Raw genomic sequence first — 40740 nt, forward strand, 5'->3', positions numbered from 1 at the left:
CTGAACGCCTTCTCGATCACCTTCGGCGACCGGTTCCCGGCCGCCGAAACCTACTAACCAAAGACGCCGGAAACACCGTTAGCGAGACAGTCCCCACCCGGACCAAGCCGCCGCGCTTAATGAAAGACGGAGGCTAGTGGCTGTGCCAGCGAGCGAGCCTGATCGGCGAGCGAGTATCGATATTCGCCATGTGCTGCTAAGCGGGGGAGAGGAGTGGTCCGAGCGAAGTCGGCGCCAACTCCGTCGATACAAGCGAGCCCGGCGGACACGTGCAGCAGCGGTCGTCACCCCAAGCTCTCCCCGAGAAGCTTGAGTGACTCTCCCTGTTTACATAAGTAGTTGATCGTCATATGGTGACGGCATGACATCGCGCATGCGCGAGCCGAGTTACTTCATCCTGGCGTCGTTGCAGGACGAACCGTTGCACGGCTACGCGATCATCACGCAGGCTGCCGACCTGTCCCAGGGACGGGTCCGCCTCGCCACCGGAACGCTCTACGCGGCGTTGGACCGTCTTGCCGGGGAAGGAATGATCGAGTCTGTCCGGGAGGAGATCGTCAACGGCCGGGCCCGGCGGTATTACGCTCTCACCCCGGCCGGCGACGCCGCCCTGCGGGCCGAGGCCGAGGCGCTCACCCAGGCGGCGCGGGTCGTGACCGACCGGGCCGTGCGCCGTGCCGCTCCGAGGCCCGCGGTGGGCCTGGCATGACCGAACTGGAGCAAGCGTACGGACGGCTGCTACGTCTCTACCCGGCCGAGTATCGACGCGCGCGTGGGGCCGAGATGCTGGAAGTTCTCTTGTCGTCCGCTGAGCCAGGCCAACGCCGGCCGCCGTGGCGGGAGCGGTGGGCGCTGGCCGTCGGCGCACTTCGGGTCCGGGCCGGCGCGGCCGCCCGCCGGACGACGTGGCAGTCCTGGCGGGCCGCCCTGCGAAACGCCACGGTAGTCCTGCTGCTGTGCGCTCTACCGCGCGCGGTGGAGGGCCAGTTCAACGTCGATAGTCACCTGCTCAGCGGCGCGTTGATCGCGCTCATGGCAGCCGCCATCATCCTGATTTTGCGCGACCGGTTCCTCCTCGCCACGACAACGGTGGTTGCCGCGTTGGTTCTCGACCTCGTCCCTAACCGGCCCTTCGAGACGATGTTCCACGCACCGTCACTGTTGACAGCCCTCGTGCTTCTGGTTCCGCTGATCGGCCGGGGGCCGGTCGTGGCGCCACGGTCACTACAGCCGTTGCTTGCCCTGATGCTGATCCCGACGATCAGCCTGGTCTTCTTCAATTCGTGGTTCACGTCGTCTCTGGCGTACGCGATTGCCTCGATCGTCGTCACGGCTCTTGTGCCGTTGATCGCGATGATGTGGTCGATTGTGGATGAGCGCCTCACCCTCGCCTACGGGCTGATCCAGTTGGGTCCTATTGTTCTCGAGCTGCTGCATTGGCGGCGCAGCGTCGACATGTGGTCCTCCATGGCGCCAGCCATGACGATCTTTACCTTGGCGGCGGTCGTCGCGGTACCCGGCCTCTGCTTGGGGCTGAGCGCCCAGTTGGCGCGGCGACGCGCCCGGATCTGACCGCTCGACGCCCGGCGACGGCAGTTCCGACGGGGGGCTGCCGTCGTCCGGGTGGAACGCGTCAGCGTGTCCTCAATCGGCGAGATTCAAAGGGAAGACCACGTCCTCAATGGGCGAGATTCAAAGGGAAGACCACGTCCTCAATGGGCGAGATTCAAAGGGAAGACCACGCGGAACCGTTCGAAGACGACCTCGCTGTCTTCGCTCCATGCCGTGCCGCGCGCCTCGCAACCGCGTTGCCAGAACTTGCGGTGTTCGGTCAGCCAGCTGGCCCGGCTGCGGTCGTCCTCGCCCTCGTCGTAGGCGAACTGTTCGTCAACGCTGTGGAAAGCCCCGATCCGCAATTCAACGGTACGCAAAATGATCCGCGGAATGCCGGCGCTGTCGCAGACGATCCAGTGCGAGCCGATCCGCGGCAGCGGCTCACCGTCCTCGACGTATGCGGAGAAGAGCGACGAGGTTGCCCGTTTCGTGCCCTGCACGACCAGGCGAAGGAGCTCGTCGGCGAGTTCCGCTGAGTCACCGAACCGTTCGACGGCGTAGTCCGGGCATGCCCGCGCTTCGTTCGGCCGGGCGGCCGCGTATTCCGCCCAGAACGACGCGGCGGCCGAGGCGTCGACGGCAGCCGGTGCGGTTCGGGGCTCGGTCATGAAGGCATCGTGTCAGTCGTGAAGCGTCCCCGCGAACACAATGCGGTTTCCGCCGGGGTCGGTCACCATGAGGATGCGCGAAGAGGCCGGCGCCGCTGCGAACGGAGAACGGAATTGAGTCCCGATGAGAACACCTACGTACGGGATCAGAATGCTCGGGTCGACCCTATGTTCACCCTTGGGACGATCACCGTCGCGGGCCTGCGGGACATCCTTGCCGACCTTCCCGACGATGCCGTCGTAGTCGTCGCGAGGGACGGGGCGGGTGACGACGACTGTTCACCACTGGCCGATGTGGAGGAGGGCTGGTACTTCCCGGCTGCCGGCGAGTCCGCCCCGCTCGGTCGTGACGTCGACGGCAACGTCCACGAGCCCGGCCCCCGCGACCTGTACGCCGTGCTGCTCCGCCCCCTGCGCTGACCGCTGGCTAACGTTCAGCTTGATCGGCTGTAGAGCTCTTCCAGCCGTAGTCCGGTTCCGGCACCAAGCAGGTTGCGGCCTCCCAGGCCACTCCGGCAGTGACCAAGGTCTGCCTGTCCACCGGCGGGGGGACGTCTATGTCCTCGGGGATGGAGGCGAAGTCGACCCATTGCACGTCGGCATCGTCGATCAGGATGTTGCCCGCGCCCACGTCGCCGTGGTTGACGCCGCCAAGGAGCGAGCCGACCGCCGGATGACCAATCGTAGTCCGCCTCGGCGAGCCAGGAAAACCTCGTTGCGGGCTCCTCCGGTCAGGCGCTCCACCACCTCGATGCCAGACCAGGCAGCGACAGACTCCCATCCCGACGCCACAACCCGATCATGTCACCGCGGCCGCTCGATGGAGTCCGTGCCCGCGCCGGCGAGCAGCGCGGGATAGTCCGGCAACGCGATGCTTTCGGTCCGTTCCCTGGCGACCCGCAGCGTCATGTCCATCGCCCACTTCTGGTTGAGCAGCGCATTACGTGCCCATGCCGTCCAGTTCCGGCGCGGAGCATGGAACTTTCCAGCGCCGTTCCCGCCCTTCTGGCACCGGCGGGCAAGGCCACCCAACAAGGCCTCGTACCGTGGATAAGCGACCGTATGATCGCCCCCGGCGACAGCGAGCTCACCGGCGAGCACATACGCGCCGAGCACCGCGGTTCCCGTGCCCATGCCTCCGAGCGTGGCGCCGGCAGCGGCGTCTCCCAGCAGCGTGACTCTTCCCCGGGACCAGGTCGTCGCATCGACCCGGCAGATCGCGTCGAAGTACAGATCGGTCGCGTCGGGCAGCGCCGCCAGCAGTCGCGGCACCTCCCAGCGGAGCCCGGCGAAGCGCTCGCGAAGGATCGTCCGCTGCTGGTCGAGATCGTGCCGGTCGTAATCCAGCGGCGGCGAGGCGAACATGACGAAGGCGAGCGCCCGGTGCGGGTCGCGGTGGTTGCCGCCGAGGCTCGCCATCAGGCCGGGCGCGTTGTGCAGCAACGTGTTCCGTCCGAGATCGAAGTCGCCGGGCACGCTCCAGGTGGCGAGGTAGTAGCCGAGGTGGCGCACGAAATCGGCCTCCGGCCCGAAGGTCAGCCGCCGGATCTGCGAGTGCACCCCGTCCGCCCCCACGACGAGATCGAATGTACGGGTGGCGCCGCTGGCGAAGGTGGCCCTGACGCCCTCGGCGGTGTTCTCGAGCGCGGTCACGCTGTCACCGAAGACGTACTCGGCGCGCTCGCGGCTGTGCTCGTACAGAAGTAGGGAGAGCTCGCCGCGCAAGACCTCGAGATCGCCGCCGGCGAAGTCGGGCGGCAACTCCATCAGCCGTCGGCCGTGCGCGTCGACGAAGCGCATCGCGGTTCCGCCGGTTTGCAAGGCTCGCAGGTCGTCCAGCAGCCCCATTCGCTCCAGCACCGTCAGGTGGCTTTCGCCGCGGAAGTCCACCGCGTTGCCTCCGTCGCGCAGGCTCGGCGCGATTTCGACCACGGTGGGCCGAAATCCATACCTGCCGAGCCAGTAGGCCAGCGTGGGACCCGCCACGCTCGCACCCGAAACGAGCACCGTCGTGTTCCGCATGTGCCTTCCTCCAAACTGTGTCTGCCGGACGCAATTAATATTTGTGTACGGTAGAAGCAGTTCTGGCCAAGCGCAACCCCCGGAGTACGCGATGTCGATGGAGCTGCTCTGGGGCGGCCGCTCACAGCCCAGCCGCGGACCCAGGCCGACCCTGGACCTGACCGGCCTCGCCGACGCGGGCATCGCCATCGCGGATGCCGAGGGCCTGGCGGCGGTCTCGATGCAGCGGGTGGCCGCCGCGCTCGGGGTCACCAAGATGGCGCTCTACCGCTACGTCCCCGGCAAGGCCGAACTCCTCGCCCTGATGCTGGAACGCGCGATCGGCGCACCGCCCGAGCCGGACCCGGGCGACTGGCGCGCCGGCCTGACCCAGTGGGCGCGGGCGCTGCTGGAGGCCTACCTGCGCCACCCCTGGGTGCTCGAGGTCACGGTCGGCCCGCGTCCGCTCGGCCCCGCGGAACTGACCTGGATGGAGACCGGCCTGCGCCTGCTCGAGGGCACCGGCCTTCGCGGCGCCGAACGATTCGACACCCTCGCCACGCTCGCCGCCCAGGCGCGCTCGGCCGCCGACCAACTGCGCGGCGGCGCGGACCCCGAGGGCCAGCTCGCCACCGTCATCGCCACCGTGGTGCGCGACCACGCGGAGCGGTTCCCGGCCGTGGTCGCGGCCGTCACCGAATCCGCCGACGACGATCGCGAGCAGGCGTTCGACTTCGGCCTGGAGCGCATCCTCGACGGTCTCCAGGCCCTGATGCACCGTCGGGACGCGTCAGCGCATCCCGGCTGCGAGCAGCCGGGATGCGCACACTACTGACGAGTCGGGTCAGGTGAGGATGCCTCCGAGGCTTGCCCACGGCGTCCAGATGTTGCTGCCCGCAGCCGCCTGCCGGCGCGTCCAGAGCGCATTGTCCGTGCCCCGGACGAAGACCTGCAGCCGGCCGTTGCTGTTGCGCGCACCGGCCACCTCATTGGTCAGTCCACCGCCGAGGCTGGTCCAGACGCCCCAGATGCCACCGCCGGTCTGGCGGCGGTACCACAGGGCGTTGTCGGTGCCGCGGACGAAGACCTGCAGCCGGCCGCTGGTGTTACGCAGGACCGTGGGGTTGCTGCTGAGGCCGCCGCCAAGGCTGGTCCAGGCGGTCCAGGTGCCGCTGCCCGCGAAGGCCTGCCGGCGGGTCCAGAGCGCGTTGTCGGTGCCGCGGACGAAGACCTGCATGCGGCTGGAAGCGTCGGGGGAGACCGCCGCGTCACTGGTGAGGACGCCGCTGAGGCTGGTCCAGGGGGTCCAGGCCCCGCTGCCGGCGAAGACCTGCCGGCGGGTCCACAGGCCGTTGTCGGTGCCGCGGACGAAGACCTGCAGCCGGCCGAGGACGTCCATCGCGGCGCTCGTCTCACCGTTGAGCACGCCGCTGAGGCTGCTCCAGGCGGTGAAGGTCGCGCTGCCGGCCGTCTGCTGGCGGCGCATCCACAGGGCCTGGTCGGTTCCCTCGACGAAGACCACCAGCCGGCCGAGAGCGTCACGGATCACGGTCGGGTCGCTGGTGAGCACGCCGCTCAGGCTGGTCCAGGGCGTGTACGAGGCGCTGCCGGCCACCACCTGACGCCGGTACCACAGGGCGTTGTCGGTGCCACGGGCGAAGACCTGGACCCGGCCGTTGGCGTTGACGGCGGACCGCGGCGCCCCGGCGAGGCCGCCGCTAAGACTGGTCCAGCCGGTCCAGGTGGCGCTGCCCGCGCTCGTCTGACGTTGTCGCCATAGGCCGTTGTCGGTGCCTCGGACGAAGGCTTCCAGACGGCCGTTGCTGTTGCGTGCCACCGAGATCGCCGCTGCGCCGGTGGGCGCCAGCATGGCCTGGGCGGTGGCGCCGGCTTCCGCCCGAGGTGCCGGTGCGGCGTTGGCCGGAGCGATGAACAGGGGAGAGCCGATTACCGCTGCGGCTGCCGCGACGAGGACTCTGCGGCACAGCGACGTGCGTGCTGTGGTCATGACGTTTCTCCTTGCAAATAGCGATGCCAGACACGGTCCGACCACCGGCGCGGCGGTAGTGCGCGCGAAAATTCCCGGCGGTCCGATGTGGGACGCTCGGGGCCGGTGAGTCGGCGCGGCGAGCGTCTGGAAGAGCGTCCGTCGCGGTGAGTTCACTCCACGTGCGGCGGGCTACCACGGAGCGTAGGCCGGTTGCCCGCGACGGTTTGCCGAATGCGAACCTCGCCGGTGCTAATCGGCCTTTCGTATGAGGTGCGTTGACCATTACGGCAGGTGCGGCGTGCCGTTCGGCCGGGGGTCAGGAAAGCTCGAGGTAGCGGGTCGTACCCCCGGCGCGGGCCTGGAGCACCTCGAACATCAGGGGCCACAACGCCGGCGCCAGCAGCGCCCGCGCCCGCTCCGCGTCGACGAACGCGTGGGCGGCGAGCTCGCCCGGGCTCAGCACGATCGCGTCCCGCTGCGACGCCGCCAGCGTGCCACCGTCGAAGACGAAGAAGAGCTTCCCCGGCGTCCACGCCACCACGAGCAGCGCGCCGATCGGCGGGTCCAGCCCCAGCTCCTCGCGTACCTCTCGAACGCAGGCCTGCCGGGGGGTCTCGCCGGCGTCGACCGCGCCACCCGGCAGATTCCAGAATTCTTTGTACGTCGGGTCCACCAGCAGGATCCGGCCGTCGTCATCGACGAAGACCGCGCCGGAGGAAACGCGCGGACGTTCGGGTGTGGGCTCAGGCACGGTCCAATTCCCGGGCCGGGGTCAGACCGGCGAACGAGCGGCTCACGGCCACCAGCCACTCGAGCTCGTGCCCGTGGGGAGCGGGCCCGTGACTACCGGCCGGGGCCGTCGCGGGATGGCCCTCGCGCCGTCTGCGCAACGCGTCCAGGATCGCCTCGGCCTCCTCTTGCGCGGACGACGGTTCGCCGGTGCGATACGGCCGCAACGCCAGCTGCCCGTCCCAGATCTCGACCATACGCCGGTAGAGCCGATAGTCGACGCCGCCCAGGGTGGACTCGCCGTCGGCCGGCGAGTGCAGGGCGATCTCCGGAAACGCCCGGTGCAGCGCCGACCACAGCGGTTCGAGCGCCCGGTAGGCGGCGAGCTGATCGATTCCCGTACGCGGTCCCCAGCTCGGCATGGTCAACCCGGTGAAAAAGACGATCTGGCCGGCGGTGGCGAACGGCATCGCGATGTCGACCAACGGATCGACGCGAATGTCGACGGCGAGCAGCAGGAGAAAGCCGCCGCGGCAGGCGCAATAGCCAAAACTCAGCACGGCACCGAGCGCCGTGATCCGCAGCCCGCGGTGCAGCCAGGGCAACTGCCGGGTCAAGGCCGCGAAACGCCAGGCACGGTACGCGATCGCGACGAGCGCCACGCTCAGCGCGCTCAGAAAGATCGTCAGGTACGCCAGCATCGCCGTCGCGCCCGCATGGGTCTTCCAGAAGTGAATGGTGTATCTCTCATGGATGGGCGCCACGAGAATGAGCGCTGACATCGCCGCGACGACAGTGAGCCCGAGCACCAGATAGACACGGGCGCGCCGCCGGGCCCGCTGTGCGGGATACCGCCAGTAGCCGAGCATCTGCAGAACCAGCATGCTGAAGAGCACCATGCTCGAATGAATGAACAACTTCGTCAGATTGGGTACGCCCACAGCGGAGTCGATCGGCTGGTAGACGAATCCGACCGTCAGGGTGAACGCCAACGCGGAGAATCCGAACGCCGCCGTGATCGTGCGCAACCCCGGATTTCTCCAGTCCTGCCGCAGGTGATTCATCTTGTAGGCGAAGGCGATCCAGCCGGCCAGTGCGCCGATCCCATAGAGCAGGTCATGCATCGGTGCCGTGTCCTCGTCTCTGCGGCGGCAGGAGCGCCTGCGCCAATCGGTCGGTGAGCCCGGTGCCATCCGGCTCAGTCGTCCCGCCCCGGGACTCGGCCGGGGCCCGGCTGGCCCGACTCAGCAACAGCGAAGCCATGACCTCCGCCTCCTGCTCCTGGTCATCGGAGTAGTGGCCGCGTTGCAGCAGGTCGCGGACCAGGGCGGGATCCAGGTCGGGAAAGAGCCGGCGCGTGTCGAAGGGCCGCGTACCGTCCAGAATGGAATGACCGCAGATCAGATGAGCCAGCTCATGCGCGATGATGTGCTCCTGATGCCGGGAATTCGTCCCGGCCTCGTAAGCGATCACGTCGGCGTCGGGCAACGACAGCCAGACCCCGCACGGTTGCGCGTCCTGAGCCGGCATCGCCATCAGATAGATCGGCCGGTTGCGCCGCTGTCCCAGATGCTCACAGAGCGCCGCCATACTCGGTGCGGCGGGAAGCGCGAGCGCGATCAGCCGGCGTCGACACCGTCGCCGGAGCGCCCTGAACTCCCAGAAGGCCTTCAGGCGCCAAGGCGGGAGGACCATCCGACCGAGCCTCATCCCCAGGGTCTCGCGCGCTGTCGAGTGTGCGGGTTTTCAGGGGTGTAGCCGTTTGGGGATGTAGCCGGCTCCCACGGGGGAAGGAGTCGGCTACATCGATACGGAACTATACGACGTGTGCGCCGCGAAGGCCAGCACCGGAGGTGCCGAATGCGCGCCCAGCATTAGGCGTTGCGCGCTTGGTCGGAAGATGCGCTTTCGATATTGGGTGCCGCGGGTCCGGTGCCGGGGGTAGTGCATGCTCGATATTGGGCACTGCGCTGCGTGTTCGGCGTTGGGGTGGTGCGCGCCCGGCATGCGCGCTGGGCGCCGCCGTTGGGCGTTCCACGGCCGCTGCCGGCTCGGCGCCTGGCGTGGGTAGTGCGCCTTCGCCGTCGGCGTTGCCGGTCGCCGGTCGCCGGTCGCCGTCGCCTGCTGCCTGTCGGCCGTCGCCCGTTGTCCGTTGCCTGCTGCCGGTCGCCCGCCCGTCGCCCCCCCGTTGCCCGTTGCGCGGGCCGGCTCGGGCGTTCTGCGGCTGGCCTCGGGTGTTGCGCGGCTGGATTCGGGCGTTGCGCGGTCGGCGGTGGGCGATAGGCGATGTGCGGCCGGTGTTGGGTGGTGTCCGGCCGGCATCGGGCACCCCCGTGCTGCCGATGCCGACCGGCTCCCGTCCATCTCAGTTGACGGACAGCCTCCACGATAGTCAGCGACTGATGCCTGTCAATGTGATGGTACGGTGACCAGCATGGCACCCGTCCACAACAGCGAACGCGGGCGACAGCCGTGACCGGGCCAGGGGACGGATCGCTGGCGCGGCGCATCGACCACCTTTTCAAGGCGGTGCAGCCGAAAGGACGCGAGTACAGCTACGAGGAGGTCGCCCGAGGCTGCGAGGCACTCACCGTCGGCACGTTCTCCAAGACGTACGTCTGGCAGCTGAGAACCGGCCAGCGCGACAACCCCACCAAGCGCCACCTCGAAGCCCTGGCCGCGTTCTTCGGCGTGCCGGTGTCGTACTTCTTCGACGACCAGGTCGTCGACGACGTCAACTCGCAGCTGGCCCTCGCCGCCGCCCTGCGAGACGCTGACGTCCGCGACATCGCATTGCGAGCGCTCTACATGGACGATGCGACACGTCGTTCGCTGGCCCGGATCGTCAACGAGATCAGCACGATGCAACGCGGGACCAAGAGCGCCGAGAGTTGATCCCATGCCCGTCACTTTTGAAATCGAAAGTTCACGATGGATCTGTGTCGCGCCCCTTTAATCGTTCTTGAAAGGCTCGGCATACTGAAAATGCGCCGTCACCAAACCCTTCCAAAGGGGTGATCTCCGACGTCCACGGCGAACTCCTCGAACAAAGCCTCTCCGGCGCCGTATCGGTGACGCCTCCGCCGGCGGGGGCGGGGGGGGCGAAACGGAACGCGATCGTCGCGAGGCCTGTCGCGGCGATCCGCGGGACGGGCGGTCCGGCGGCCCCGGCGTGGGCGGGCGGCCGGACCGCGGCCGGCTGGGCTTTGGTCGGGCGTCGATGGCCGGATTTGGTCGGGTGGCTGGGCTTCGAGCGGTGGCTGGGCTCGAGCGGGTCGCCAGGCATTGGCAGGGTGGCTGAGCTTGGTTGGCCGGATTTCGGTCAGGAGGCTGATCGTGAGCGAACGGTTCGCTTGATGGAGCGGTGGGATCGGGTGAGCCGAGCGGGGATGGGCAACGGTTGATCCTTGGGCGGAGCGGCAAGTCCGCCGTCCTCGGTCTTCCGGCAATGACCCCGGGTCGGGATGCGGAGCGGCACATCCGCATTCCGGCCCGGTTATCCGTGCCCGGCCGCGTTCCGCCCGTTGCCTGATGCGTGCGGCGGCGCCGCTCCTGCGTGCCGGGCCGCTTCACGGCCATTGTCTGTCGCGTGCCGCGCCCGCCCTGCGTGCGCGGCCGCTTTACGCCCGTTGTCTGTCGCGTGCCGCGCCCGCCCTGCGTGCCCGTGTTCTGCGGTGGCGTGGGTTCGTGGGCGGTCGGCGTGCCGGTGGCCGGCAGCGGGCGTCCGGGGACGTCGCTGCCGGCCACTGTGCGCCGACCAGGGCCGGATTACCAGAGGATTCCGGGCTGGGGGATTTCGGCGCCGACAGCGAAGAAGTTGTGCCACTTCCAACCCGTACCCCAGAAGGTGTTTCCGGTTGAACGCGCCACGTAGACGTCGGCGGCGGGGCCGCGGGTGAAGGTGGCGATGTCGACCCGGCCGTCGCCGGTGAAGTCGCCTGTGCCGGGGATCTCCGCGCCGACGGCGAAGTAGTTGTGCCACTTCCATCCGGTGCCGAGGAAGGAGGATCCGTTGGACGTGGCGACGTAGACGTCGGCTGCCGCGCCGCGGGTGAACGTCACGATGTCGTCGCGGCCGTCATTGTTGAAGTCTCCGACCGACGGGAGTTCGGTGCCGACGGCGAAGTAGTTGTGCCACTTCCATCCGGTGCCGAGGAAGGAAGATCCATTGGAGAGGGCGACGTAGACGTCGGCTGCGGCGCCGCGGGTGAAGGTGGCGATGTCGTCTTTTCCGTCGCCGTTGAAGTCGCCGACTGCCGGAATCTCACTGCCCACCGCGAAGAAGTTGTGCCACTTCCATCCGGTGCCGATGAAGGAGGACCCGTTGGAGAGGGCGACGTAGACGTCGGCTGCGGCGCCGCGGGTGAAGGTGGCGATGTCGTCTTTTCCGTCGCCGTTGAAGTCGCCGACCGCGGGTGTCTCGGTGCCGACGGCGAAGAAGTTGTGCCATTTGACGCCGGTGCCGACGAAGGAAGATCCGTTGGACAGGGCGACGTAGACGTCGGCGGCGGCACCCTTGGTGAACGTGGCGATGTCGTCCTTTCCGTCACCGTTGAAGTCGCCCACCAGCGGTGTCTCCGTGCCGACAGCGAAGTAGTCGTGCCACTTCCATCCGGTGCCGAGGAAGGAAGATCCGTTCGACAACGCGACGTAGACGTCGGCGGCCGCGCCGCGGGTGAAGGTGACGATGTCGTCCTTTCCGTCACCGTTGAAGTCGCCGGCGACACCGCTGAACCCGCCTCCGGCGGGCGGTGCCGCGAGGGCGGAGGTGGCGGGTACCTGAACGATCAGAGTGACGGCGGCGATCGCCGGAAGGATCGCAAGACGCGTAGCCGAAAACATGGTTCTCCCCGTTCTGCCGAGCTGTGGTCTGAGGATTGAGGCTGACGACGTGCGCGCGGTTGTCGAGGAAGAAACTATCGCTGACCTGGGCCAATAGGGTGTTTCAGTCTGGTAGCTGTCTAGACCCCATCAAAGCCGCATCCCACACGAACCAGGCGTACGCTGGTTCGCCGTCGCGAAGCAGGTGAACCTCCCGGCGCCCCGGGCCGTGTGAGGACCACGGCGACCGAAATCGGCACGCAGGCATAAAGATCGATCGATATGCTGTGGTGTTGCGGCGACGGGGAGGACGGAATGCCGGACGGTATTCACCTAGACACCGAGCAGGTGGGCGAGTTCGCCCGAGGAATGCGCACGGAAGCGGACAAGGGCTTCGCCTCCGCCGCCGAAAGAGGCGCCGACCTCCACCGCCACGGCGTGATCTTCGGCGCCGAGCTACCCGGCGAAACGATCCTCGACGCCAAGCGGCGATATGCCCGAGCCCTGGAGAACACCGAGGCGAACCTGCGCGCCTACCACCAGATGGCGATCATCTTCGCCGACGTGGCGGACCGCATCGCCCGCGACTTCGCCAACGTGGACATGTCGTCGGCCGCCACCCAACGCCAGATCGACGCCCTCCTCAGCGGGGCGATCGCGCAGGCGAGCAAGGTCCAGAAAGGAGGGCACGGGTGATGGCGGGAGCGAACTGGGAGGCCTACAACCTGCCATCGATCTGGACGATGCTCCAGAAGGAGAACGCGTGCCGAGGCGCCGACCGCGTCCTGTCCTGGGACGGGCTGGCCCACGACGTCCGCACCCAACACCGCCGCCTGGAAGAAGCAACGCAAGCCCTGGCAGCGGTCTGGCCGCCGGAGAAGAACGCCTCCGCCAGGATCTTCCTGAAGTACATGGGCCAACTCGCGACCTCGATGCAGGAAACCCTCAGACGTGCGGAGGACACCCGCGCCGGTCTCAACGGCATCCTGGAAGCGTTGTCCGAGGCCCAAGCGGCGGTTCGCCCCTGGGTCGAAGTACGTCAGATCGCCAGCGACGACTTCATCCCGAGGTGGGCCGACCACGCCGAGGATGATTACGACGAGAAGGCCCGCCAGGCGATGCGCAACGCCGAGGCGGCGATCGCCGACCACAGCACGCAGATACGATCCCCTGCGCTCTTCGATCCGAGCCGGATGGTCGGTGACAAGCATGAAGATCTTGCTGTCGGCGGCGGGGCAACGCGCGGAACGAGCGCGGGCTCGTCGGTTGCGAGCTCAGGCACAGTCGATCTCGGCGGCTTCGGGGCCACGCCCGTGCCTGTGCAGGTTCCGCACAATCCGCCGCCGATACCGGGTGCGAACACGGGTTCCGGAGTGGACGGATCAGGCCCAGGAACATCTGTGTCGCAGACAGCAGGGCCGGCCCTCGCGGGTGTTCTGCCCGTGGCGCCGGCACCGGTCGTTACCCCTGGTGTCGGTGTGTCGCCGCCTCCAACGGCCGGAGTCGGCGCCGTGATCGGGGGGACCGGTCTGTTCGGCCTGGCGCCCGCAGTCGGCACGGGTGGCGGAACGATCCCGGTCGGCGGCCCGCTTACTCCGATCGTCGGCCGAGGCGCCTCGGGAGGCCGTCAAGCAGTATCCGTGCCAAGCGCGCTGCCCTCCGGCACGGTCATCGGGGCCAACAGCGCGGGAGCCAGGACCGGTCAAGCTGGGCGGAGCTCCGCCTCCGGTAGAAGCCATGTCGCTCAGACGATGCCTGCCAATCGTCATCGCAGGGACGAGAATGACAACGTCTCGATCGAAGGCAAGGCAGCACAGGTATGGGACGTGCTCCACGGCGTAGAGCCCGTCATCGAACCGGATGTCCGTCCGGTTCGTCACGACCCGGGTCCCGGCGTGATCGGGTTGGATCGATGAGGCTTCCGGCCCGTGTGGGGCATGTCGTCGCTGTCGTCGCGTCGCTGTCATTGGTGGGATGGACGGCCGCTCCAGCCGCTGCGGATTCTGTCCGGGAGCGGCAATGGCACCTGTCTGCGCTGAAGATCAGTGAGGCTCACCAGGCGACGCGGGGCGCGGGAATCACGGTTGCCCTGATCGACAGCGGGGTGGATACCCAGCATCGGGATCTGACTGGCGCGATATTGCCGGGCAAAGACTTCGAGAGCTCCGATGGAGACGGACGTGAGGATCTTATCGGCCATGGAACGAACCTGGCCGGGATCATTGCCGGTAGGGGGCACGGGGAGGGCAGCGGGGTCCTCGGCGTCGCGCCGGCAGCGAAGATCATTCCGATTCGCGTGGCATTCGATTCCTTCGTGAGCGGCACGCAAGTGGTCGACGCCATCGAATTCGCCGCTGACCACGGCGCTCAAGTGATCAACATGTCTTTCAGCAAGAGTGACGATCCGGTGATCCGGGAAGCGATCCGCGCGGCGCAGGCCAAGGACATCGTCGTCATCGCCGGTGCCGGAAACCGTGATGACGGTGGTGACCACTATCCCGGTAGATACCCGGAGGTGTTGAGTGTCGGCGCGGTTGATCGCTCGGGAAAGATCGGCGACTTCTCGGTCACAGGTCCGCACGTCGATCTCGTTGCTCCGGGCGTCGACATCTGCACGACGGGCATCAACGATTCCGGTTACGTTGTGGCAGACGGCACGAGCCACGCAACGGCCGTGGTCAGTGGGGCTGCTGCGTTGGTGCGGGCGGAGTATCCCGAGCTCAGTGCGGCCGAGGTGGTTCATCGGTTGACCGCGACCGCTGTGGACTCGGGGGCGCGCGGGCGGGACGACGTCTACGGGTACGGGCGGCTCGATCTGGTCAAGGCTCTGACCGCCGATGTTCCCGCCCTGCCCAAGACCGTCGCCACCTCGGCGGTGCCGGAGCGGGTGCCCGGGGCAGGGGCGGAGTCGAAGCGGGTCAGTCCGATCGTGCTGGCGAGCGGCCTCGCTGCCGTCGTGCTGCTGCTCGGGGGCGTGGTCGTGGTGCTCATGATCCGGCGGCGTTAGGGGGCCGGTGGGGAATACCCGTGGCGGACATCAGGTGGATTTTCGGTACGAGCGGGTACGGAGTCGATCACCTAGTTCGCACCGAAGGGAGACGCGCATGAGTGTCGCGGCAGATCCGGCGACCATTGACCAGTGCCTGCGCGCCGGGGCCGGCTTCTCGCAGGGCGATCGGAATTGGATCGCCGAGCAGTTTGCCACGTTGGACGCCCGGTTGGCGGCCTTCCCCGCCGGGACCACCGAGTTGGAGGTTTCGGTCAAGGATCGGGAGGCGCGCGGGCAGAAGGTCACCCTGGAGTGCTGGATCGCGGGTCGTCAGAAGATCGTGACGACGTCCGGCGAGGAGGATCTGCACGCCGCCCTCAACGACGTTCGCGATGATCTGCGTCGGCGGCTCGATGATTCCAAGACGAAGCAGGAGCCGCGGCATAACCGTCATCTGCGTACGGGGCTCAGCGATCTACCGCAGGACGCGGAACCAGTGGTCTGACGAGTGGGGCACCTCCGCGGAGCGGACGCGTTCCAGCTTCACGGGGGTGCCGTCGTCGTAGAGGCGGGCGCTGTCGGCAGGTCGGTGGCGAAGGTCACCCCGGGCCAGGGTACGGACGGACGGTGGTGGGTCAGCACCACCTGCGACCCGATCAGGCCCCGCCGAAGGCTTGCCCCCGCGCGGGAGTGTCGCGGTACGGGTCGTCGCCGCGGAAGGTGCGGCCGCCGGCGAGGATGGCTCCGACGTCGGCCACGAGGTCGTCGACGAGCGGGTCGGGTCCGAGGTGCGGCGTCATCCACGACATGTCGCCGTCCGGCCCGGTGATGTAGCCGTCCAGGGACATGGTGGCCGAGTAGAGCGGCTTCGCCATGGGGCTATCCCAGCACGTGCGTACCCTTTCGCCGTGAGCAGTGCCGAAAGCAAGACCGGGAGCGGTAACGACCTGCGGATTCTCGTGTGCGGTGCGGGAAGCGCGGTCGCGGTGGGAGAGGTCGCCGAGGAGGCGATCGCGCGGGGGTGGACAGTCGATATCACCGCGACGGCCAGCGCGCTGGACATCGCCGACGTGGAGGCGCTCGCGCGGATCAGTGGCCGGCCGGTGCGGACGACCTACGGGTACACGCCCGACGGCACGCGGGTGTCGCCGGTGGCGGATGCCCTGCTCGTGGTGCCGGCGACCTTCAACACCATCAACAAGCTGGCCCTCGGCATCGCCGACACGTACCCGTTGAGTTCGGTGGCCGAGGTCATCGGGCGGGGCGTGCCGACCGTGGTGGTGCCCGCCGTGAACTCGGCGCTCGCGTCGCGGGCGCCGTACCGGCGGGCGGTGCGGTCGCTGCGGGCGGAGGGCGTGTGGTTCGCCGCCGATGGGTTCGAGGGGCTGGATCTGCTGGAAAGCGTGCGGCGGTGCCCGAGCGACAGGTGAGCGAAATGAAGTTCGTCGATTCTTCCTCACATCAAAAGAATCCGTGCTCGGGTACGCCGTGACCCGTGGTGCCCGGGTGGAAACCGTCCGCACAGTGGGGCATGAGCCTGATCCTCGCCCCCGGAACCGCCTGGAACGACGTTCTCGCCCGGGTCACGGCCGCCGCTCCCGAGGCGTTCGTGGCCGGCCGGCTGCGCAATCTCTACGCCGGCGGCTGGCGGGACAGCGGGACGCCGGCTGAGCTGCGTACCCCCGTCGACGGGTCGGTGATCGCCCAGGTCTGCCGGGTCGATGCCGGCACCGCGGCCGGCGCGGTGAGCGCCGCCATGCGGGCGCACCACGACTGGGCCGTCGTCCCGCTCGCGGAGCGGCGGGCCCGGGTCCGCGCCGCCGTGGAGGCACTCGCCGTGCACCGGGACCTGCTCGCCCTCACCCTGATGTGGGAGATCGGCAAGCCGTGGCGGCTGGCCCGCGCCGACGTCGACCGCGCCCTCGACGGCGTGCGCTGGTACGCGGAGCAGATCGACCGGCAGGTCGCCGGCCGGGAGCCGCTGCCCGGCCCGGTCAGCAACATAGCCTCGTGGAACTATCCGATGAGCGTGCTGGTCCACGCCGAGCTCGTGCAGCTGCTCGCGGGCAACGCGGTCATCGCCAAGACGCCGTCGCAGGGTGGTGCGGTCTGCCTCACCCTCGCGCACGCGCTCATGGCCCGGGCCGGGCTGCCCGTGACGCTGCTGTCCGGCAGCGGCGAGGAGTTGTCCGAGGTGCTGGTGCGCGATCCGGCGATCGGGGCGGTGGCCTTCGTCGGCGGCCGGTCGAACGGCGGCAAGGTCGCCGCCGCGCTGCTCGACTCCGACAAGCGGCACTTCATCGAGCAGGAGGGGCTCAACGCGTGGGGCGTCTGGGAGTTCTCCCAGTGGGAGCTGCTCGCCGGGCACCTGCGCAAGGGTTTCGAGTACGGCAAGCAGCGCTGCACCGCGTACCCGCGCTTCGTCGTGCAGCGGGAGCTGGTCGACGCCTTCCTGGATGTCTACCTGCCCGTCGTCAAGTCGGTGCGGTTCGGGCACCCGCTCGCCGTGGAGCGGCCCGGCGACCCGCTGCCGGAGCTCGACTTCGGCCCGCTGATCAGCGCCGCGAAGGCCGCTGAGCTGCGTCGCAAGGTCGACGAGGCGATCCGTGGCGGTGCTGTGCCGCTGCACCGGGGCAGGCCCGAGGCCGGCCGGTTCCTCGACGGGCAGGACATCGAGGCGTACGTGGGCCCCACCGCGCTGCTGGCCCCGCCGGGGCGTTCGCGGCTGATGCACGCCGAGCCGTTCGGGCCGGTGGACACGATCATCGTGGTGGACACCGTGGAGGAGCTGCTGTCGGCGATGAACGCCAGCAACGGCGCGCTGGTGGCCAGCCTGGCGGTCGACGACGAGGAGCTGGCGGCCAAGCTGGCGCAGGACGTGCAGGCGTACAAGGTGGGGATCAACAAGCCTCGCTCGCGCGGTGACCGGGAGGAGACCTTCGGCGGTCGTGGCGCCTCCTGGAAGGGCGCCTTCGTCGGCGGCGACCTGCTCGTGCACGCTGTCACGGTCGGTGCGCCCGAGGAGCGGCTCTACGGCAACTTCCCCGACTACACGAGCTTCCCGCCGACGCCGTAACCTCGGACGGCGTGCCGAGGACCTTGAGGATCACCACCCGTAACGCCACCTTCCAGCAATGGCAGGCACTGCTGACCAACCGCGCCAAGCGGCAGCGGGCCGGGGAATTCCTGGTGCAGGGCGTACGCCCGATCTCGCTGGCCGTGGAGCGCGGCCATCAGATCCGGGCACTGCTCTCCGCCGAGGAACCCGGCCTGTCCCGGTGGGCGCGGGACGTGATCGAGAAAACGGCGGCGCCGCGGGCGCTGCTCTCCGCCGAGCTCATGCGGGAACTGGGCGGCAAGGACGACGAGACGCCCGAGCTGCTGGCCGCCGTGGGGCTGCCCGCCGACGACCTGGCGCGGATCCCGGTGGGCCCGGACCTGCTGGTGGTGGCCTTCGACCGGCCCACGACCCCGGGCAACATCGGCACGCTGGTGCGTTCGGCGGACGCGTTCGGGGCGGCCGGCGTGATCGTCACCGGGCACGCCGCCGATCCGTACGACCCGCGGGCGGTGCGTGCGTCCACCGGATCGCTGTTCGCCCTGCCCGTGGTGCGGGTGCCGAGCCACCGGGAGGTGCTCGACTGGGTGCGGACGCTCGGCGTGGGAGCGCAGGTCGTCGGCACCGACGAGGGCGGGTCGGTCGACATCGCCGAGCACGACCTCACCGGGCCGACCGTGCTGGCGGTCGGCAACGAGACCCACGGCCTCAGCGCGGCCTGGCGCGAGGGATGCCACCGGATGGTCCGGATTCCGATGGTCGGGGCGGCGAGCTCGCTCAACGCGGCGTCGGCCGGCACCGTCGCGCTCTACGAGGCGGCCCGACAGCGACGCGGATGACACTTTCTCAGGACCGGGCCGAAACGGTCGAAGAGGCGGGTGAAACCTAAAACCCACCGGAGAGCAACCCGTGCGTATCTCAGACGTCAGCGTCGGCAAGCGGCTCGGCGCGTCCTTCCTCGTGCTCGCCAGTCTGATCGTCGTCGCCGCCGGTGCGGGCTGGTGGGGCATGCGGCAACAGAGCGCGGCCCAGCACCGGGTGGCGGAATTGGAACGGGTCCGGAGCAAAATTCAGGACGTCGAGTACTACGCCGCCGACGCCTCCGGGTGGCAGTCCCTCTGGGTGAACGACGTCGCCGCCTTCGGGTTCGAATACCTCGCCGGGGAGGACGAGTTCAACCGCCAGGGGCTGCTGGACACCAAGGACTCGGTGTACAAGCTCTTGGAGAGCATCGACGAAGAGGTCCTCACCGACGCGGAGAAGGCCACGTTCGCCAAGCTCAAGCCGGCCTGGGACGACTTCTTCGCCTGGGACGACAAGCTCTTGTCGTGGCTCGAGGCGGATGACAGCAAGGCCACCCTGCAGAAGGTCATGGGCAGCATCAACGACGGCGAGGCGTCCGACTCGTGGGGTCTCGTGCTCGACACCACCAGTGAGCTCTACAAATCGGTCGTGGACCGCGTCGACAAGGTGACCGCCGAGTCGAAGGCCGTCCAGGCCCGGAGTGTGCAGGTGCTCGGCGTCACGCTGCTGGTCGCCCTGATCCTGGCGATCCTGCTGGCCGTCTGGGCGACCCGTTCGGTGGTGGGTCCGTTATCGGTCGTCGTCGCCGCGCTCGGCCGGCTGGCCGGGCGGGATCTCACGGTCCGCACCGATCTGAAGCGCGACGACGAACTCGGCCGCCTCGGCAAGGCGTTGAACACGACCGCGGAGTCGCTCCGGGAGACCGTCTCGGCGATCGCCGGGCACGCGGGGACGATCTCCACCGCGTCCGTCGACCTGTCCGAGATCTCCGGCCGGGTTACCGAGTCCAGCAACCACGTCGACAAGCAGGCGTCCGCGGTCGCCGAGGCCGCCGGGGACGTCTCCGGCAACGTGCGCACGCTCGAGGCGGGCAGTCGCGAGATGGGCTCGGCCATCGACGAGATCAGCCGCAACGCCGGCGAGGCGGCGCGGGTCGCGGCCGAGGCCGTCACCGTGGTCAACCGGACCAACGTCAGCGTCGGCAAGCTGGGGGAGTCCTCCGCCGAGATCAGCGCGGCGGTACGGATGATCACGTCGATCGCCGAGCAGACCAACCTACTCGCGCTCAACGCCACGATCGAGGCCGCCCGGGCCGGCGAGATGGGCAAGGGCTTCGCGGTGGTGGCCGGCGAGGTCAAGGACCTGGCCCAGGAGACGGCGAAGGCCACGGAGGACATCGCCCGCCTGGTGCAGACGATCCAGTCCGACACCGGCGACGCGACCACCGCGATCGCCGAGATCGGCAACGTGGTGAGCCGGATCAGCGACTTCCAGACGCTGATCGCCGCGGCGGTGGAGGAGCAGACCGCGACCACCGGCGAGATGGGCCGCAACGTGGCCGAGGCGGCGCAGAGCAGCCGGGACATCGCGCAGAACATCGCCGGGGTGTCGGCCGCCGTCGGCGAGACCACGACGGTGGTGCGGCAGGCTCAGGCCTCGGCCGAGGACCTGGCCCGCACGAGCAGTGAGCTGGAGCGGCTGGTCGCCGGATTCACCGTCTGACGCTCAGGAGGGCCGGCCCTCCTCCTTCATCACGCCGAGCAGGGGTGGGTTCGTGCCCGCCGGGTCCCAGGTGGGTTCGGTGGCGCGGGCCCACTCGAGCCGGCCGAAGCCGGGCCAGATGCGCTGGGTCAGCGCCCGGGTCGCGTGCGCCCGGCCGGCGGCGCGGCGGCGGCGTTCGGCGAGGACCGCGCTGAGGAACGCCCACGGCGGCACGCCGGGCGGGACCGGCTGGGCGATCTTCTCGCTCACCTCGGCGGCGAGGGAGTGCGCGAACCGGCCGTTCATCGGCTGCCGGATGTCGGCGGCCCGGGCCAGGTAATGCCGCACGGCCAGGGCGAGGTCGTCGTCGAGGTTGGTCAGGTCGAGCCCGGCGGCCCAGGCGGCGAGCGGCGGCGGCATCGCCGGCACCCAGCCCCACGGCGCCGGGGAGCGCTCGTGGATCACGTACGTGCCGGCGGCGAGGTCGCCCAGGCGCCGGCCCTGTGGCGAGAACAACATCGTGGTCAGCGCCACGGCCCAGGTCAGCGGCGGGAAGAGCAGGCCGGGCCACTCCACGGAGACGCCGACGAGGCTGCGCACGAGGGCGTGGCGTACCCGGATCGGGCCGCCGTCCTCGCGGACGACGCGCAGTCCCATAGCCCGTTTGCCCAGGCTGCGGCCGTTGGTGAGGGTCTCCACCACCGTGGGATAGACGATGAACACCACGATCACGATGACGGTGAAGATCGCCTCCGTCAGGGCGTCGTCGGCGCCGCCGAACGCGAGGACGGTCCCGGCGAGGATGGCCAGGACGATCACCAGCAACCCCTGCGCGACCATGTCGAGCAGCAGCGCCAGCCCGCGGGAGCCGATCCGGGCGTGCCGGACGTCGACCTCGACGGCCTCGCCGTTGACGAGCTGCTCACCATGCGCGCCACTCGCCGCCACCGCTACCGTCATGCGGTTAGTTAACCTGATCGCCGCCCGCTACGCTGCGCCGGTGGACCTGGACGCCTATGTCGCCGAGCGCCGCGGAGAGTGGAACCGGCTCGATGCCCTGACCCGGCGCCGCGGTCTGTCCGCCGCCGAGGCCGATGAGCTGGTGCTGCTCTACCAGCGAGCGGCCACCCACCTGTCCGTGGTGCGCAGCCACTCGCCGGACCCGATCCTGCTGGCCTCGCTGTCCCAGCTCGTGATCGCCGGCCGTTCGGCGGTCACCGGCGGCCGCCGCTTCTCCTGGCGCCCGGTGGGCCGCTTCTTCACCACGACGCTACCGCTGGAGCTCTACCGGGCGCGGCGCTGGTGGCTGGCGGTGACGGCGCTCAACCTGCTGGTCGGCGGGGCGCTGATGGCGTACTTCGCGGCCCACCCGGAGATCGTGGAGACCTTCGTGCCCGCCGCGACCGCCGAGCGGTTGGTCAACGAGGACTTCGTGTCCTACTACAGCGAGTTCCAGGCTCAGAACTTCGCCGCGAACGTGTGGACGCACAACGCCATGATCGCCGGTCAGTGCCTCGCCTCCGGCGTACTGATCCTGCCGGTGCTGTGGGTCCTCGCCTACAACCTGTTCAACATCGGCCTGGTCGGTGGCCTGATGATCGGCGCCGGTCACGGCGAGACGTTCTTCGTCTACATCCTGCCGCACGGCTTCCTGGAGCTGACCGCCATCTTCGTCGCGGCCGGGGTTGGCCTGCGCATCGGCTGGGCCTGGATCTCCCCGGGCCCGCACCGCACCCGCGGCCGGGCGCTCGCCGAACGGGCCCGCGCCGGCATGCTCGTGGCGCTCGGGCTGGTGGCGATGCTGCTGGTCTCGGGCATTCTCGAGGCGTACGTGACACCGTCGGGTTGGCCGGACGCGATCCGGATCGGCATCGGGTTCGTGGTCTGGCTCGCCTTCCTGGGCTACGCCCTGGTGCTCGGCGGCGCCGCGGACCGGCGGGGAGAGAGCTCGGAGCCGGATCACCTGCCCGCCGAGCTGCCCACCGCCTGACGCGGTCAGAGCCGGCCGGCCGCCTTCAGCATGAGGTAGACATCGGAGACCTTGGAGGCGAACGTCTCCCGGGGCTCGTCGACCACGATCACGCCCTGCTGCTCCAGCAGCGCCCGGACCCGGGTGCGTTCCGCCAGCGCCAGCTCGGCGGCCGCGGCCAGATGGACGTCCTCCGCGGTCGCTTCGGCCGGTAGGTGGGCCAGGCGGGCCGTCTCCGGGTCGCGCACGCTGGCCAGCACCAGCCGGTGCCGGGTCGTCAGGCGCGGCAGCAGCGGCAGCAGGCCCTCCACGATCGGGGCCGCGTCCAGCGCCGAGAAGATCACCACGAGGGCGCGCTTGTGGTCGCGGCGCAGCAGCTCGCCGGCGGCCAGGCCGAAGTCGGTCTCCACCAGGGCCGGCTCCAGCGCGGCCAGCGAGCTGATCAGCCGGGGCAGCTTGGTGCGGTGGCCGCCGCCCTCGACCCTCGTGCGGACGACGCTGTCCATCGCGAGCAGGTCGACGCGGTCGTCGGCCTTGGACGCCAGCACGGCCAGCAGCAGGGCGGCGTCGATCGCGGCGTCCAGGCGGGGTTCGTCGCCGATCCGCGCCGCCGACGTGCGGCCGGTGTCCAGCACGCAGACCACGCGCCGGTCGCGCTCCGGGCGCCAGGTCCGGACCACCACGTCATGCGTACGGGCGGAGGCCCGCCAGTCGATCGAGCGCACATCGTCGCCGACGACATACTCGCGCAGCACGTCGAACTCGGTGCCCTGCCCCCGCCCGCGGGTGACCACGGAGCCGTCGAAGACGCGCAGCTTCGCCAACTTCTCCGGCAGCAGCCGCCGGGCCGGGAAGCGCGGCAGCACCCGCAGTGTCCATTTCGGCGTCACGGCCTCGTTCCACCGCTGCGACCGCTGCCGGTACGCGAGTCCCAGCGGCCCGTACGAGCGCAGCGTCACCCGCACCGCGGCCCGGTCGCCGTGCCGCGTCGGGGTCAGCGTGGTGGTGACCTGACTCTCCTCGCCGGCGGACAGGTGGAGCAGGTGCGGGGTGCGGTCCGCGCCCGCCGATGGCACCCAGCGGTCGCGCAGCCGCAGCCACATCGACCGTTCGGAGGTGTTCGCGACGGTCAGGGTCGTCGTCGCCGTGTTACCGAGCCACACCGTCGCGTCGCCGTCACGCCGCAGCGACACCGCGCTCAGCGGGCCCGCGACGAGCACGTCCAGCAGCGCCGCGCCGGTCATGACGCCGAGCACCGCGAGGGTCGACAGCCACGGCGAGGGCAGCAGCGCCGGCAGCGGCACTCCCAACGCCATCAGCAGCGCGAAGCGCCTGGTGACCACGGCCGGCTCAGCGGGGCGCGGGCACGGCGCCGAGCACGGACCGCAGCACCGAGTCGGTGGTGACGCCGTCCAGCTCGGCCTCGGCGCGCAGCCGCACCCGGTGGCGCAGGACGGGGATGGCGAACGCCTTCACGTCGTCCGGGATCACATAGTCGCGGCCGCTGAGCCAGGCCCGCGCCTTCGCGACGGCCAGCAGGGCGGTGGTGCCGCGCGGCGACGCGCCCAGTTCCAGCGCGGGGGAGACCCGGGTGGCGCGGCAGAGGTCGACGATGTATTCGAGGACCGGTTCGGCGACGGCGACGCGGCGTACCGCCTCGCGGCCGGCGGCCAGATCGGCGGCGGAGGCCACCGGTCCCACCCCGGCGGCCTTGAGGTCACGCGGATCGAAACCGTTGTGGTGGGCCCGCAGCACGCCGAGTTCCTCCGCGCGCTCGGGCAGCGGCACCGACAGCTTGAGCAGGAACCGGTCGAGCTGCGCTTCCGGCAGCGGGTACGTGCCCTCGTACTCGATCGGGTTCTGGGTCGCCACCACGATGAACGGCTCGGGCAGCCGGCGCGACTCGCCGTCGGTGGAGACCGTGCGCTCCTCCATCGCCTCGAGCAGCGCCGCCTGGGTCTTCGGCGGGGTCCGGTTGATCTCGTCGGCGAGCAGCAGGCTCGTGAAGATCGGGCCGGGCCGGAAGTTGAACGCCGCGGATCGCGCGTCGTAGATCAACGATCCGGTCACGTCGCCGGGCATCAGGTCCGGCGTGAACTGGACCCGCTTGGTGTCGACGTCCAGCGCCGTCGCCAGCGCCCGGACCAGCAGCGTCTTGGCGACGCCGGGCACGCCCTCCAGGAGCACATGTCCGCCGCAGAGCAGCGCGATCAGCACGCCGCCGACCACCGCGTCCTGGCCGATGACCGCCTTGGCGACCTCGGACCGCAGGCGCTGCAGCGCGTCGCGGGCCGCGAGCGCCTCGCCGGATGCCTCTAACGACGTCACGTCGGATTCCCCTCGTCCCTGTGTTGCCTGTTGTGCAGCTCGGTCACGATCCGGACCAGCTCCTGCGCGGCGGTCGCGGCGCGGACCAGCTCCTCGTCGCTGTCCTCGACCCCGCCGCCGAGCAGGTGCCGGATGTCGTCCTCCGGCCACGCCGTGTACGCCGCCACCCGTGCGGCCAGTTCGTCGATCGGGGTGTCGCCCGGAAGGTCGAAGTGCTCGATCAACCGGTTCCGCGCCGCCGACTGTACGGTCTTCAGCGACGCGTCGCGGGCACCCGCCCTGCGGTACAGGCCGCCGAGGCCGCGTACCGTCTCCGCGGCGCGCACCCGCGCCGGCAGGGGCTCGGCGACCGGCGTGCCCAGCCGCCGGGCGGACGCCAGGGCCAGCGCGATCATCGCCAGCGCGAGCAGCGCCAGCGCCGCCCACATCCCGGGCGGGAAGGCGCGGGCCAGCGGGCTGTCGGCCAGCGACTCACCGTCCCGCCCGCCGTCCCCATCCCCGTCTCGGCCCTGCGTATCGCCGGGTGCTCCGGGCGGCTCATCGCCGGGTGTGCCGTCGCCCGACCCGTCCTCGCCGGACCGGCCGTCTTCGCCGCCTCGGTCCGGAGCGCCGGGCAACGGCGACCGGCTTGTTGTCGGGGTCGGCTCGCGTTCATGCAGGTCGAGCCAGACGACCCGGGGAGTCCGCGCAAGCAGGTTGAAGGCGAGCCGCCGGTTGCCGTGCTCGTCGGCGCGGTCGTTGCGGAACGGATCCGCCGCGCCGACCAGAGTCGTCGGGCCGAACCCTGGGGGTTTCAGCTCGACGAGCCCGCCGCCGTAGCAGCTGAACTGCGACTGGTGGACGGGCTCGTATTGCCAGCGCAACGCCGCCGCCGGGCCGGCCGTGGTGGCGGGCTCCGCCGCGCACCCGGGCCGCGGCGCGGCGGCCGTCCAGCGCGGACCGCGGACGACGACGTCGAGCCGGGCGTTGTTCAGCACGCTGCGATCGGGGGCCACCATGACGACCCGGACCTGCGACGGCAGCGCGGCGAACCTGCGCAGATAGACGGGGTGCACCAGCTCCGGCGTGGTCACGAAGAGGGTCGTCGCGCCGCCGGTGGCGACCGCGTCCAGGGCACCCTCACTGCGGGTACGGACGTCGACGGTGACCCGCAGCTCGGCCAACTTGTCGGCGAGCAGCTTCGCGCCGTCGTCCTCCTCGCTGGTGGGGGAGAGGAACGAGGCGTCGGTGGGGTCGCTCTGCTGGACGGCGTGGGCGACGCCGGTGATCGTGGCGAGCGCGAGCACCACGGCGAAGGGCAGGATCAGGCGCAGGCGGCGGGGGTTCTTCACGGCGTACCGCCCCTCATCCGGGCCCGGACCTCGCCGGTCAGGGCGCGCATGTGCTCGTCGTGGGCGCGTTCCGCCGGGAGGTCGCCGTACCAGATCTCGGAGAAGAGCTCGGTCGCGCCGCCGAGCGGGGCCGCCACCGCCGGACGCTGGACGGCGGCCGTCGCGGCGACCTCCGCGGCGGTCGTGCCGGGCAGCGGCGAGATGACGCCGGCCGCGGCCAGGTCACCGACGACGTCGCGCAGCCGCTGCCGGACCGCCTCCGCGTAGCGGCCCTCGGCGGCGAGGCGGTCGGCGAGCAGCGTGCCGTCGCCCAGCACGACGCTGGGCTCGAACACGGGCTCGGCCGTGGCCTGTTCAGGGGCTGTGGTGATCTTCCTCCCGCGCCGGAACCGCGGCAGGCGCCAGCGCGGCTTCCGCCACCGGGGCCTGCGCCACCGGGGCATCCGACGCGGCACCCAGGCCGGAAACGAGTACCAGAGCGCGGCGGTCACCCCGGCCACGGCGAGCAGGAGCAGCAGCAGCAACGGCGGCGAGATCACATCGAAGACCGCCGCCGCGAACTCGTCCCACCACCGGGTCATCGCGGGTGCACCAGCGCCACGGCCGGGTCCTCGCCCCGGCCGCGGGCCCGACTGATGGCGATGTCGAGGCCCTCCGTGCGAATCCGCGTCTCCAGCAGCAGTACGGCGTCGACGCAGCCCAGCGCGGCGTAGGCGACCGTGTTGGCGGCGGCCAACGCGACCGGCGTGAGCCAGTCGAGCCAGTCCGGCTGGTCCCCGGTGACCGACGTGAAGACGGCGACCCACCCGGAGCCGAGCGCGATCCGGACGGCGAACCAGGTCACGTACGCCGCGAGCCGGGTCCACACGCCCCGCATCCCGCCGCGGGCGGCGAGCCGCGCCGAGCGCCCGAACGATCCCGATCGGTCGATCACGAGGACGGCGCTGACCAGGCCGAAGAGCCCGTATACGAAGAACCAGCCGAGGAATCCCGCGGCCGCGGCGACCCCGCAGGCGAGACCCAGCGCGAGCGCCGCGAGCAGCGTGGGCACCGGGCGGGTCCGGGCCCACAGCTGTCGGTGGCGTAACGGTTGCCCGACCAGCGCGGGCCCGGCGGCGGCCGCCGCCACCGCCGCGAGCACGCAGATGATGAAACCCTCGGCGGCGAACCCGGCGGAGACGAGCGTCCACCAGCCCCCGAAGTCATACCGCGACGGCCCATAGAACGGCGGAGTCACGGAGGCGGCCCGCCTCAGCGGCACGAGAAGGGCCTGCTCGAGCGCCGCCAGCACGCCGGCGGTGAGCAGCAGGGGCAGAGCCCGGGCCCGCAACAGGGTCATGGCAGCGTCGAGCAGCTCACCGAGCGTCATCGGACGCAGCGGCACGTCGGGCTGCGCGGGCATGGCGGCGATCTTAGGCGATCGGACCGACTCCCCGGGCACCCGCACGCGGCGACGCCCGGTGGGTCGGCGGCTGCATCGACGGTTATGGTGCTTCGACGGGTGCCTACGAGGCGTCCGGACATTTTCGTCGAAAGGCTCGGAATGACCCTTCACGCAGGCGTTTCGCGGCGCAGCGTGCTCGCCGCTGCCGCGGCCGGCGCCGCCGCACCCGTCGTCGTCTCCGGTGCCGCCGAGGCGCACCCCGGCGGTTCCGGACCCCAGACGTACGACCTGACCGTGCTCGGCACGTCCGACACCCACGGCAACGTCTATAACTGGGACTACTACCGGGATCTCGAGTACGACGACAGCGCGCACAACGACGTCGGCGTCGCGAAACTGGCCGCCTTGGTCAACCAGATCCGCGCCGAGCGGCGGGGCAAGGCGACGCTGGTGCTCGATGCCGGCGACACGATCCAGGGCACGCCGCTGGCCACCTATTACGCCAAGCAGGAGCCGATCACCGAGACCGGTGAGCGGCACCCGATGGCGCGGGCGATGAACGTGCTGCACTACGACGCCGTGACGCTGGGCAACCACGAGTTCAACTACGGGCTGCCCCTGCTCCACCTGTGGATCCGCCAGCTGGGATTCCCCGCGCTCGCGGCCAACGCCGTCGACGCGAAGAGCGGGCGACCGGCCTTCACCCCGTACGTGATCAAGAAGGTTTGCCTGGGTCGGGGCGCGCCGACCCTGCGGGTGGGCATCCTGGGTCTCACCAACCCGGGCGTGGCGATCTGGGACAAGGCCAACGTCGAGGGCAAGCTGGTCTTCGAGGACATGATCGCGACGGCGGCGAAGTGGGTGCCGATCATGCGCGCTCGCGGCGCCGACCTGGTGCTGATCTCCGCGCACGGCGGCGACAGCGGCACCAGCAGCTACGGGCCCGAGCTGCCGAACGAGAACCCGAGCGCGCTGATCGCCGAGCAGGTTCCGGGCATCGACGCGATCCTGTTCGGCCACGCCCACCGGGAGGTGGCGCAGCGCTTCGTGACCAACACCGAGACGGGCACGCAGGTGCTGCTCGCCGAACCGTCGAAGTGGGGCCAGCGGCTCACCCGGATGGACTTCACGCTGGTCCGGGACCGCGGCCGGTGGACCATCACGGAGAAGAAGGCGGCCTCGCTGAACACCAACACCGTCGCCGAGGACCCGAAGGTGCTCGCCGCGGTGAGGTCACAGCACAACAAGACCGTCGCGTACGTCAACCGGGTCGTCGCCAGGTCCACCGAGGAGCTGTCCGCCGCCGAATCGCGGTACAGGGACACGCCGATCCTGGACTACATCAACAAGGTGCAGACCGACACCGTGACGGCGGCGCTGGCCGGCGGGCCACATGCCGATCTGCCGGTGCTGTCCATCGCGGCGCCGTTCAGCCGCACCGCGGTCTTCCCGAAGGGCGACGTCAAGATCAAGGACGTGGCCGGGCTCTACATCTACGACAACACGCTCGAGGCGGTCGTGCTCACGGGCGCGGAGCTGCGGACGTACCTGGAATTCTCGGCCAAGTACTTCGTGACGCTCCCGGTCGGCGCCACGCCGGACCCGGCGACGATCAGCGACCCGGCGGTGCCGGACTACAACTACGACGTGTTCTCGGGCGTCGACTACGACATCGACATCAGCAAGCCGGCGGGATCCCGCATCACCCGCCTGGAGATCGCCGGCGCCCCGGTGGCGGCGGACGCCCGCTTCGTGGTGGCGGTCAACAACTACCGGCGCAGCGGCGGCGGCAACTTCCCGGGCATCGTGAAGGAGCAGGTCTACAACGCCCAGCAGGAGATCCGCCAGCTGCTCATCGACTGGGCCCAGGCCAAGGGTGAGATCAACCCGGCGGACTTCTTCGTGGCGAACTGGCGGCTGGTCCGCGAGGGGGTGCCGGTCTTCCCGGCGAGCTGACGCACAGATGTCTGTCGTGGCGCACCCCGGCCCCCCAGGGTGCGCCACGACAAGCCTGCGTCACCGGTCCTCGAGCGGCCTCCAGTTGCCTTGATCGTCGGAGGTGACCAGCACCCGGCCGGTACGACCGTCGCTGAGCTCCAGCTCGCACATGAAGTCGCGCTGGCCGGCGATCCACTCACCGGCGGCCCGGCAGTCGGCCGAGCTCGCGCTGACGTTCGCCTTCTCGAGCTGCCCGTCGTGCAGCACGTTCTCCTCGAGCGCCGCGACCGTCGCGCCCTCCCGCACGCTCGCGTACAGCGGCACGCCGATGCTCACGGCCGCCACGAGCCAGAAGAACGAGCTGACGGCCAGCATGACCCCGAAGGTAACCCAGTACGGCGCCACGCTGTTGCGTCCTCGCCGAGCCTGACCCGCCCGGCGGCTCGCCGAGATGGCACCCCACACCCCGAAGAAGAAGGTGAAGGCGGCCACCGGCCAGAGGGCCGGCGCCTGCGCCCGCGGCGCGTTACGCATTTCCTCCGGGTACGGGACCATCAGGCCGCCGACCTGGGGCACCACACCGTACGGGTGGACGACGGCCGCGTCCGCCCGCTCGTTCGCGGCCGGCGCGGCGGGCTGGCCAGCGGCCCACGGGGGAGCGGTCGGATACGCGCTCGGCGGGTAGGCGGTGGTCTGCGCGGCGTGGTTCGCCTGGTGCGCGCCGCCGGAATGCTGGAAGCCCGGGTAGCTGGTCGTGGCCGCGTCCGGGGTGACCTCCGGGTACGCCTGGCCGGCGGCCGCGTGCTGATACCAGGCCTGCTCCTCCACCGCCGGCGCGTGCGCGGGGTAGGTGTGCTCCGGCTGCCCCGGGGCGATCGGTGGCGCCTGGTAGGCGACGGCCTGCGGGTAGCCCGCCGCGCCCTCCTGCGGGTAGTGCGGCATGCCGGGCGTGCCGTGCTGAGCGGGCGCGTGGTGCGGGTATCCGGCGGGCGGATACTGCGCGGGCTCCCCGCCGAACCGCGGGTGTTCCGCGTTCGGGGGGCCGTACGGGGTCTGCGTGGTCATACCAGGGGGGCCTTTCCGGTAGCGGCTCGGGTGCAGCGCCGTGCCAGAGACCCCTCCATCGGCGTTCCCGACCCCGACCTGAGAAATTGCCGGACGCCCGCGCGCCGAGTCGGCTCGAGCCGACCCCTGAATTCGTTAGACGCGCTCTAGGTCGAGGAGAGTCAGTTCCCCGCGTCGTCGGCGGCGCCGATCGCGTTTCCGCCCGCGCCGGTGCCGCTGTCGCCGCCCGCGCCGGTGCCGGTGCCGTCGCCGCCGTCATCGTCGGTCGGTGTCGGATCCGGGGGCGGTGACGCCGAGGTCTTCGTCGGCGCGGTGGTCGGCGTCTTCGTGGCGGTGGCCGTGGCCGTGGCGGTCGCTGTCGGGCTGGAGGTGGTCGTCCGAGACGGCCGAGTCGTCACGGGTTGCTGCGGCGCGGTCTGGTTCGGCCGGGTCGTAATGCGCGTCGGCTCCTGCTTCGTCGGCTCGAGCGGGCCTTCGGACTCCTCCTCCGGCAGCGTCGCACCGGGGACCACCGAAGAGTTGCCGGGCTTCTGTTTGGCGCCGTTGCCGCTGTTCACCCAGATGGCCACGCCGAGGCCGCCGGCCAGCAGGAACAGGGTGATGACCGTGAAGATCACGGCGAGCTGGGCCTTCGACTGCCGCGGCCGCTCCGGCGCGGGGGCGGGCACCGCCTCCAGGAGATTGCGCTGCGCCGGCAGGACGCGGCCGGCGGCGGCCGGGCTCAGCGGGCGGGTCAGCGCGGTGCCGGTCATGGACTGCCCGTTCATGCGGGAGCCGGACGCGGCGGGACCCATCAGCGCGGTGCTGGTGGCGGCGGGGCGGATGAACGTCGGGCCAGCGACGGTCTCGTCGTGCTGTCCTCGCCAGTCCAGGGTGCTCGCGGCGGCCAGCGCGGCCTCGGCGAACTCGTCGGCACTGGCGAACCGCTGTGCCGGATCTTTCGTCATCGCCCGGGCGACCAGGTCGCGGACGGCCTGCGGCGCCAGGCTGTCGGGCAGCGGCTCGGGTTCGTCCTCCAGGTGACGCAGCGCCACCTGCAAGGCGTTGTCCCCGTCGAACGGCGGATGGCCGGCGATGCAGTGGTACGCCACGGCGCCGAGGGCGTAGATGTCCGTCGCCGGGGTGACGTTGCCCTTAGCCACCTGCTCGGGCGCCATGTAGAGCGCGGTGCCGACGATGGCGTTGAGGCCGGTCACGCTGGTCACCGCGGCGGAGCGGGCCACTCCGAAGTCGACGAGGATCACCGCGCCGCTCGGCTTGACGATGAGGTTGCCGGGCTTCACGTCACGGTGGACCGTGCCGTTCTGGTGGGCGGCGTGCAGGGCGTCGGCGGCCTGCGACACGATCGACATGGTCTCGGCGGCCGTGAGGCGGCCCTGCTGCTTGAGTCGTGCGGAGAGCGGCTCCCCATCGACGAACGCCATGACGAGATAGGCGCACTGATCCTCGTCGCCGGCTTCTCCCGCGCTGTAGTCGTAGACCTCGACGACGCCGGGGTGACGGAAGGCGGCCATCATCCGCGCCTCGCCGTAGAACCGTGCGGCGAACTCGGGGTCGGCGAGCATCGCGGTGCGCAGGACCTTGACGGCGATCGTCCGGCCCAGCACCACATCGGTGCCGCGCCACACGTCACCCATTCCACCGGTGGCGATGCGTTCGTCCAACCGGTAGCGGTTGTCCAGGAGACTTCCCGAACTGAGCACCAGCGGACCTATCTACTCGGGTGTCGCCACGATCGGATCAGGACGGCTCGACGAGGCTCGGGCCGGGCACAACGATACAGATTCCTTGCCATCCGCGGCGAGGTCGGAGGGTGGCGGAAAGCACGCCAAACGGCGCCGTCAATGAGGCGGAAAGCCAGAATCCAGTCCGAACAGGCGTGTCCGCGACGCACCGGATTGGGCGGGTGACCCTGCGTGGCGAGAAGGGTCAGCGCCGGGTCAGGGGAGGAACCGTGCGGGCGGCGGCGGAGTCCGTGATGAGCTGGGACAGCCTGCGCTCTCTGGTGTCCTCGCGCTTCGCGCTGACCACCCAATGGATCGCAGCCCGTCGGTAGGACTCCGGTCGGGAGCAGAACCATCGCCACGCCGCCTCCTCGCTGCGAAAACGCTCTTCCTGCGGGTCGTCGAGCACGGCGTCGGCCGGTTGCTCGTACGAATAGGTGGCGACCTTGTCGGGTCTTCGGCCCTCGAAGGCCCGCAGCCCGGCCGGGTGCATCAACCCGGCCTCGGTCAGCCTCGCGACGGTGGCGACATTGACCGCGCTCCAGACGCTGCCCCCGCGGCGGGGGGTGAAGCGGACCTGGTAGCGGTCCTCGTCGATGCGCCGACCGATGCTGTCGATCCATCCGAAGCACAGCGCCTGGGCGATGGCCTCGGTGTGCGTCACGGTGGCCTTGCCGGTGTGCTTCTTGTAATAGCCGACGAGAAGCTCTGGTTCATCCTCGTGGTGTCGGGTGAACCAGGCCCGCAGCTCTGCCTCGGACGCGAAGAACAAGGGTTCCATGCGCAGAACCTAGCCCCGGGGTACGACAGAACGGCGGTTGGTCGCCGGGCGGCAAAGGGCTCCGCCCGGCGATCACCGCCGGGCCTCAGGGGCCGTACGTGGGAGTGACGACGATCGCCGTCTCGGCCATCTCGAGCTGCTCGTTCTCGGCGCGGCGCTCGGCCGCGGCCCGGGCGGTGGCCGCCGCCGTCCAACCCAGTGCCGCGCCGATCAGGCTGGCACCGATGATCACGCCCCAGGGCAGGCCCGGCTTGCGGCCCGCGAGGGCGTCAGCGGCCCGGTGCGCCCGCGTCCAGGCCTCGTCGGTCGCCGCGTTCATTCGCGCCCCGGCCCGGCCCGCCAGTTTGTGGCTGCGCTCCGAGGCTTTTCCGGCTAGCTTGTGGCTTCGCTTGGCCGCCTTGCCCGCGAGCTTGTTGCCGCGCTTCGACGCCCTGCCGGCCTGCTTCGATGCCTTGTCGGCCAGTTCGGTGGCCTTCGCGCCCGCGTAGCCCGCGGTGATCTTCCCGGCGTCCCTGGCGCTCTCGCCGGCCGACGCCATGGCCGACGACAGGTAGTCCCAGGCCTCGGCGGCGGTGCGCTCGGCCGTGCTCTTGCGGGAGAACATCGTCTCTACCTCCTGCGATCGCCGAATTCGGCGCTCGGTCATTGCTTGGGAGGTGCCCACCCCCGTACGCGCGCAAACGTGCCGTGAACAGCAGTGGTCAGTCGGGTGTGGACGGCCCCGGGACCGATAATCGGTGGACCTCCCTGGGTACGCTTGGTCGCGGGTCTGCGGGTGGCACACAGCCGCCTGTCAGGTTCGAGCACTACTGTTCGGTGCGGTTTCACCGAACCCGACGGGGGTAGTAAACGCCGCCCCCGGCGAGGGTTTTCGCAGTTCAGCGAGGCTCTCGTTCGAGGAAATGACGCCTGGGGCATCCCGGGTGGGTGGAGGTAAAGGCGTGACGTTGTCGATAACGACGTCGATGAGGTCCACCTCTGTGGTGGAGGTTTCACCCCAGGGTGAGATCGACGTCGAGAACGCGTACGAGATCAAGGACGCCGTGGCCGCGCAGCTCGCCGCCGGCGCACCGCAACGCATCGAGCTAGACATGCATGGCGTCACCTTCATTGATTCTGTGGGCATTTCGGCCCTCGTGGCCGCATTCCAGCTCGCCAGCGTGAGCGGCGTGAAGCTGGTCGTCACCCGTCCGAGTCGGTTCGCTCACCGACAGTTGTGGGTGACGGGGTTGCTGGGACTCTTCGGCGCGCCGGAGCCCTGCACGAACTGTGGGGATCCCGCTCACCGGTCGGTGGTCTCCGGGGCCTGACGCGCGGGCGAGGTGCGAATCCTCAGATGGCCGGCGTCTGCACGACGATGTTCTCCAGGTTGATCTTCACGTCGGTGGCTTCCCCGGGCGCTCGGATCGGCGTCACGACCGCATACCCTTCGGCGAGCGCCGCCAGGTCGGTGCCCGGTTCGAGCGGTTCGTCCGCCGCCTGGACCGCCGTGCGGACGAAGCCCTCGCCCGCTTCCGCGATGCTCATCTGCACCTGGCCGAAGCGGGCCAGCCGGGCCCGGAGCAGCCCGCGGATGCCGTCGACGTGCAGGTCCGGCACGTTCACGTTGAGCACGGTGCCCGCCGGCGTGTGAGTCAGCGTCGGCAGGAGCTTGACCGCGAGCTCGGCCGCGCTGCACCAGTGGCGCTTCTCGTCGTCCGCCTTGTCGAGGTCGGCGATCGCCTGGCCGCCGCTGGCCGCCGTGCCGTTGGCGGGGGAGAGGACGTCCAGGGAGACCGCCAGCCCGTGCAGCCCCGCGTGCGAGGCGGTCAGGGTCGCGCCGACCGTGCCCGAGTGGACCACCGCCGCGCCCGCGTTGGCGCCGCGGTTGATGCCCGAGAGCACGATGTCGGGGTGCGGGCCGAAGGCGCCGCGCATGGCCAGCAGGACGATGAAGGCGGGTGACGCCGCCACCGCGTACGCGGGAACGTTCTTGACCCCGGGCAGCTCACGGGGTTCGACGCAGATCTGGCCGTTCTTCTCCACCGCGGTCATGGCCGCGCTGGTGCCGCTCGCCTCGGTCATCGGCGCGGCCACCACCACGTCGAAGCCCTGGCGGGCCGTGGCCCGCGCCAACCACCGGATCCCGGGGGCGTCGATGCCGTCGTCGTTCGTGATCAGGATGCGTGGCGTCATGCTGTGCCCCCTGGGTGGGGTGTGGTGCGGTCGGTCATGCGGGCACCTTCGCCTCGACGGGTGTCAGCCGTACCCGCTCGGTGAGCACCTGGACGGCGTCGATGCGGCCCGTCCCCAGTCCGTGGCGGGTGACGTTGAGGGCGCCGGCGGCGGCGCCCGTACGCACAGCGTCACACAGCGTCCCGCCCTGTGCCAGCACAGCGGCGACTCCCGCGGTCATCGAGTCACCCGCGCCGCGCGACTCGGCGGCCACCATCCTGGGCATGTCGACCTCGTAGACCGTGTCCTCGATCAGCGCCAGTGCCCCCTCGTCGGCGCGGGACACCAGGGCCACCTCGGCGCCGTCGTCGTGCAGTTTGTGCAGGGCCTTGATGATGGCCTCGGTCGAGTCGTCGGCGATCAGCCCGTCGCGCAGGAGCTCCTCGTGGCTGACCTTGACCACGTGCGGGCGGGCCTCCAGGGCGGCGGCCAGGTGCGCGTCGGAGAGGTCGATGATCACCTTGCAGCCGTTGGCGCCGAGGTCGGTGGCGAGCCGCCGGTAGACCTCGGCGGGCACCACGGACGGGTGGGCCGGCCCGCTGAGCACGGCGATGCCGGCGCGCAGGCCCTCGGCCAGCGCCAGGCTGTAGAGCTCGTCCATTTCGTGACGCGACAGGGGCTGGCCCGGATCCTCGGCGAGTTCCTGGCGCTTGCCGCTGCGGCGGTCGTGGACATACCAGCCCGTACCCGACTCGCGCTTTATGGTCTTGAGTGTGACGCCGTGGAACTTGAGCAGCGGCTCCAGCACCCGGCCGACCTCACCTCCGGCGGCCGCGCAGAGGGTGACCTGCGCGCCCAGCAGGGTGATCATCCGGGCCTGCCAGACGCCCTGGCCGCCCGGGTGCACGTGCAGCTCGGGTTTGTCGTGCTGCTGCTCGATGGTCACGGTGAGCTGGGGCGCAGGGACGAACACCATGACCCCTTTGTTACCCATGCGCACAGTCTTACGCCATTGGCCAGGAGTGTGGGCGTGATCCGCGATTTACGGCCTGCCCGCCGAGGTCACGGGCGGGGTGCGAGCGCGGCGGTCAGCGCGGCGCGGCCTCGGTGAGCTCGCGGAGCGCGGTGGTCAGGTCGGGGCGCCCGCGCAGCAGGTCCTCGAGGCGGACGCGCCACTTGCCGGCCTCGACGTCGCTGTTCTCCACCGAGCAGGCCAGGAGGCGCTGCCGCGTGTTGGCCAGTTCGCCGTACAGGTCGGCGCCGAGGCGGCTGAGGATCCGGTCGGCGAAGGCCTCGTAGCCCGGTGCGCCGGCCGCCCGGACGAAGGCGCGGGCGGCGTCCCAGGCGACCTGCGGATGATGGATGACCGGCCGGCCCATGGTCCCCCCGGTCACCAACTGGGTGTGCAGGAGCTGCCGCCGGCCCCGACCGGCTCCACCTGCAGGGTCGCGTGGTCGATGTCGAAGTCGTCGTGCAGCACCTCGCGGGCGGTGGCGAGCACCGCACCGAGCTCGGCGGCCGGCTCAAGACTCAGGTGTGCCGACGCGACCTCCATGCCCGAGGTCAGCGTCCAGACGTGCAGGTCGTGAACGTCGCTGACGCCGGGCACGGCGGCGAGCCGGTCGCGGACCCGGGTCATGTCCAGATGCTTCGGCGCCGCCTGGACCAGAATGCGCACGGCCGAGCGGCCGAGCGCGAACGTGCGCGGCAGGATCATCACGGCGACGCCGACGGCGATGATCGGGTCCGCGTAGGACCAGCCGGTGACCGCGATGACGACGGCCGCGATGATCACCCCGGCCGAGCCGAGGAGATCGCCGACCACCTCCAGATAGGCGCCACGCACGTTGAGGCTCTCCTGCGCGCCCGAACGTAGCAGCGCGAAGGCGACGAGGTTGGCCACCAGGCCACCGATCGCGACGACAAGCATCGTGCCGGCCGGCACGTCCGGGGGATCGGTGAAGCGCTGGGCGGCCTCGACCAGCACGAAGATCGCGACGCCGGTCAGCAGCAGGGCGTTCGCCAGCGCGGCGAGCACTTCGAGGCGATAGAGCCCGAACGTACGCCGGGAGTCGCTGCCCGCCCGCCCGGCGGCGTGGATCGCGGCGAGGGCCATGGCGATGCCGAGCACGTCGGTGAACATGTGGCCGGCGTCGGAGAGCAGTGCGAGCGAACCGGTGAGCAGGGCGGCGACCGTCTCCACGGCCATGAAACCGGCCAGCAGGCCGGCGGCCCACCAGAGCCGGGACCGGTGCTTCTCGCCGGCGCGCAGTGCCTGACCTCCGTGGTCGTGCCCGGCTCCCATGAGCCCACCTTCCGTCGCGGCGTCCAGCCCTCGCCAATATATGTTCACATCGCTATGTATGCAACTTGAACCCGATTGTCATACCCGGGGTATCCAATCGATGACAACTGACCCCGCGTGGAGGGACTCCGCTCGTGTCCAGACGTACCCTCGCGATTGTTGCCCTGACCGCGCTCGCGGTGACAGCCGCCGCGCCGACCGCGCCCGCCGTCGCGGCGCCCGCCGTGCGGGGCGGCTCCGTTCCGGCGGTGATCCGGCTGCCTGACGGCTTCCAGCCCGAGGGCATCGCGATCGGCGGGCTCCCCTACGCCTACTTCGGCTCCCGGGTGGACGGCGACATCTACCGCGCGAGCCTGATCACCGGCCGCGGCAGGGTGATCAGCCAGGGTCCCGGCACCCCGTCGCTCGGCCTCAAACTCGACGGCCGGGGCCGGCTCTTCGTCGCCGGGGGCAGCGGCGGAAACGCCCGCGTGCTGACCGCCGGTGGGCGGGTGCTGAGGTCGTATTCCCTGCAGACCGGCCCGGCCTTCATCAACGACGTCGTGCTGACCGGGCGCGCCGCGTGGTACACCGACTCCGCCAACCCGGTGCTGTTCACACTGCCCCTGGGTCGCCATGGTGCGCTGCCCGCGGAGTCGGTCCGTGTGCCGATCAGTGGCGACCTGGTGTATGCCGCCGGCATCAACGCCAACGGCATCACGGCCACCCCGGACGGGCGAGGCCTGATCGTCGTCCAGTCCAACACCGGCAAGCTCTTCCGGACCACGTACGCGGGCGTGACCGACGAGATCGACCTCGGCGGCGAGTCGGTGCCCTATGGCGACGGCATGTGGCTGCGCGGCACCACCCTGTATGTCGTGCAGAACCGCCTCAACGTGATCGCCAAGATCAAACTCAACAAGCGAGCCACCAGGGGTACGGTCGTCAGCCGCACGACCAGCGCGAAGTTCGACGTGCCGACGACGATCGCGGAGTACGGCAAGCGCTTCTACCTGCCGAACGCTCGCTTCACCACGACGCCGACCCCCGACACCCCCTACACGGCCGTCGCGGTCCGCCGCCCCTGAGCGCCTACGACGTCGAGGTCTTCCACGATCTTGTGCCAATCGTGGTGAGCCGCTGCGTGGCGCGGGAGAGCGCGACATAGAGCGTGCGGACCCCGCTGGCGTCCGTCGCGATCTCGGCGGGCTCCACCAGCACCACCGCGTCATACTCCATGCCCTTGGCCTCGAGCGCGGTCACCACCCGCACCCGCTCCGGCAGGCCGCCCAGCCACGCCGCCATCTCGTCGCGGCGCGGCACCGGCGTGATGACGCCGATGGTGCCGTCGACGTCGGCCAGGTGCTTCTCCGCAGCGTGCCGCGCCACGGCCGGCAGATCCGCCGCCGCGACGAGCTGGTCGACCGGCTCCACGCCCGTGCTGCGCACCGCCCGGGGCAACGGCAGGTCCGGCATGATCGTGCGGATCACCCCGGCCGCGACCGCGAAGATCTCCGACGAGTTCCGATAGTTGGTCGTCAGCGCATAGGTGGCCCGCTTGCGAGAGCCCAGGGCCCGATCCCGAGCCTGGTCCAGCTCCGCGACATCGCCCGGCCACGCCGTCTGCGCCGGGTCGCCGACGATCGTCCAGGACGCGTACGACCCGCGCCGGCCGATCATCCGCCACTGCAACGGGGACACGTCCTGCGCCTCGTCGACCACCACATGCGCGTAGTCGCGGTAATCCTCGTCGCGTCGCACGGCCTGCGCGCGGGCGGCGGCCTGGCGGTCGGAGAACGTGCTGACCTCCTGCACACCGTCGCGGACGTGGAACGGGTTCTTGCTCTTCTGCTGCGGCTTGCGCGGGCGACCCATCAGCTCGTCGAGCTCGTCGAGCAGCGCCACGTCGGCGATCGTCGGGCCGTGCTCGGCGAGCCCGTCGAACGACCCCTGCAACAACCTGATCTCTTCCTTCGACAACAGCCCGTTCGTGTACGCCCGCAGCCGGGTCGGATCGGCCAACCACCGCAGCACCCGCATCGGGGTGAACCGCGGCCACCAAGCGCGCAGGAAGTCCCGGAAGTCGGCGCGGTCGGCAAGCTCCGACTCGAACTCCCGCTTCTCGGGCAGATTGCGGATCGCCTGCCGGGCCTGCGCCCACAACGCGTCGAAGATCCGGTCGAAGCCGTGGCCGCGCACCTCGTTGCGGCGGGCACCCCGCGGCAGCGCCTTGCGCCGTACCCGGTCGAGGTCGGCCGCGTCCAGGCGCAGCAGCGCGCCGCGATAGAGCAGGCGCAACTCGGTCGGCCCGCCCGGAACCGCGTCGTGCGACGCCCGCTCGAGCACCCGACGCATCCGCAGCGAGCCCTTGACCGCCGCGACCGCCGTCGGATCGACCCGGCCCGTGTCGTAGCCCGGAACCAGGGACCCGAGCGAACGCAGCGTCGCGGTCTCCTCGCCCAGCGACGGCAACACCGTGGCGATGTAGTCGACGAAGACCCCGGACGGCCCGACCACGAGAATTCCACCGCCGGCGAAGCGCCCACGGTCGGAATACAACAGGTACGCGGCGCGGTGCAGCGCGACGGCCGTCTTGCCCGTACCCGGCCCGCCCGTCACGATCGTCACGCCGGACGCGGGGGAGCGGATCGCCTCGTCCTGCTCGCGCTGAATGGTGGCGACGATGTCGCGCATGCCACGCCCGGTCGCCTTGGAGAGGCTCGCCAGCAGCGCGCCGTCACCGACCACCCGCAGATCCTCCGGCGCCGCGTCCGGGTCGAGCAGGTCGTCCTCGATGCCGGTGACCCGCTCCCGCGCCGACTGGATCATCCGGCGCCGGACCACCCCCTGCGGATCGGCGGGCGTGGCCCGGTAGAACGCGGCCGCGGCGGGCGCCCGCCAGTCGACCACCAGCGACTGCGACTCCTCGTCGCGGATGCCCATCCGGCCCACGTAGTGCAGCGCGCCGGTGTTCATGTCGAGGCGCCCGAAAACCAGACCCTCGTACTCGGTGTCGAGCGCGTGCCGGCGCCGCGCCGCGTGAAAGACCATCGCGTCGCGCTCGACCAGGGCGCCGAACGTGCCGACCCCGGCGAGCTGATAGCCCTCCTTCTCGGCGCGGGAAGCCTCCCGACGAAGCTCGCCGAGGCGGGCGTACACGCGGTCGACGTGCTCCTGCTCGAGGGCGATTTCCTGCTGCAGGATGTGGACGTCGCTCAAGTCGGTCATGCTCCCCGCTTGTGGATCAGCTGGCTGCGGCCCTACGTCCAGCCGGGCGAAGGGGGCAATCGAACTTACTCCTGCCCGGTTGCCGAGTCGACGGCGGCACGCCCGATCCCGCGGGTCCGGCGGCCGATGTCGGTTCATCGTCGCTTCCGAGCGGTTCTCCGGGCCGGCTTTCCGCCCGCGTTCCGGGTCCTCCGGCCGGCCTTTCCGCCTCCCGTTTCCCGCCTTGCGCCTGCGCCTTG

The 40740-nt window shown here is 70.4% G+C and carries 40 protein-coding genes and 1 pseudogene; 17 read left to right on the forward strand and 24 right to left on the reverse strand.

The features are described 5' to 3' along the window. Positions 1 to 361 precede the first annotated feature (361 nt). Both AB0M36_RS20370 and AB0M36_RS20375 read left to right on the forward strand, forming a co-directional pair. Positions 362 to 709 (forward strand): PadR family transcriptional regulator, encoded by a 348-nt coding sequence (locus AB0M36_RS20370; protein WP_364159687.1) that lies wholly within the window; start codon positions 362 to 364, stop codon positions 707 to 709. Further along, the gene (locus tag AB0M36_RS20375) at positions 706 to 1572 is read left to right on the forward strand and encodes a hypothetical protein (RefSeq protein ID WP_364159689.1); all 867 of its coding nucleotides are present in this window, start codon (positions 706 to 708) and stop codon (positions 1570 to 1572) included. Before AB0M36_RS20370 ends, AB0M36_RS20375 begins: the two co-directional genes overlap by 4 nt. Positions 1573 to 1712: 140 nt before the next feature. On the opposite strand, the gene AB0M36_RS20380 is transcribed toward AB0M36_RS20375, so the two are convergent. After that, positions 1713 to 2222, reverse strand: coding sequence for an ASCH domain-containing protein (locus AB0M36_RS20380; RefSeq protein WP_364159691.1), 510 nt, complete (start codon positions 2220 to 2222; stop codon positions 1713 to 1715). 168 nt (positions 2223 to 2390) lie between these two features. Here AB0M36_RS20380 and AB0M36_RS20385 point away from each other — a divergent pair, with 168 nt between their 5' ends. Further along, complete coding sequence (locus AB0M36_RS20385) at positions 2391 to 2642, forward strand: hypothetical protein (RefSeq protein ID WP_364159693.1); 252 nt, start codon at positions 2391 to 2393, stop codon at positions 2640 to 2642. A 7-nt stretch (positions 2643 to 2649) separates the two neighbouring features. Here the strand turns inward: AB0M36_RS20385 and AB0M36_RS20390 are convergent, their stop codons facing one another. Both AB0M36_RS20390 and AB0M36_RS20395 read right to left on the reverse strand, forming a co-directional pair. Further along, complete coding sequence (locus AB0M36_RS20390; protein ID WP_364159695.1) at positions 2650 to 2853, reverse strand: hypothetical protein; 204 nt, start codon at positions 2851 to 2853, stop codon at positions 2650 to 2652. Positions 2854 to 3821: 968 nt separating this feature from the next. Next, positions 3822 to 4433 (reverse strand): annotated as a pseudogene (locus tag AB0M36_RS20395) (FAD-dependent monooxygenase); the annotation flags it as partial. Here AB0M36_RS20395 and AB0M36_RS20400 point away from each other — a divergent pair. Beyond that, positions 4336 to 5058, forward strand: coding sequence for a TetR/AcrR family transcriptional regulator (locus AB0M36_RS20400; protein WP_364159697.1), 723 nt, complete (start codon positions 4336 to 4338; stop codon positions 5056 to 5058). The pseudogene AB0M36_RS20395 and the gene AB0M36_RS20400 sit on opposite strands and share 98 nt — an antisense overlap. A gap of 9 nt (positions 5059 to 5067) precedes the next feature. Here AB0M36_RS20400 and AB0M36_RS20405 read toward each other — a convergent pair whose 3' ends face one another. The 4 genes from AB0M36_RS20405 to AB0M36_RS20420 form a co-directional block, all read right to left on the reverse strand. Continuing rightward, positions 5068 to 6231, reverse strand: coding sequence for a hypothetical protein (locus tag AB0M36_RS20405; protein ID WP_364159699.1), 1164 nt, complete (start codon positions 6229 to 6231; stop codon positions 5068 to 5070). Positions 6232 to 6529: 298 nt separating this feature from the next. Further along, positions 6530 to 6964 carry an NUDIX hydrolase gene (locus AB0M36_RS20410; protein WP_364159701.1) on the reverse strand — a complete coding sequence of 145 codons (435 nt, stop codon included), beginning with the start codon at positions 6962 to 6964 and terminating at the stop codon, positions 6530 to 6532. Then, on the reverse strand, positions 6957 to 8066 hold the full coding sequence (locus AB0M36_RS20415) for an MAB_1171c family putative transporter (RefSeq protein ID WP_364159703.1): 1110 nt from the start codon (positions 8064 to 8066) through the stop codon (positions 6957 to 6959). Before AB0M36_RS20415 ends, AB0M36_RS20410 begins: the two co-directional genes overlap by 8 nt. Next, on the reverse strand, positions 8059 to 8637 hold the full coding sequence (locus AB0M36_RS20420) for a hypothetical protein (protein WP_364159705.1): 579 nt from the start codon (positions 8635 to 8637) through the stop codon (positions 8059 to 8061). Before AB0M36_RS20420 ends, AB0M36_RS20415 begins: the two co-directional genes overlap by 8 nt. 777 nt (positions 8638 to 9414) lie before the next feature. Here AB0M36_RS20420 and AB0M36_RS20425 point away from each other — a divergent pair. Next, positions 9415 to 9837, forward strand: coding sequence for a helix-turn-helix domain-containing protein (locus AB0M36_RS20425; protein ID WP_364159707.1), 423 nt, complete (start codon positions 9415 to 9417; stop codon positions 9835 to 9837). An 873-nt stretch (positions 9838 to 10710) separates the two neighbouring features. On the opposite strand, the gene AB0M36_RS20430 is transcribed toward AB0M36_RS20425, so the two are convergent. After that, positions 10711 to 11784 (reverse strand): VCBS repeat-containing protein, encoded by a 1074-nt coding sequence (locus AB0M36_RS20430; RefSeq protein ID WP_364159709.1) that lies wholly within the window; start codon positions 11782 to 11784, stop codon positions 10711 to 10713. 294 nt (positions 11785 to 12078) lie between these two features. Between AB0M36_RS20430 and AB0M36_RS20435 the strand changes: the two genes are divergently transcribed. The 4 genes from AB0M36_RS20435 to AB0M36_RS20450 all read left to right on the forward strand — a co-directional run bounded on the left by AB0M36_RS20435 (position 12079) and on the right by AB0M36_RS20450 (position 15257). Then, positions 12079 to 12459, forward strand: coding sequence for a hypothetical protein (locus AB0M36_RS20435; protein WP_364159711.1), 381 nt, complete (start codon positions 12079 to 12081; stop codon positions 12457 to 12459). Then, complete coding sequence (locus tag AB0M36_RS20440; RefSeq protein ID WP_364159713.1) at positions 12456 to 13679, forward strand: hypothetical protein; 1224 nt, start codon at positions 12456 to 12458, stop codon at positions 13677 to 13679. Before AB0M36_RS20435 ends, AB0M36_RS20440 begins: the two co-directional genes overlap by 4 nt. Next, entirely contained in the window at positions 13676 to 14770 is a 1095-nt protein-coding gene (gene mycP / locus AB0M36_RS20445) for a type VII secretion-associated serine protease mycosin (protein ID WP_364159715.1), read from the forward strand. Before AB0M36_RS20440 ends, mycP begins: the two co-directional genes overlap by 4 nt. Before the next feature lie 97 nt (positions 14771 to 14867). After that, on the forward strand, positions 14868 to 15257 hold the full coding sequence (locus AB0M36_RS20450; RefSeq protein WP_364159717.1) for an HPF/RaiA family ribosome-associated protein: 390 nt from the start codon (positions 14868 to 14870) through the stop codon (positions 15255 to 15257). 151 nt (positions 15258 to 15408) lie between these two features. On the opposite strand, the gene AB0M36_RS20455 is transcribed toward AB0M36_RS20450, so the two are convergent. Beyond that, positions 15409 to 15627: a dihydrofolate reductase family protein gene (locus AB0M36_RS20455; protein ID WP_364159719.1), complete on the reverse strand. Its 219-nt coding sequence runs from the start codon at positions 15625 to 15627 to the stop codon at positions 15409 to 15411. Between the two features lie 33 nt (positions 15628 to 15660). Here AB0M36_RS20455 and AB0M36_RS20460 point away from each other — a divergent pair, with 33 nt between their 5' ends. From AB0M36_RS20460 to AB0M36_RS20475, 4 genes are all read left to right on the forward strand, one after another. Then, a complete protein-coding gene (locus tag AB0M36_RS20460) occupies positions 15661 to 16182 on the forward strand; it encodes a flavoprotein (RefSeq protein WP_364159721.1) in 522 nt (173 codons plus the stop codon). 101 nt (positions 16183 to 16283) lie between these two features. After that, on the forward strand, positions 16284 to 17828 hold the full coding sequence (locus AB0M36_RS20465) for an aldehyde dehydrogenase family protein (protein ID WP_364159723.1): 1545 nt from the start codon (positions 16284 to 16286) through the stop codon (positions 17826 to 17828). A gap of 11 nt (positions 17829 to 17839) precedes the next feature. Next, the gene (locus tag AB0M36_RS20470; RefSeq protein WP_364159725.1) at positions 17840 to 18649 is read left to right on the forward strand and encodes a TrmH family RNA methyltransferase; all 810 of its coding nucleotides are present in this window, start codon (positions 17840 to 17842) and stop codon (positions 18647 to 18649) included. Between the two features lie 70 nt (positions 18650 to 18719). Further along, positions 18720 to 20336 carry a methyl-accepting chemotaxis protein gene (locus tag AB0M36_RS20475; protein ID WP_364159727.1) on the forward strand — a complete coding sequence of 539 codons (1617 nt, stop codon included), beginning with the start codon at positions 18720 to 18722 and terminating at the stop codon, positions 20334 to 20336. 3 nt (positions 20337 to 20339) lie between these two features. Here the strand turns inward: AB0M36_RS20475 and AB0M36_RS20480 are convergent, their stop codons facing one another. Further along, positions 20340 to 21275, reverse strand: coding sequence for an RDD family protein (locus AB0M36_RS20480; RefSeq protein WP_364159729.1), 936 nt, complete (start codon positions 21273 to 21275; stop codon positions 20340 to 20342). Here AB0M36_RS20480 and AB0M36_RS20485 point away from each other — a divergent pair. Continuing rightward, complete coding sequence (locus tag AB0M36_RS20485; RefSeq protein WP_364159731.1) at positions 21274 to 22305, forward strand: stage II sporulation protein M; 1032 nt, start codon at positions 21274 to 21276, stop codon at positions 22303 to 22305. The two genes, AB0M36_RS20480 and AB0M36_RS20485, sit on opposite strands and share 2 nt — an antisense overlap. Before the next feature lie 5 nt (positions 22306 to 22310). Here AB0M36_RS20485 and AB0M36_RS20490 read toward each other — a convergent pair whose 3' ends face one another. The 5 genes from AB0M36_RS20490 to AB0M36_RS20510 are packed head-to-tail and all read right to left on the reverse strand — an operon-like array spanning position 22311 to position 27345. Beyond that, the gene (locus AB0M36_RS20490) at positions 22311 to 23627 is read right to left on the reverse strand and encodes a DUF58 domain-containing protein (protein WP_364159733.1); all 1317 of its coding nucleotides are present in this window, start codon (positions 23625 to 23627) and stop codon (positions 22311 to 22313) included. 7 nt (positions 23628 to 23634) lie between these two features. Continuing rightward, positions 23635 to 24612: a MoxR family ATPase gene (locus AB0M36_RS20495; protein ID WP_364159735.1), complete on the reverse strand. Its 978-nt coding sequence runs from the start codon at positions 24610 to 24612 to the stop codon at positions 23635 to 23637. Beyond that, positions 24609 to 25943 (reverse strand): DUF4350 domain-containing protein, encoded by a 1335-nt coding sequence (locus AB0M36_RS20500; RefSeq protein ID WP_364159737.1) that lies wholly within the window; start codon positions 25941 to 25943, stop codon positions 24609 to 24611. Before AB0M36_RS20500 ends, AB0M36_RS20495 begins: the two co-directional genes overlap by 4 nt. After that, a complete protein-coding gene (locus tag AB0M36_RS20505) occupies positions 25940 to 26524 on the reverse strand; it encodes a DUF4129 domain-containing protein (protein ID WP_364159739.1) in 585 nt (194 codons plus the stop codon). The genes AB0M36_RS20500 and AB0M36_RS20505 overlap by 4 nt, the downstream gene beginning before the upstream one ends. Further along, entirely contained in the window at positions 26521 to 27345 is an 825-nt protein-coding gene (locus AB0M36_RS20510; protein ID WP_364159741.1) for a hypothetical protein, read from the reverse strand. Before AB0M36_RS20510 ends, AB0M36_RS20505 begins: the two co-directional genes overlap by 4 nt. A 141-nt stretch (positions 27346 to 27486) precedes the next feature. Here AB0M36_RS20510 and AB0M36_RS20515 point away from each other — a divergent pair, with 141 nt between their 5' ends. Then, a complete protein-coding gene (locus tag AB0M36_RS20515; protein WP_364159743.1) occupies positions 27487 to 29283 on the forward strand; it encodes a 5'-nucleotidase C-terminal domain-containing protein in 1797 nt (598 codons plus the stop codon). Between the two features lie 60 nt (positions 29284 to 29343). Here the strand turns inward: AB0M36_RS20515 and AB0M36_RS20520 are convergent, their stop codons facing one another. The 4 genes from AB0M36_RS20520 to AB0M36_RS20535 all read right to left on the reverse strand — a co-directional run bounded on the left by AB0M36_RS20520 (position 29344) and on the right by AB0M36_RS20535 (position 33439). Next, positions 29344 to 30330, reverse strand: a complete 987-nt coding sequence (locus AB0M36_RS20520) for a hypothetical protein (protein WP_364159745.1) — start codon at positions 30328 to 30330, stop codon at positions 29344 to 29346. A gap of 161 nt (positions 30331 to 30491) precedes the next feature. Further along, positions 30492 to 32033, reverse strand: coding sequence for a serine/threonine-protein kinase (locus AB0M36_RS20525; RefSeq protein ID WP_364159747.1), 1542 nt, complete (start codon positions 32031 to 32033; stop codon positions 30492 to 30494). A 226-nt stretch (positions 32034 to 32259) separates the two neighbouring features. Then, on the reverse strand, positions 32260 to 32835 hold the full coding sequence (locus AB0M36_RS20530; protein ID WP_364159749.1) for a YdeI/OmpD-associated family protein: 576 nt from the start codon (positions 32833 to 32835) through the stop codon (positions 32260 to 32262). 85 nt (positions 32836 to 32920) lie between these two features. Further along, complete coding sequence (locus AB0M36_RS20535; protein ID WP_364159751.1) at positions 32921 to 33439, reverse strand: hypothetical protein; 519 nt, start codon at positions 33437 to 33439, stop codon at positions 32921 to 32923. 337 nt (positions 33440 to 33776) lie between these two features. Here AB0M36_RS20535 and AB0M36_RS20540 point away from each other — a divergent pair, with 337 nt between their 5' ends. Next, positions 33777 to 34145 (forward strand): STAS domain-containing protein, encoded by a 369-nt coding sequence (locus tag AB0M36_RS20540; protein WP_364159753.1) that lies wholly within the window; start codon positions 33777 to 33779, stop codon positions 34143 to 34145. A 22-nt stretch (positions 34146 to 34167) separates the two neighbouring features. Here AB0M36_RS20540 and AB0M36_RS20545 read toward each other — a convergent pair whose 3' ends face one another. From AB0M36_RS20545 to AB0M36_RS20560, 4 genes are all read right to left on the reverse strand, one after another. Next, on the reverse strand, positions 34168 to 35010 hold the full coding sequence (locus tag AB0M36_RS20545) for a 5'/3'-nucleotidase SurE (protein ID WP_364159755.1): 843 nt from the start codon (positions 35008 to 35010) through the stop codon (positions 34168 to 34170). Between the two features lie 34 nt (positions 35011 to 35044). Then, on the reverse strand, positions 35045 to 35983 hold the full coding sequence (locus AB0M36_RS20550; protein WP_364159757.1) for a PfkB family carbohydrate kinase: 939 nt from the start codon (positions 35981 to 35983) through the stop codon (positions 35045 to 35047). A gap of 94 nt (positions 35984 to 36077) precedes the next feature. After that, positions 36078 to 36383 (reverse strand): hypothetical protein, encoded by a 306-nt coding sequence (locus tag AB0M36_RS20555; RefSeq protein WP_364159759.1) that lies wholly within the window; start codon positions 36381 to 36383, stop codon positions 36078 to 36080. Next, on the reverse strand, positions 36380 to 37294 hold the full coding sequence (locus tag AB0M36_RS20560; protein WP_364159761.1) for a cation diffusion facilitator family transporter: 915 nt from the start codon (positions 37292 to 37294) through the stop codon (positions 36380 to 36382). Before AB0M36_RS20560 ends, AB0M36_RS20555 begins: the two co-directional genes overlap by 4 nt. 134 nt (positions 37295 to 37428) lie before the next feature. Between AB0M36_RS20560 and AB0M36_RS20565 the strand changes: the two genes are divergently transcribed. Then, positions 37429 to 38361 (forward strand): superoxide dismutase, encoded by a 933-nt coding sequence (locus AB0M36_RS20565; RefSeq protein ID WP_364159763.1) that lies wholly within the window; start codon positions 37429 to 37431, stop codon positions 38359 to 38361. A gap of 4 nt (positions 38362 to 38365) precedes the next feature. On the opposite strand, the gene AB0M36_RS20570 is transcribed toward AB0M36_RS20565, so the two are convergent. Further along, complete coding sequence (locus AB0M36_RS20570) at positions 38366 to 40501, reverse strand: AAA family ATPase (RefSeq protein WP_364159765.1); 2136 nt, start codon at positions 40499 to 40501, stop codon at positions 38366 to 38368. Positions 40502 to 40740: the final 239 nt, after the last annotated feature.

It is taken from the genome of Actinoplanes sp. NPDC051346 (assembly GCF_040682215.1).
Lineage (GTDB): Bacteria > Actinomycetota > Actinomycetes > Mycobacteriales > Micromonosporaceae > Actinoplanes.

Bases quoted from the DNA above. Each gene is read 5' to 3' on its own strand.
- AB0M36_RS20415 (WP_364159703.1), bottom strand. From the start codon at position 8,066: ATGCATGACCTGCTCTATGGGATCGGCGCACTGGCCGGCTGGATCGCC.
- AB0M36_RS20465 (WP_364159723.1), top strand. From the start codon at position 16,284: ATGAGCCTGATCCTCGCCCCCGGAACCGCCTGGAACGACGTTCTCGCC.
- AB0M36_RS20510 (WP_364159741.1), bottom strand. From the start codon at position 27,345: ATGCCCGCGCAGCCCGACGTGCCGCTGCGTCCGATGACGCTCGGTGAG.
- AB0M36_RS20520 (WP_364159745.1), bottom strand. From the start codon at position 30,330: ATGACCACGCAGACCCCGTACGGCCCCCCGAACGCGGAACACCCGCGG.
- AB0M36_RS20380 (WP_364159691.1), bottom strand. From the start codon at position 2,222: ATGACCGAGCCCCGAACCGCACCGGCTGCCGTCGACGCCTCGGCCGCC.
- AB0M36_RS20400 (WP_364159697.1), top strand. From the start codon at position 4,336: ATGTCGATGGAGCTGCTCTGGGGCGGCCGCTCACAGCCCAGCCGCGGA.
- AB0M36_RS20370 (WP_364159687.1), top strand. From the start codon at position 362: ATGACATCGCGCATGCGCGAGCCGAGTTACTTCATCCTGGCGTCGTTG.
- AB0M36_RS20420 (WP_364159705.1), bottom strand. From the start codon at position 8,637: ATGGTCCTCCCGCCTTGGCGCCTGAAGGCCTTCTGGGAGTTCAGGGCG.
- AB0M36_RS20385 (WP_364159693.1), top strand. From the start codon at position 2,391: ATGTTCACCCTTGGGACGATCACCGTCGCGGGCCTGCGGGACATCCTT.
- AB0M36_RS20550 (WP_364159757.1), bottom strand. From the start codon at position 35,983: ATGGGTAACAAAGGGGTCATGGTGTTCGTCCCTGCGCCCCAGCTCACC.
- AB0M36_RS20535 (WP_364159751.1), bottom strand. From the start codon at position 33,439: ATGTTCTCCCGCAAGAGCACGGCCGAGCGCACCGCCGCCGAGGCCTGG.
- AB0M36_RS20485 (WP_364159731.1), top strand. From the start codon at position 21,274: ATGCGGTTAGTTAACCTGATCGCCGCCCGCTACGCTGCGCCGGTGGAC.
- AB0M36_RS20545 (WP_364159755.1), bottom strand. From the start codon at position 35,010: ATGACGCCACGCATCCTGATCACGAACGACGACGGCATCGACGCCCCC.
- AB0M36_RS20570 (WP_364159765.1), bottom strand. From the start codon at position 40,501: ATGACCGACTTGAGCGACGTCCACATCCTGCAGCAGGAAATCGCCCTC.
- AB0M36_RS20480 (WP_364159729.1), bottom strand. From the start codon at position 21,275: ATGACGGTAGCGGTGGCGGCGAGTGGCGCGCATGGTGAGCAGCTCGTC.
- AB0M36_RS20375 (WP_364159689.1), top strand. From the start codon at position 706: ATGACCGAACTGGAGCAAGCGTACGGACGGCTGCTACGTCTCTACCCG.
- AB0M36_RS20405 (WP_364159699.1), bottom strand. From the start codon at position 6,231: ATGACCACAGCACGCACGTCGCTGTGCCGCAGAGTCCTCGTCGCGGCA.
- AB0M36_RS20450 (WP_364159717.1), top strand. From the start codon at position 14,868: ATGAGTGTCGCGGCAGATCCGGCGACCATTGACCAGTGCCTGCGCGCC.
- AB0M36_RS20530 (WP_364159749.1), bottom strand. From the start codon at position 32,835: ATGGAACCCTTGTTCTTCGCGTCCGAGGCAGAGCTGCGGGCCTGGTTC.
- AB0M36_RS20515 (WP_364159743.1), top strand. From the start codon at position 27,487: ATGACCCTTCACGCAGGCGTTTCGCGGCGCAGCGTGCTCGCCGCTGCC.
- AB0M36_RS20560 (WP_364159761.1), bottom strand. From the start codon at position 37,294: ATGGGAGCCGGGCACGACCACGGAGGTCAGGCACTGCGCGCCGGCGAG.
- mycP (WP_364159715.1), top strand. From the start codon at position 13,676: ATGAGGCTTCCGGCCCGTGTGGGGCATGTCGTCGCTGTCGTCGCGTCG.
- AB0M36_RS20430 (WP_364159709.1), bottom strand. From the start codon at position 11,784: ATGTTTTCGGCTACGCGTCTTGCGATCCTTCCGGCGATCGCCGCCGTC.
- AB0M36_RS20435 (WP_364159711.1), top strand. From the start codon at position 12,079: ATGCCGGACGGTATTCACCTAGACACCGAGCAGGTGGGCGAGTTCGCC.
- AB0M36_RS20505 (WP_364159739.1), bottom strand. From the start codon at position 26,524: ATGACCCGGTGGTGGGACGAGTTCGCGGCGGCGGTCTTCGATGTGATC.
- AB0M36_RS20455 (WP_364159719.1), bottom strand. From the start codon at position 15,627: ATGGCGAAGCCGCTCTACTCGGCCACCATGTCCCTGGACGGCTACATC.